This window comes from Ideonella oryzae (assembly GCF_024055665.1).
In the GTDB taxonomy this organism is placed as follows: domain Bacteria; phylum Pseudomonadota; class Gammaproteobacteria; order Burkholderiales; family Burkholderiaceae_C; genus Ideonella; species Ideonella oryzae.
On sequence record NZ_JAMXMC010000008.1, the window covers coordinates 111450 to 166763 of the forward strand.

Sequence of the window (55314 nt, forward strand, 5' to 3'; positions counted from 1 at the left end):
GCGACGCATGCTCTCGGCCAGGTTGGGCGGGGTCACGGTGCTGTAGCTCACCCGGCCGCCGTAGAGCATGCGGTGGTCGTTGGTGGTGCGCAGGTAATCCAGCACGAAGTTGGTGTCGCACACCGCCGAGCGCGTGGGGATCAGGCTGTCAGCCAGGGCCGGGTCCATGGCCTCGGAGCAGACGATGTAGGTCCCCACCGGCATGATGCGGCGCTCCAGGTGCTCGGCCACACCCTGCAGGTAGACGTTGCCGGCCAGCAGCACCTTCTTGGCGCGCAGCGTGCCGCGGGCGGTGCGCAGGGTGATGACCGGGCCGGTCTCCAGCGCGGTGACGGGCGTCTCTTCGTGGATGCGCACACCGGCGGCCGCCGCGGCGCGGGCGATGCCCAGGGCGTACTTGAGCGGATGCAGGTGCCCGGATTGCGGGTCGTACAGGCCGCTGTGGTAGCGCGGGCTGGCCACCCAGCGGGGCATGTCGGCGGCCGGGATGCGGGTGAACTCGGCTTGGTAGACCTGGGCCATGCGATCAGCCCACTGCATCAGCTCGGCACCCTTGCGGGCGTTGGTGGCCACGCCGATGTAGCCCTGGCGCCATTCGGCATCGATCTGGAACTGCTGCATGCGGGTCTGCAACAGTTCCAGCGCTTCCAGGGACATGGACCAGACGCGGCGGGCGTCGTCGAGCCCGAGCTGGTCTTCGATCACCGACTGGTCGCAGGCCAGACCGTGGATGGCCTGGCCGCCGTTGCGGCCGCTGGCACCCCAGCCCACCTGCTTGGCTTCCAGCAGCGTCACCTGGTGCCCCATGCGGGCCAGGTCCAGGGCGGCCGTCAGGCCGGCAAGACCGCCCCCCACCACGGCAACATCACAGTCGGAGGTGCCGTCCAGCGGGGCGAAGCGCATATCGCGCAGGGCCGTGGCGGCGTAATAGGAATCGCGGGCGAGATCTTGGTCGACGCTCAGAAAGCTCATACGGTGGGCGCTAGGCAGTTCCTCGGATGGTCGGGTTCGGGTCGAGTGGTAAGAGATGACGCGGTGTTGTGTTGTGGGTGCGTCTTGGGAAATGAGTCTACCCAGGCGGGCGCGCAATGTGCTTGCGCCTTGATGCGGGAAGAACCCTGTATCGCGCAACTTTGTGCGACGTATATTTGAGCACGAGAAATATTATGCGAAGTACTGCCAAAACACCGCAACTGGATGCGATTGACCGGGCCATCCTGGATGAGCTGCAGGACGATGGCCGGGTCTCCAACGTCGAACTGGCCCAGCGGGTGCATCTGTCGCCCTCGGCCTGCCTGCGCCGCGTCAAGCAACTGGAGGACGAAGGCGTCATTTCCCAGTACGTTGCGCTGCTCAATGCCAAGGCTGTGGGGCAACACGGCACCAGCTTCACCATCGTGAACCTGGAGTCCATGAGCAACAGCCTGCTCGAGGCCTTCGAGCAGGCCGTGCGGGACGAGCCCTCGGTGCTGGACTGCTACTACGTGGCGGGAGCCAACGACTACCTGATCCGCTTCACCTACCGGGATGCCGAGGACCTCGAGCGCTTCCACACCGAGGTGCTGATGCGCCTGCCCGGTGTTGAGCGCTCGAATTCGATCCTGGTGCTGCGGACCGTCAAGAAAACGACCAAGCTGCCGCTCTGAGGCGGGGACGAGCGTGCCTGATCCGCGGGGTCAGGCGGCTTCGCGGGTCCAGTGGGCGCGTCGCTGGGCGGTTTGGGTGCGTGCCTCAGCTTCCCGGCGGCGGGCCTCGGGGTAGGTCATCGACTCTTCCAGGGCAATGTGCTCGTGGTGCAGCTGCGTGAAGACCTCGATCATGGCGCGCAGCAGGTCCACATCCACCCAGGTGTGGCCCTGGGACAGGGCATCCAGCAACGGGCTCAGTTCACGCCAGTTCTGCTCGATCCAGCCATGGTCCTGGCGCAACTGGGCGACCTGTTCCGCCAGGAGGGTGTCGCCGCTGGCCAGCAGCACCGGAAAGATGTGTCGCTCTTCCTCATCGTGGTGGGTGCGCCCCACTTCCTCGAAGAAGCGGTGGATGCCGCCTGCCAGGGTCTGGGCGGCCTCGTCCACGCCATGGGTTTCAAGACGTCGGAGCAGGGTCTCCAGATCCTGCAGGGTCAGCATCATGCGGCGGTGGGTGCCTTCCAGGCGATCAATGGGCGGCAGCGCCTCTCGGCGCATCCTGTGGAGCGGCAACGGAGTGGGAAGGGTGCGAGCCATGGAGACCTCCTTCATCGCAGATGGTGCTTGTGAGGTCCATTGTTCTCGGAGGGGATCGACCCGCCTTGCGGCGGATCAACCCCTCCGATGCCTCGTCAGCGTGCCGGGGCCAGCCGTCCGCACAGGTAGGTCCAGACCAGCTGTGCCGCCACCAGGCTGGTCAGCTCCGCATGGTCGTAGGGTGGGGCGACTTCCACGCAATCCATGCCGACGAAGGGCAGGTCCGCCAACTCCTCAAGAATGGTGAAGACCTGGTTGCTGGTCAGCCCGGCGGGCTCAGGCGTGCCGGTGCCGGGGGCAAACGCCGGGTCCAGGCAGTCGATGTCCAGGCTGAGGTACAGCGGCGGGTTGCCGCAGTCCGCCAGGCGCTGGCGGATGCTGTCCAGCATCGGCGCCAGCTGGGCCGGGCTTTCCAGGCCGCGCAGGGCGCGGGCGGTGAAGATCTGTCCGCCCTGATCTTGCACGTACTCGCGCGCTTCGCGCACGCCCGAGGAGCGGATGCCGATCTGGGTGAAGCAGTCGGCTCGCGCCAGGCCCTCCTGGATGGCTTCGTAGACCCAGGTGCCATGGCCGCTGGGCTCGCCGAAGTGGTCCTCCCAGGTGTCGCAGTGGGCGTCGAAATGGATCACCGCCAGCGGCTCGCCGAAGTGCTCCCGGTAGGCCCGCAGCAGGGGCAGCGTGATGGAGTGGTCGCCCCCCAGCCAGATCATGTGGTGCTTCTCCAGCAAAGGGGGCAGCAGCGGCGCCAGGGCGGCGCGCATGGCCTCGATGCCGGTGTTGGGCAGGTCCAGGTCGCCCAGGTCGCCCAGCCGGTCGATGGGGGAGACATCGAACAGCGGATGGGTGGCGTCGCACAGCATCTGGCTGGCTTGTCGGATGGCTCTGGGCCCGAAGCGGGCTCCGGGCCGGTTGGTCACCGAGCCGTCCCAGGGGATGCCTGCGATGGCGAAGGGTTGTTGCCGGGCGGGGGCGGCGCCGATGAAGCCGCTCTGAGTGAGATAGGGGAATCCGGACATGTGTGTCTCCGGGGGGATGCACAGCGCCTTGGCCATCCTGAGGCGGGCTGTGCGGGGCGGATGTTAGCCAAGGGTGGGTTGCCGCTGCACGGGCCCCGCAGGCGAGGTGCTTTTCCGTCATGCGCACAGGCCACTTCACATCGTGAAATGAGCCATTCTTGCGGTGCAGCAAAATTTTTCATCACGGAAAAAGTGATTCCGCATTGAGAAATTTAATACATAAGTCATTGATTTTTATTGATAAAGATTTTGGTCTTATATAAGACATAAGTCTTCCTGGCGATGCGGCACGGGCGTACGCTTCTCTCCAACGTGTTCCCTTTCATGGATCTCTTTTAAGGAGCTTGAGATGACCCGACTGACCCGCGAACAGCAGATCGCCGCCCTGGAAAAGGACTGGGCTGAAAACCCCCGTTGGAAGAGCGTGAAGCGCGGCTACAGCGCCGCCGACGTGGTGCGTCTGCGCGGCAGCCTGCAGCCCGAGTACACCCTGGCCCAGGCCGGTGCCCAGAAGCTGTGGGAAAAGGTCAACGGCGGCGCCAAGAAGGGCTACGTCAACGCTTTCGGCGCGATCACCGCCGGTCAGGCCATGCAACAGGCCAAGGCCGGCCTGGAGGCCGTGTACCTGTCGGGCTGGCAGGTCGCTGCCGACGGCAACACCTCCGAAACCATGTACCCCGACCAGTCGCTGTACGCCTACGACTCGGTGCCGACCATGGTTCGTCGCATCAACAACACCTTCAAGCGCGCCGACGAGATCCAGTGGTCGCGTGGTGTGAACCCCGGTGACGAAGGCTTCGTCGACTACTTCCTGCCCATCGTGGCCGATGCGGAAGCCGGTTTCGGCGGCGTGCTGAACGCCTTCGAACTGATGAAGAACATGATCGCCTCCGGTGCTGCAGGCGTGCACTTCGAAGACCAGCTGGCTGCCGTGAAGAAGTGCGGCCACATGGGTGGCAAGGTCCTGGTGCCGACCCAGGAAGCCATCGAGAAGCTGATCGCCGCGCGTTTCGCTGCCGACACCATGGGCGTGTCCACGCTGATCCTGGCCCGGACCGACGCTGAAGCCGCCAACCTGCTGACCAGCGACCACGACGCCAACGACAAGCCCTTCTGCACCGGTGAGCGAACCCCGGAAGGCTTCTACCGTGTCAAGAACGGCCTGGAGCAGGCCATCAGCCGCGGCGTGGCCTACGCCCCCTACGCCGACCTGGTGTGGTGCGAAACCGGCACGCCGGACCTGGGCTTCGCCCGTGAATTCGCCCAGGCCGTGCACGCCGCCTGCCCGGGCAAGCTGCTGAGCTACAACTGCTCGCCGTCCTTCAACTGGAAGAAGAACCTGGACGATCGCACCATCGCCCGCTTCCAGGACGAGCTCTCGGCGCTGGGCTACAAGTACCAGTTCATCACCCTGGCCGGCATCCACATCAACTGGTTCAACACCTTCCAGTTCGCCCACGCTTACGCCCGCGGCGAAGGCATGAAGCACTACACCGAGATGGTCCAAGAGCCGGAATTCAAGGCGCGCGAGCAGGGCTACACCTTCGTGTCGCACCAGCAGGAAGTCGGCGCCGGCTACTTCGACGACGTGACCACCGTGATCCAGGGCGGTTCTTCCAGCGTGAAGGCCCTGACCGGTTCGACCGAAGAAGAGCAGTTCCACTGACCGGAATGGGACAGGTGCCGCATTGATCGCGGCGCATGACCAGGGCCCGGCCGCCACAAGCGGCCGGGCTTTTCATTTTCAGAATCGGCTCAGCGCAGGCTGCCGATGTAGCGCGTCTGGGTCGACGGGCGCGTGACCGTGCCCGAACGGGACAGGCGGCTGTCCTCGAAGCCGGAGGCCCTGTCCGACCGGTCCGGGCGATCGGCGCCCCGGGAGGCCGCGGGCTGCGGTGGGGCCGGGAAGAGAGCCGCCTGCAGGCGCTGACCCCATTCGATGAGCTCGGGGTGGGCGGCTTCCGCCAGCGCAATGCGGATGACCTCCCGCGCATACTCCGCGCTGCGCAGCATCCACTCGACATCGGTCACTCGGCCGATCTTGCGCCGCATGACCACATGCAGGTGGGCGGCCACAGCCAGCTTCTCGCTCTCCAGCATCTTCACACCTCCTGTTGCAACGACCCCATGCCCTGGCGAGGTTCCGCCCGGGCGCTCATCACTCCACCCGTTCGCCGTGCTGGCTCAGGTCCAGCCCGTCCTGTTCCTGCTTCTCGGCCACGCGCAGGCCGATGACCCAGTGGACCAGCCACAGGATCAACGAGGTCGCGACACCGCTGTAGACCAGGGTGGCCAGCACGGCCAGACCCTGGGTGGCCACCGATCCTTCGACGCCGCCGATCTTGGGGTCGGCCAGCCAGCCTGTCAGCAGGGCTCCCAGGATGCCGCCGACGCCATGCACACCGAAGACATCCAGTGAGTCGTCCGCGCCCAGCAGGCGCTTGAGCCCGGTGGCACCCCAGTAGCAGCCCACGCCGGCCACCGCGCCGATCAGCACGGCCGAAGCGGGGCCGACGAAGCCCGATGCGGGTGTGATCGCCACCAGGCCCGCCACCGCTCCGCTGCTCAGGCCCAGCAGAGTCGGGGTCTTGCGGACCAGCCATTCGGCCAGCATCCAGCTCAGCGCGGCAGCGGCGGCGGCCAGTTGCGTGGCCAGTATGGCCATGCCGGCCCGGCCGTCGGCGGCGGCGGCTGAGCCACCGTTGAAACCCATCCAGCCCACCCACAGCAGACAGGCGCCGGCCATCGTGTAGCCCAGGTTGGACGGCATCAGCGCCACCTGGCCGTAACCCCGGCGGGGGCCCAGGATGAAGGCCGCAGCCAAGCCGGCAATGCCGGCATTGATGTGCACCACGGTGCCGCCGGCAAAGTCCAGCGCGCCACGTTGCGCCAGCCAGCCGTCAGATGCCCAGACCCAGTGCGCCACCGGGGCATAGACCAGCACGGCCCAAAGCGCCATGAACCACAGCAGAGCGGAAAAGCGCATGCGCTCGGCGAAGGCCCCCACGATCAGCGCTGGCGTGATGACGGCAAAGCTCAGCTGGAACATGCAGAACACGGCTTCGGGCACGGTGGGCGCCAGCGGGTGTACCGACACCAGGTTCTGCACCTTGTCGAAGCCGATGGTGGTCAGCCAGATCGATTGCGGACCGCCGATCCATGGCGAGCCCGGCATGAAAGCCAGGCTGTAGCCGGCCACGAACCAGATCACCGTGATCAGGGCGGAGATGGCCAGCACCTGCGCCATGGTGCCCAGGATGTTCTTCTTGCGGACCATGCCGGCATAGAAGAGCGCCAGCCCGGGCAGGGTCATCAGCAGCACCAGGGCGGTGGCGGTGATCATCCAGGCGGTGTCGCCGGCGCTGATCTGCTGGGCCGCCAGCATGGTCGGCAGACCCGGGGGCGGGGTGGCGGTACCAGGGGCCGTGTCGGCCGCCCAGACAGGGGCGACGCACGACAGCACGCCCACTCCCAGACCGGCGACCTGCGGCCATCGTCCCCATACTGCCTGTCCCATGCAACGTCCTTCGATTGTTTTGAGGATTTGTGACTGGACGTAGCAAATCCCGGGCCTGCACTGGGATATCGGTTGCTGGGTCGTTGGCAGCTCTTTTGCACCAAGACGGGTCGGACCACCGGGGCTTGAACCCCAAGGTATGCTGCGGCGCCGATTTGCGGAAGACCTTTCTTGAACACCCCGACCCTCACGCCCCAGATGGCCGGCCTGCTGGACCGAATCCGGCGGGCCAAGCGCCCCCCGTTCCATGGGCTCTCACCGGAGATGGCCCGGGCGGCCTATGGTGTCGCGGCCGAGGTGCTGGATCTGCCCCGCGCGCCCTTGCCGCGCGTGGTGCCGGTGCAGGTGCCCGTGGCACCCGGTGTGCAGTGCGCTGCGCGCCTGTTTGCGCCGTCGCATGAGCGCTTGCCCGTGCTGCTGTACCTGCATGGGGGCGGCTTCGTCATCGGCGGGTTGGACACCCACGACAGCCTGTGCCGCCAACTTGCCCTGCGGGCCGGCGTGGCGGTGCTCTCGCTGGACTACCGATTGGCGCCGGAACACCGTTTCCCAACGGCGGTGGACGACAGCTTTGCCGCCCTGCGCTGGCTGGCGCAAGAGGGGGCGGCGGCCCTGGGGCTGGATGGCAGCCGGCTGGCGGTGGGCGGCGACAGCGCGGGGGGCACCCTGTCGGCGGTGTGCGCCCTGATGGCGCGCGATGCCCAGTTGCCGCTGGCGCTGCAGCTGCTCATCACCCCGGGCACCACCGCCCATTGCGACACCCGCTCGCACGAGCTGTTCGCCAACGGCTTTCTGCTGGAGGCCGACAGCATCCGCTGGTTCTTCGACCACTACATCGACGCGGCGCACCGCACCGACTGGCGCTTTGCGCCGCTGCTCGCCCCGGATGCGGATGGCCTGGCGCCGGCGTGCTTCGTTCTGGCCGAATGCGACCCGCTGGTGGACGAGGGGCTGGCCTATGCCGACCGCCTGCGCGCGGCCGGCGTGGCGGTGGATCTGGAGCTCTACCGCGGGGTGACCCACGACTTCATCAAGCTCGGGCGAGCGATCCCGGAAGCGGAGCAGGCCCAGGCTGCCGCGGCTCTGGCCCTTCGGCAGGCCTTGTTCGGGCCCTGACCTGAACCGCCTCAGTGACGACGGGCCAGCGGCAAGCCACTGGGCGGCCAGGCGTCCAGGCGGAAGGAGCGTTCGTCGGCCGGTTGATGCTGGCGCTCGATCATGTGGGTGATGAGGCGGCGCCCCTGGACTTCACAAACGAGCAAGGTGGAACAGCGGGTGCCGTAGCGACCATCGGCGCTGCGGATGAACACCGGTGAGAGCATGCGCTCGACGGCCGGGGCCACGCCAGTCTGAGGCAGTTCGGCCTCTGGGGCCGGCGTCGCATCGGCCAAAGCCTCGAACAGCGTGGCACACAGCTGCGGGAACGGCAGGTTCTGCCCCAGGGCGTCGAACAGGCGCTGCTTGATCCGTCCCACCTTGGGCCAGGGCGTGTCCAGCGCCGCGTTGCTGAGCCCGTAAACCCCGCGGGTCAGGCGCTGGGGGTGCGGATGCTGGTTGCTGGTCCAGAAGAACTCGCTGGCGGGGAAGTCGGCGGCCAGCAGGTTGAAGGGGGCGTGTCCGCTCAGCGCCGTGCGGGGCCAGAAGCGATCGGCGGGCAGATCACCCCGCAGCCAGCCCAGCGGAATCTGTCCGCGCGAGGGCGCGTCGGGCTCTGCGGCAAATGGCTGCCGCACATTGGTGACCAGCGCGAAGCGGCCCGGCCGGCTCAACCCCATCCAGGTGCCGCCTGCCCGCAGGTCGCGGCCAGACAGCACTTGGGGGCCATCGGGCCAGGGAGCCCACCAGTCCAGTGCCTGGCTGGGACGGTCCAGGTATTCATCGCGGTTGGCCGCCACCACCAGCGGGTAGCGGCGGCTCATGCCCAGCGCAACGCCTACGAGGCACATGGTGCGAATCGCTCCACATGGCGAGGGCCCTGCAGCCAGGCCTGGACGGCCTGCGCAGCCTCGGACAGCGCCACCTCAAAGCCCGCGTCCGTTCCACATGGCGTGCTGCAGAGGTGTGGCGCGAAGCGGTAGGTCTCCATCAAAGTCACCTGTCCAACGGATGCCCCAGGGACTTCCAGGCGCTGCAGCACACGGGCACTCAGGCCAGGCCAGTCCTGCTGCAGGCGCTGTTGAAAGCCGACGACGGCCTTCAGTGCCAGAGGCAGGTCAGCCGATGCGACCTGATAGTAGATGAACCATTCGGTCGTCGGGCCTGCTGGCAGCGGTGCGGCGGGCAGGCTTTCGTGACTCATGCCTCATCTTGGGGAACGGCATAGGGCAGGGCGCGCACCTGCAGGGCAGGGCCCTGGGCGCTGCCCAGGTGGAGTTCACCGGCCAGCGCGGCGCGCTTGACTTCGGCAAAGGCTTCCCAGCCCTGGCCATCGGCCGCCGCCGCCAGCGCGATTTGCCCTGCGGGCTGTTCAGGTTCGCTGGCCAGGAAGATCTCCTGTCCGGCCTGCATCGGAGCCTGGGTCGCCAGCAGAGCACCACGGCGCTTGAGCGTGCCGCGGTACTGGCTGCGGGCCACCACCTCCTGGCCGGGGTAGCAACCTTTCTTGAAGTTCACGCCGCCCACCAGTTCGAAGTTCACCATCTGGGGTACGAAGGCCTCGCTGGTGGCTGCGACGATGCGGGCCACGCCGCTGCGCACTTCCAGCAACTGCCAGCCCTGCGCAGGTAGCGCGGGCAGCTGGTTGGGCGCCTGCTCGGCCGGGCCGGCCCACAGGCAGCGCACGGTGCCGTCCACATCGGGCAGGCGGACCACCTGAGCGTCCTTCACCCGGCTCACGCCCCAGGCTTGCGCGGGCAGGTCGGTGCCCAGCCATTGCTGCGCCGCCGGCCCGGCCAAGCCCCACAGCGCCACATCGTCGGCCTGGCTGAGCTTGCATTGCGCGCGCATCACGAACATGGACAGGCGCTTGAGGGTGGGCGGCAGCACATCGGCGCTGCAGGCCAGCAGCCAGTCCTCGGCGCCGGTCACCTGCCAGGCCACGAAGCTGGCCAGCAGCCGGCCTTTGGCCGAGCAGTAGCCGGCCAGGCGGGCCTGGGTGCCTCCCGCCGAAGCCAGCTCATTGGTCAGTTGCCCCTGCAGAAAGGTCACCGCGTCGGCACCGCGGGCCCGGATCAGGCCCCAATCGGCCAGGGGCACGGCCCCGGACAGCGCGGGGGACAGAGGGGTGTCTTCAGGGGTGGGAGCAGGGGCGGCAGTCATGTCGGCGATTATCATCGCGCCCCATGCTTGAGCAGGATTCAGGGTCTCGCGGCGCGAGAGGTGTGCGTACATGGTGAAGCGGTTCAAGGCCCTGCTGTCTGGCCTGCTGCTGGTGTTGATCGCGGGTGCGGCCCTGGGGGTCTGGTGGGTCCAGCGCCCGCTGCCCTTGCGCGGTGAGCGCGTCGAGGTGTCGATCGAGCCGGGCACGCCCACGCGCGAGATCGCCCGCCAGTGGGTGCAGGCCGGGGTCGATGTGCCGCCCTGGCTGCTGTACGAATGGTTCCGCTGGTCCGGCAAGGCCCGGCGCATCCAGGCCGGCAGCTACGAAATTGAACCTGGCGCCACGGCCTACAGCCTGCTGGACCGCATGGTGCGGGGGGACCAGATCCTGCAGACCCTGCGTCTCATTGAAGGCTGGAACTTCCGCCAGGTGCGTGATGCCCTGGCCAAGGCGCCGCATTTGCGGCACACGGTGGACGCGATGAGCGACGCCCAGCTGGCGGTCGAACTGGGCCTGAATGCACCGACGGTGGAGGGCTGGCTGTTCCCCGACACCTACGCCTACAGCCCGGGCGTGAGCGATGTCACCGTGCTGCGGCGCGCGTCCGAGGCCATGCAGGTGGCCCTGGCCCAGGCCTGGGCCCAGCGCGACCCGGCCAGCCCGCTCAAGTCCCCAGCCGAGTTGCTGACCCTGGCCTCCGTGGTCGAAAAGGAGACCGGGCGGCCGGAGGACCGGCCCATGGTGGCGGCGGTGTTCAACAACCGCCTGCGAATCGGCATGCCACTGCAGTCGGACCCGACGGTGATCTATGGCATTGGCGACCGCTTCGATGGCAATCTGCGCCGCGACGACCTGACCACCGACACGCCCTGGAACACCTATGTGCGCCGCGGCCTGCCGCCCACACCCATCGCCTTGCCGGGGCGCCAGGCCCTGCTGGCCACGGCCCGGCCGGCCGCCTCCCAGGCGCTCTACTTCGTGGCCAGGGGCGACGGCAGCAGCGCCTTCAGCGACAACCTCACGGACCATAATCGCGCGGTGAACCAGTATCAGAGAGGCGGGAGCCGGTGAGCGCGCCCGCACGATTCATCACCTTCGAAGGCATCGACGGTGCCGGCAAGTCCTCGCACATCGAGGCGGTGGCCCAGGCCCTGGAAGAGGCCGGGCATCGGCTGCTGCGCACGCGCGAGCCCGGCGGCACGGAACTGGCCGAGCGCCTGCGCGAGCTTTTCCTGCATGAGCGCATGGATGCGCTGACCGAGGCGCTGCTGGTGTTTGGCGCCCGCCGGGACCACCTGGTGCGCTGCATCGAGCCCGCCCTGGCCGAGGGCCGCACCGTGCTGTGCGACCGCTTCACCGATGCCACCTTCGCCTACCAGGGCGCTGGCCGGGGCTTCGACCTGGCCGTGCTGGGCCAGCTGGAAAGCTGGGTGCAGCAGGGCCGTCAGCCCGACCTCACCCTTTGGTTCGACGTGGCGCCCGAGATCGCCGCGGCCCGCCGTGCCGGGGCCCGAGCACCGGACAGGCTGGAGAGCGAGGAGAGCGCCTTCTTCGAACGCGTGCGTGCCGGCTACGCAGCGCGCGCGGTGGCCGCACCCGAGCGCTTCGTGTGCATCGACGCCGGCCAGAGCCTGGAGGCGGTGCGCGCGGACGCGCTGGCCATCGTGCGCGCCCGCACGGCCTCGCCCGGGAGCGCGGCGTGATGCGCAACGAGAAGGACCTGCCCTGGCTGGCCGAGCCCCTGGCTGCCTGGCGCGACGGGCAGCGCGGCCATGCCTTGATCCTGCACGGCGGCTTCGGCTCCGGCCTGTTCGAGCTGGCCTTGCGCCTGGCCCAGGCCTGGCTGTGCGAGCAGCCGCCTGGCCCCTGCGACCAATGCCCCAGCTGCCATCTGGTGCTGGCGCGCACCCACACCGACCTGCGGGTGGTGATGCCCGAGACCTGGGCGCAGGCCCTGCAATGGGGCGCCAGCGAGGGCGAGGCCGAGCCGGCCGATGGTGAAGGCAAGTCCAAGAAGAAACCCAGCCGGGAGATCAAGGTCGACGCCGTGCGCCAGGCCATCGACTGGGCCCACAGCAGCTCCGGCCGTGGCCAGGGCAAGGTGCTGGTGTTCTTTCCTGCCGATGCGATGAACACGGTGTCGGCCAATGCCTTGCTCAAGACCCTGGAGGAACCCGGGCAGGGCGTGCGCATCCTGCTGGCCGTGGAAGACCCGGAGCACCTGCTGCCCACCATCCGCAGCCGCTGCCAGCGCCTGCGCCTGGTGCCCCCGGCCCCGACCGAGGCCCTGGACTGGCTGAACCGCCAGGGCGTGAAGGATGCCGACACCCTGCTGCAGGCGGCGGGCGGCGAGCCGCTGGCCGCCCAGGCCCTGGCCGCCGAGGGCGTCACCGGTGCCCAGTGGAGCAGCCTGCCAGCCCAGTTGGCCCAGGGCGATGCGCGCTGGCTGTCCACCTGGCCTGTGCCGCAGGCGGTGAAGGCGCTGCAGCAGCTGTGCCACGACCTGATGGCCCATGCGGTGGGCGCGCCGCCGCGCTACTTCCCGGCCGCCAGCCTGCCGCGCGTGAGCGACGCCAGCGCGCTCGCCCAATGGAGCCGTGAGCTGGCCCGCGTGAACCGCCATGCCGACCATCCCTGGCAGGCGCCGCTGTTGATCGAGGCCCTGATGGCCCAAGGCCGCAGCGCCGTGCAGGCAGGTGGCGGCCGCCGTGGCTACACTTGATCCATGAGCGATACCGACAGCAGAAGCCCTGGGCTGCCCACGGGGGCACCCGCCGTCTCCGGTCGACCCAGCGTGATCCAGCTGGTGTTCCGGGAGAAGGGGGCGCTCTATGCGGCGTACATGCCCTTCTTCACCGAGGGCGGGCTGTTCGTGCCCACCACCCGTGAATACCAATTGGGCGATGACATCTACCTGCTGCTGTCCCTGCCGGGCGACCCGCAGCGTTACCCGGTGGCGGGCAAGGTGGGTTGGCTGACGCCGGCCAACACCTCCGGCGGGCGCACGCAGGGCGTGGGCGTGCGGTTCCCGGGGGACGAGAAGACGCGGGCGCTGAGGGTGCGGATCGAGGAGATCCTGGGCACCTCGCTGTCGTCCTCCAAGCCCACGCAGACGCTCTGACTGCGTTCCATTTTCCCCGCCGGCTCCCGGGCCAAGCCCCTGGGCCGGGCCGCTGCGGCGACGGCCGCCTGTCCAGACCATGTTCGTCGATTCCCATTGCCATCTCAGCTTTCCTGAACTGAAGGCCAACCTGTCCCGGATCCGTGCCGACATGGCGCAGGCCGGGGTGGGGGCGGCGCTGTGCATCAGCACCCGCAAGGACGAGATTGCCGAGGTGGTGGCCCTGGCCGAGACCGATGCCGCCTGGTGGGCCAGCGCCGGCGTGCACCCCGACACCGAGGACGAGCCCGAGATCAGCGAAGCCGAGCTGCTGCAATGGGCGGCCCACCCCAAGGTGGTGGCCATCGGCGAGACCGGGCTGGACTACTACCGCCTGAACGGCCGCACGGTGGCCGACATGGCCTGGCAGCGCGAGCGCTTCCGGGTGCACATCCGGGCCTCGCAGGCCAGCGGCCTGCCGCTGATCATCCACACCCGCCATGCGAGCGAGGACACCCTGGCCTTGCTGCACGAGGCCGCCGCCACGGGGCCGGCGCCGCGTGGCGTGTTCCATTGCTTCACCGAAACCCGCGAGGTGGCCCGTGCCGCCCTGGACCTTGGCTTCCTGATCTCCTTTTCCGGGATCGTCACCTTCCGCAATGCCGAGGAGCTGCGCGAGGTGGCTCGCATGGTGCCGCTGGACCGCTGCCTGATCGAGACCGACAGCCCCTACCTGGCGCCGGTGCCTTTCCGCGGCAAGACCAACACACCCGCCCTGGTGCCCCATGTGGCGGCCGAGCTGGCCAAGCAAAAGGGACTGTCGGTGGAGGCGATTGCCGAGGCCACGAGCCACAACTTCGAACAGCTTTTCGGTGTGCAGCTGCCCACCGTGGGAGCCGCAGCATGAAGCGACGCCGTTGTTTGCAGGGTACGGCGGGTCTGCTGCTGGCCGCCACCGGGCTGGCCGCCAGGGCGGCCAGCTACGAAGACTGGTTCCGCTACATCGAACTGGACCTGGGCCGCGAGATCCAGAAGATGCTCCAGGCCGGCTTTGATGTGAACACTGTGGACCCGAAGGGGCAGAGCGGGCTGTATGTGGCGCTGCGCGAGGGCTCTGCCACCGTGGTGCCGGTGCTGCTGGCTTGGCCAGGCACGGCCCTGGATGCCCAGAACGCAATGGGGGAGACACCGCTGATGATGGCGGCGCTCAAAGGGCGCATGGACGTGATGGCCAGCTTGATCGCTCGCGGAGCCCGTATCAACAAGGACGGGTGGACGCCGCTGCACTACGCCGCGACCGGCCCCAACCCCGATGCGGTAGAGCTGCTGCTGGCCCACGGGGCCGTGCTGGACGCCGTGGCCCCCAATGGCAACACCCCGCTGATGATGGCGGCCGGCTACGGCGCCATCGACAGCGCCCGGCTGCTGCTGCGCCGTGGCGCCGATGCCCGGCCGCGCAACAAGGGTGGGCGCGACGCTGCCGACCTGGCCAAGGCCGCCGACCGCCTGGGCCTGGCCCAGGAACTGGGCGACGCGGCAGCAGCGCGCTGAGCAACACACCGACACATGTGTCGGACAAATTCCGACACATGGCTTGTCTGCCGGCCGACTTCTTTGCCGAGTCCCGCTTGCCTACAGTTCACTCCATGGCTTCCAACCGGGAGCCACCCACGGAGAGAACACCATGCGCCATCAAGAAGTCATCGCTAATCCCTTCCTGATGCTGACCCAGCCGGACTCGATCCTGGCTGCGGTGGGGCGCTCTGAACGCCTGGGCCATCTGAAGCGCCGCGTGTGCCGCCCGCTGGACCGCCCGCTGATCCCCAAGGTCAACCAAGCCGAGTTGAGCGCCTATGACGACGCGATCGATAGCGAAGTCGAAGCCGATCTGCCGGACGAAGCACAAGCCTGATTTCAGGCGATCCGGGGCCCTCAGGCAGGGCGCCGGGTCAAACTGAGGGACAGCACCCGGTAGCGGGCTGGCAGTCCCTGCGGGGTGCGAAAGCGCTCCATGGCGGCCATCCATGCCTGCAAGGCCCGGCGTCCCCCCAGGCCCGTGCGCGCAGGCTGCATGTGATGGGCGCCCACGCCCTTGATGGCATTGGCCAGGCTGCGGATGTCCAGGTGGTGGTCCACCTCGTCCGCGCAGCTCTGCCAGTCCACTGTCCACAGCGTCGCATCCACCTGGGCCAGCAGCGCCTGGGCCGATGGAAAGCGATGCACATGGTCCAGGTCATCCACCGTGGCCCAGGCCTCGGCCAGTTCCTGCAGCGTTCCTTCGGCCAACGTGTTCAGCACCACCGTGCCACCGGGCTTCAGCACGCGGTGAACCTCGGCCAGAGCCGCTGAAAAGCTGTCGCACCACTGCAGCGCCAAGCTGGAATAGACCACGTCCACACTGGCATCGGGCAGGGGCATGTGCTCGGCGGGCGCGCAGATCCATTCGAAACGATCGCCCCATTGCGCCCGGGCCTGCGCCAGCATGCCCGAAGCCAGATCCAGCCCGATCACCCGGGCCTGCGGATAAGCCTGCTGCAGCGCCGGCAGGCAATAGCCCGTGCCGCAGCCCAGGTCCAGCACCGTGCGCACCGATTCGGGCGCCGCTGCAGGCAGCCGATCTAGCAATTGAAAAGCCAGACGGCGCTGGAGGAGGGCGCGTTGCTCGTAGGCCGTGGCAGCCTTGCTGAAGGCTTGAGCCACACGGCTTTGCAGGGGGGGCCGCCGCAACTGCTGCCACAGCGCATCAATCACTTGAGCCAGCGCCGCTGCATGGGTCAGGGGCAGGGCGTGCGGAGCATCGGCCAGCACCGAGACATCGCCAGGACGGCCCGTGAGCGACACGACGGCTTCGGCACAAGCTGCTGGCAGCACCGCATCCTGTCCCGCCAGCACATGGCGCACTGGAATGGTCAGAGTCCCCAGCACCGAGCGCACATCCAATCGCGCAAGCCAATCCAGTTCAGCACGCAGCGTGGGGCTGTCCGGCGCAGGCTGCTGTGCGTGGGCCTGCAGCCATTTCAGATGCTGCCGCAGTTCGCTGCCCAGGCAGCCCTTCAGTTCCAGGCCGGCGAAGCGGCGCAGCGTGCCGGCCACATCGTCCGCACCGGCGTACACCGCGTCGAAGAGTTGCTGTGGAACCCCGGTTGGCCAGTCGGTACTGGCGAGGAACTTGGGTGAAGCCGCCACCGTGACCACACCGGACACCTTCCTGGGGGTGGCACGGGCCGCCGCAGCCAGGGCCAGCATGCCACCCAGGGACCAGCCCACCCAGATCGCACCGGCTGGCGCCGATCTCAGCAGTTCGTCGAGGGCGGCATCCAGGTCGGCATTGCTGGCAGGCGACGCACCGCAGCCCGGCAGGTCAACGGCATGAAGTGCAAATCGGTCGCCAAGGGCCTCGGCCAGAGGCTGCCAGATCTGGGCGTTGGACGCGAAACCGTGGATACAAAACAAAGTGGGCAACCCTGGGTTGCCCATGACGTGCACCTTCAATGCCATGAGGCTAGTGTGCCTGAAGTCAAGACGATCCTCGGATGGGCGCTCAGGCTCACTTGATCAAGATGCACGACAATGTATATTATGTCAAATAAAGTGAGCAGGCTTTTAGGCGACGGCGCCGGCTGATCGACACGTACAAGAAGGCCCTAGAGAGGCCTTCTTGTTGGCTTCCCGCCGGGAAGGAGCGAAGAAAGTGCGGCCGCTGCCCGTCTGAGGGGCTTCGGCAGTTCGAATGGTGCGCACCTCGTCTTCGAGAGCAACAACACGCCGCGTCAAACGGGCATGTCCGACCATGAGCACGACTAACAACATGAACAACAATACCTGGACCTTCAACAACGGAGTGACATCTGCTGCCGCTCTGATGGCATCAGGTTCGACCGGTGACATCGAGTGCGTCAAAGCGTCAGCCAAGGTGTCGCTGATCCATTCATGACGTGAAAGGCCCGGCTATAGGGGCGCAAGGCCAATCCCTGCCCTCCCCTTGGGGTTCCGGTACCAGTGCGGCTCACATGAAATTCTGAAGGAATTCGCTCAAGTCAATGACGGTGGCCTCGGGAGGTATTTGATCGAACAGGCCAACAGGAATGTCCGACATCATGGACAGGGGGAGCGCAAAAATCACAACCTTGGCCTCATACACGGCCTGGCGCGCATCGGACATCTGGGCCCCTACCCAATGAAGATCGTCCATGGGTTCGGTGCCATTCAGCCCGGCAACATGCACTTCGTGACCGTCCATGGCGAGGCGACGGGCGAGCACGCGCACAACATCGATGGCCCCAATGATTCCGACTTTCATGCGATGCTGTCTCAATCCGTTGGACGAGGCCCTTGGCCGCTCAATCAGGCCAGTCCGAACGTTTTCCGGATGCCCTTCTCTACCGGACTCGCCGGCATGAAGCGGCGCAACTTGGCCAGGAGAGAAGCCTCGCCCCTGGGGGTATGGCGCATCTTCCAGCGTCCCAAGGCGGCGTTCACGATCGTGGCGGCCACGCCATCGGGCTCCGGGGCCTTTTGAACATTCTTCTGGATGGCTTGAGAAACGACCGCAAGCTCACGGGCATAGGCCGGGATTTTCTCGGCAGTCATTGGCGCGTTGACGTCCAGGTTGGTCTTGGTAAACGAGGGTTCGACAAGCGTCACGCGAACGCCGAATTGGCGTACCTCGTGATCCAGCGTCTCAGAGAAGCCCTCGACGGCGTGCTTCGACGCCGAATAGAGCGCCATGTAGGGCGCCGGCAAGAATCCCAATACCGAGCTGACGTTGACAATGCGTCCAGCGCGCTGCTCACGCATGTGGGGCAGCACAGCCCGGATGGTGCGGAGCAGCCCGAAGAGATTGGTGTCTAACAATGCCTTTGCTTCTTCGACCGATGTCTCCTCGGCGGCTCCTAGCAGGGTCACCCCGGCAGAGTTCACCAAGACATCGATGCGTTTGACTTGCGCGATGATTTGTTGAATGCCGAGCCGGACCGAATCCTCGTCTCGGATGTCCATCTGAATGAGTACCACGCCGGGAATGGGCTTGGCTTGTGCGGCATTCCGTACGGTTCCATAAACCAGGAAGCCTTTGTCTGCAAGCTGCATGGCCGCAGCACGACCGATTCCTGACGAGACACCGGTCACCAAGACGACTTGGGAGTTTGACATTTTTTGGTTCCTTGAATTTCTGAGAAGCGCCAAGCTGTGTGACGCTGAATTGAGAAGGTGATTTCGATGGGAGACGGTCCGGTCAATCCACATGGTCAGAAATCATCGCTCCGATGCGGCGCTGCAGGTCCGACACGGATTTCATATCGCTCTCGTGATATTCCTGAGAAGGCTGGCGAGTCACAGACACGTCCTCATCGCTGTGCATCACCTTGCGCGCGAGTGCATGCGGGTCCGTCTGGATGGGGCTGGAAATCTCTGTGGTCCCCTCATATGCTTCCGTGGCCTGCGTGGATGTGGAGAGGATCATGTTTCGCGCAAGCTGGTACGGATCCACGGAGGCCATCGCGAAGGTCGGTCCCCCGGAAAGCAGAATTGCCGCCGCGGCAACACCCTGTGTGTTCAGCCATCTCTTGATATTGACAATAATGTTCATTTCAACTCCTTTGGCGGCACATGGCCAGATCCTGTGGGCAGGATGAATTTCGATTGGGTCGCTGTTCTTGAGGGATTCAGGTATTTTCTGGCCTGATCTTGAACCAGATCGAATACATGGCCGGTAGAAAAACGAGCGTCAGAATCGTCCCGGCCAGGGTTCCCCCGATCAGCGTGTAAGCCAGCGTGCCCCAGAACACTGAATGGGTCAGCGGAATGAAGGCCAGGATGGCCGCCAACGCCGTCAGGATCACGGGGCGGGCGCGCTGCACGGTTGCTTCGACCACCGCACGGAATGGGCCCAACCCAGCCTGTTCGTTCTCGCGAATCTGTCCGATCAAGATCAGCGTGTTGCGCATCAGGATGCCCGACAGCGCGATCAGGCCGACCAGTGCATTGATGCCGAAGGGCTGCTGGAACAGGATCAGTGTGGGCACGACGCCAATCAGCCCCAGCGGACTGGTCAGGAAGACCATCACCATCCCGGCGATCGATCGGACCTGCAGGATGATGATCAGCAGAGTGGCCGCCACCATGATGGGGAAGATCGGCAGCATGGCGACCGTGGCCTTGCCGGACTCCTCGATGGAGCCGGCCTCCACGATCTGGTAGCCGCTCGGCAGCTTGGACATGATCGGTTGCAGCTGCTTGGTCATGGCCGTCGACACGTCGGGCGGCTGCAGGCCGTCGGCAATGTCACCACGCACGGTGATCGTGGGCGTGCGGTCGCGCCGCCGCAGGATCGGGTCTTCCATGCGCACCTCGACCTTGCCGACCTGCGACAGCGGGATGCGCTGCCCAGACGATCCGACCAGCGTGAAGCCGGCGATCTTCGCGGGGTCCAGACGGATGTCGCCGGCCGCGCGGCCGACCACCTGCACCGAGCGGATGTCCTCGCGCACTTCCGTCAGCGGCGCCCCGTTCAGCAGGAACTGCAGTTGCAGAGCCACCGAGCTGGAGCTCAGCCCCACGGCCTGGAGCCGGTCTTGGTCGAGGGTGAAGTGCAGGGAGGGAACACGCGGGCCCCAGTCCGTGTTGACGGTGCGCATCATCGGGCTGGCCTGCATGACAGCTTCGACCTGGGCCGAGATCTCGCGCAGCTTGTCGGGGTCGGGGCCCATCACCCGGTAGGCCACCGGGAAAGGCGACGGAGGGCCGAACACGATCTGGGTGACGCGCACCCGCGCTTCGGGCGCCAGGCCGTCGGCCACCGCCTGTCGCAGCCTGAGCTTGAGCGCCTCCCGTTCCTTGTCGTTGCCCGCCAGGACCACGATCTTGGCGAACGAGGGATCGGGCAACTCGGGCGCCATGGCCAGGAAGAAACGCGGTGCGCCCTGGCCGATGTAGGAGGTCACGATCCTGGCCTCCTGCTGCTTGGCCAGCCAGGCCTCGACCTTCGCCGTGGCCGCGCCGGTCTGCCCGATCGAGGTGCCATAGGGCATCTGAACCTCGACCAGCACTTCCGGCCGGTCGGAGGTCGGGAAGAACTGCTTCTTGACCACGGCCATGCCGAGCACCGCCATCACGAACAGGCTGATCACCGTTGCGGCAACGATCCACTTGCGGGCAATGACGCGGCCCAGCACCCGGCGGAAGCGGTTGTAGTGGGGGGTGTCGTAGATGGCCGCGTGTCCGCCCTCCACTGTCTTGAAGTCCGGCAGCAGCTTGACGCCAAGGTAGGGCGTGAACGCCACCGCCACCACCCAGGACGCGATCAGCGCGATGCCGACGATCCAGAACATGTTGCTGGTGTATTCACCCGCCGTGGAACGGGCAAATCCATTCGGCATGAAGCCGATGGCCGTGACCAGCGTGCCGGACAGCATGGGGGCCGCCGTATGGCTCCAGGCGTAGGCCGACGCGGCGATGCGGCTGTAGCCCTCCTCCATCTTCACCACCATCATTTCGATGGCGATGATCGCGTCGTCCACCAGCAGGCCGAGTGCCAGGATCAGCGAGCCCAGCGTGATGCGGTCGAAGTTCTTGCCGGAGGCGGCCATGATCACGAACACGGCTGCCAGGGTCAGCGGCACGGCCGCCGCCACCACGATGCCGACGCGCCAGCCCATGCTGAGGAAGCAGACCACCATCACGACCAGCAGGGCGACGAAGAACTTGACCATGAACTCATCGACGGCCGAGCGGATGTTGACGGCCTGATCGGTCACCTTCGTCAAGGACATGCCCAGCGGGAGGTCCGCGTTGATCTGGGTGACCTCGGATTCGAGTGCCTTGCCAAGATCGAGCCCGTTCCAGTCGTCGCGCATCACGACGCCCAGCAGCAGCGCCGGCTCGCCGCCGTTGCGGACCAGGAAGGTCGCGGGATCTTCATACCCGCGCTCGACACTGGCCACATCCGACAGCTTCAGCGTGCGCCCCTGCGCGACGATCGGCGTCTGGCGGATCTTCTCCAGCGAGTCGAAGGCGCCATCGACACGCAGAAAGACCTGCGGTCCCTTGGTTTCGATCGAGCCGGCGGGCGTCAGGACGTTCTGGTTGTTGAGCGCGGTGAAGATGTCCTGCGGCGCCACCCCCAGGGTCGCCAGGCGGTCATGGGAGAAGGAGACGAAGATGCGCTCCGGCTGCTCTCCGATGATGTTGACCTTCTTGACCCCCGCCACATGCAGCAGCCTCTGGCGCAGCGTTTCCGCGTCGCGTGCCAGCAGCCGCTGGGGCTCGCCTTTGGCCTTCAGGGCCAAGAGCGCAAATGTCACGTCCGCGTACTCGTCGTTGACCATCGGGCCAATGACGCCCGCAGGCAGTTTCTTGGCCTCGTCGCTGATCTTCTTGCGGGCCTGATAGAACTCTTCCTGGACTGCGGACGGTGGCGCGCTGTCGAGCAGCGAGACCATGTTGAAGGCCAGACCGGGACGGGTGAAGGTTTCCGTGCGGTCGTACCAGCGCAACTCCTGCATGCGCTTTTCCAGCGGCTCGGCCACCTGGTCCTGCATCTCCTGCGCCGTGGCGCCCGGCCAGGCGGTGACGATCGTCATCTGCTTGATCGTGAAGGGCGGGTCTTCCGCACGGCCGAGCTTGAAGAACGCCAGAACGCCGGCGGCCGAGATCAGGAGAATCAGGAACAGGGTGATGGCGCGTTCCCGCACGGCGAGCGCCGAGAGATTGAAGCGGCTGTCGCTCACGGGCGCACTCCTTCGGCCGCGATGGCAACGGTGGGCTCCGTGAGCCGCACCTGCTGGCCTTCACGCAAGAGATGCGCGCCGAGCGCAACAACCTGTTCCCCTCGCTGGAGCCTGCCCGTCACCCGCGCAGCATCGTCCTCAATGCGCTCGACCGTCACCGGGCGCCACGAGACTCTTGACGGCTTGCCGTTGACAATCCAGACGCCCGTGCCCTTGCCAGCATCGAACACGGCGCCCATCGGCACGCTCAAACTGCGCTGCGCGCTGGAGGCCGCGTCGCTGATCCGCACGACGACCGTGGAGCCCAAGGCCGCATTCGACAGTTCGCCGTCCAGCACATACCGGGCTTCGAAGGTGCGCGTGAGCCGGTCTGCGGCATCGGACAGCTGGCGCAACCTGGCCGGCACCACCACACCGTCCTTGCCATAGAGCGAGGCTTCCGCCGTGGAGCCGATCGCGGGACGCAGCGTCTCCGGCAACTGGATCACCGCTTCGCGTTGGCCCGCATGGGCCAGACGCACGACCGGCTGCCCCGCGCTCACCACCTGCCCTGGTTCGGCCAGCGTTTCCACGACCACGCCGTCGCCATCGGCAACCAGCTCCGTATAGCGGGTTGCATTGCGAGCCACTTCCGACTGGGCCTCAGCCGCACTCAGCTGCGCCTTGGCGGCATCCGCGGCGGCTTTGGCCTGGTCATAGGCGGAGGCTGAAATGGCCCCGGTGCCGCGAAGATCCCTGAAGCGGGCCTCATCCTCCGAGGCTTGCTGTGCCCTTGCGCGGGCGGCTGCAGCCACCTCCTGCTGCGCGTGTGCCGCGAGCGCGAGATCCACAGGATCGATGCGCATGAGCACCTGCCCGCGTTTGACGGTCTGCCCGGCGTCCACCAGACGCTCCAGCACCTTGCCTGGGACGCGAAAGCCCAGGTCGCTCTGCACGCGGGCCGCGACCGTGCCGGTGAACGAGCGGGATGTGGCGGCGGCGTCCCGGGCGGACACCACGCGGACCAGCGGCACCTCGGTGCGTGGATCGGTGGCCGGCTTGTCACCGCATGCGGCCAGAGCCAGCGGCAGAGCACAGACGACGAGAGGTGCGGCAAAACGGAACCGAGACATGAAGATCCCCTGGCGGAGTGGTCAGGGCTTCATTCTCATTCTTGTGACCAATTTAGTCAATGGTCACTTTGCATTTGACTCACTCAGGGTGACAGGCTGCGAAGCACCAGGCTGGAAAGCTGCCCCGGCGCCACCTCGGCATAGTCAAAGCTCTGCTGCAGGATCAAGGGGTTCAGGAAAGGACGCATGACCAGATAGATGGCCATCACCGTCTCATCCAGAGGGGTCTTGCGCTCGAAGTCCCCGCTTTGACGCCCCTCTTGGAGGATCTCCCGAATGAGTTCCTGGATGCGCTGCTCGTAGACCAGCGTGGGCCGCCAGCGCTCGATGCACGCCGAGGCGGCGATTTCATAGAGCTTGCGATCCTGGAAGAACAGCCGAAGGCTGGAATCCACGGCGGCCTTGAACAACCGTCGCAGCTTCTCCGGCGGCCGGTCCGCCTCGTTGACTGCGGCCCGGATATCGGCCTCGATCTCACCCAGGCAACCTCCGCAGATCATCTCGCCGATGGCCTGCTTGGACTCGAAGAACTTGTAGATGTAGGCCTTGGAGAAGCCGATGACCTTGGCCAGGTCGGAGACGGTGGTTTTCTCGTAGCCGTAATGGCTGAAATGCTCCTTGGCCGCCGCGACGATTTGATCGCGCACGTCGTGGTCCGCCGGACCTCGCGTCGAAGCGGCGGGGGTGTCTGACTTGTTCATGGGTGAGAGCTTACGTCAGGTGATGGGGTTGGACAACAAGTGACCAATTGGTATTATGGTCACTTCATGTTGTGCATGAAGGATGCCCCATGTTGCCGAAACACACCCTTGCCGCGCTTGCTGCGATCAGTCTCTTCGCGGGCTGCGCAGTCGGCCCCGACTATGTCCGTCCCGACGTGAGCTTGCCAGCGCAGTTCCAGGGGCAAGCCGCGGCCGAGCGACCTTCCCGGGAGGCCAGCGCAGGCATGGCGACCTGGTGGAACGGCTTTGACGATCCCCAGATGAGTCGCCTCGTGGACCGGGCTTTGGCGCAGAACCTGGACCTCGCACAGGCATCTGCGCGCGTGACCCAGGCGCGTGCGGGGCTCGGGGCGGCCGGCGCGGCGTTGCTTCCCTCTGGCAATGTGAGCGGTCAGGCCAGCCGGGCGTATCAGTCGGTTGAGACACCGTTGGGCCAGATCCTGAACTCGCGCCCGGGCTTTGACCGCTATGGAAATGCCTACGAGGCCGACCTGGGGGCGAGCTGGGAGCTGGACCTCTTCGGTGGCCTGCGCCGAGAGCGAGAGGCGGCGCTTGCGGAGTACGAATCCTCCGCAGCGGGTGCCACTGCCGCGCGCTTGGCCGTCGCTGCCCAGGTGGCCGATACCTATCTCGTCATCCGTGGGCTCCAGGCCCGTCTGGATGTCGCACGCCGACAGGTTCAGACGGAGCAGGAGTTGCTGAGAATCGTCGGCCTCCTTCACAGCAAGGGACTCGCCGCAGAACGTCAGGTCAGGCAAGCGGAAGGCGCGCTCGCGCAGGCCCGTGCTTCGGTGCCGGCCATGGAGGCCGGGCTGGACGTGGCCATGAACGCGATGGATGTCTTGCTGGGCACCCCGCCGGGAACCCATCGCACGGAACTCACCGGCGCCCAGGCCATTCCCGCCCCTCCGCCCATCTCCGCGATCGGCTCCCCGAGCGATTTGCTGCGACGCCGGCCCGACCTGATCGTGGCAGAGCGCCGTCTGGCGGCTTCAAACGCGCGCATCGGCGCCGCTGTCGCCGAGTACTTTCCCAAGCTCTCAGTCAGTGGCCTGATCGGCAGCGCGACCTCCGTTTCCGGCAGCAATCTGTTCACGGGTGGGGCCACCCAGGCCGCAGGTGTGCTGGGGCTGCGCTGGCGACTGTTCGATTTCGGGCGCATCAACGCCCAGATTGACCAGGCCAAGGGGCAAGAGGCGGAAATGCTGGCTGCCTACCGACTTGCCGCGCTGCGTGCGACGGAAGACGTGGAAGACGCGCTGTCCGCGCTGGTCAAGCGCGAAGAGCAACTGGCGGTGCTGACGCAAGGCGTGGACGCCCTGGCCAGTGCGCGAGCGTCGTCCCTGGCCGCTTACCAGAGGGGCGTGGTCAGCCTCATCGAGGTTCTGCAGGCGGACGAGCGCCTGCTATCGGCCTCCGACGCACAGGTGCAGGCGCGCACCGATTCCGCGCGTGCCGCCGTGGCCACCTTCAGGGCGCTGGGCGGAGGGTGGCAACCCGATGAGCCCGGCCTGACAGCCATGAACTGACGCATGACGTCCGCTGGCCATTCCGGGCAGGTCTTGGGACGGTTCACCGGGCCATGCGACATCACCACGGGCCCCCGAGCCCACTACACAGGAGACAAACTGAACATGCCGTTCCAGAAGACACATCGCCAAGCCCTCTTCGCCCTCACGACCAGCCTGGCCTGCGTCGGCACCGCCAGCGCTGCGGCGTTTCAGCTCAAGGAGCAGAGTGCCGCAGGGCAAGGTCGCGCCTTCGCCGGGTCCATCAGCCAGGGGGGGGACGCCACGGTCGTCGCGAACAACCCGGCCGCCATGACGCTGCTCAACGGGCCGCTGCTGCAGACGGACCTGGCCGTCATCGACTACTCGGTCAAGTTCAACGGCACCGGCAAGGACGCACTGGGGCGCCCACTCGCGGGAGGCAACGGAGGAGATGCCGGGGACACGGCCCCTGTTCCTTCGCTGTACTTCCACACGCCGCTGACGGATCAGGTCCACCTGGGCCTCTTCATCACGGCCCCCTTCGGCTTCAAGACCGAGTACGCCGACGGCTGGATGGGCCGCTACAACGGGATCAAGACCGAACTGAAGGCGGTCGACATGGGGGCAGCGGGCTCCTACAAAGTGAACGACATGCTGTCGCTCGGCGCGTCCCTCTTCGTCGAGCGACTCGATGTGAAGCTGCGCGACGCCGTCGACTTCGGTGCCATGTTGGCAGGCTCGCACGTCCCTGGCTTTCTGCCAGGCAGCGCCGATGGGCGCACTGACATCAATGGCCACAACACGACGCTTGGCTATACCCTCGGGGCGCTGCTCCGCCCCAGCGAGGGTCTGTCGGTCGGCGTGGCCTATCGCTCCGAGGTCAAGCACAAGCCCGACGACGTTGGTGTGAACTTTTCGGTGCCCGACAGCGCCAATGCCGTGCTGTCCGCGGTCCGCCCCAACACCTTCGTCAACACGACGGCCCGCACGGAGCTGATCTTGCCGGCCTCCTGGACGGTCAGTGCCAGCCAGCAGCTGAATGACCGATGGACGGTGATGGCGGACTACTCCCACACCGCGTGGAGCAGGTTCAACAACGTGGTGCTGGACTTCGACTCCCAACTGCCCAACGAGACGCTGCGCTTCGGCTATCGGAACACTTCCTTCTACTCGGTGGGGGCGGAGTACCAAGCCGACGACAGTTGGACCGTCCGTGGTGGCCTCGGTTATGACCAAACACCTGTGACCAACGCTCTGCGGGATGTCCGGGTTCCCGATGTGGACCGGCGCTGGCTGTCGCTCGGGGCGACGTGGCGTGCGAGCAAACGCATGAGCTACAGCCTGGGGTACACGCATCTGTTCCTCAAGGACGCGGCCGTGAACCTCACCGCCGCCACGGGAAGCACATTGCAAGGCTCCTACAAGCTGGGAAGCAACATCCTGGCGGTGTCTGCTCAATACGCCTGGATGCCCTGACGGGGCTCCCCTGGCAAGAGACGCCGCCCGCCAGCCACACGTCACGCCACCAATCCTGACGCCACCGCCCGAATCCGCTCGCCGCCGGAATGGCCTCCGTATTCCGTGTGGCGCAGTAACGGTTTGTGGCGCTGCCGGCAGACCCACACGCCGGATCGGTTGTTGGGGGGCGTAGTCGATGGCGATCGGGGCGCCGACCGACCAGGCGGCGGCGTCCAGCACGGGCAGATCATCGGGGTTGCTCACGGCCTGGGTTCTCCATCGGCATCATCGATGCCGGGCATGCTGCCGAGGCAGAAATGCGGGTGTATCGTGATGGGCATTGCAGTGATCGACGCAACAACCGTGACACAGACTTTCCCCGGCGCCCCCGTGTCGGCGCCCCGCCCCGCTTACGACATTGGCACGCCCGGCACTCCCTGGGGGCCGCTGGAGCGTGCCACTTGGCTGCAGCGGCAGCAGCGGCACCGCTGCCACCAGGATGAGGTGGTGGGCCGCCTGCTGGCCGCCCTGCCCGCTCAGGCCGAACTGCTGACCTACGGCGAACTGGACTACACCCGGCTGGGCCTGGGGCGTTATCCGCTCCACGCGGTGCGCAGCCGGCAGTGGCTGGCTGAGCGCCCCACGGTGCTGGTGACGGGCGGCGTGCATGGCTACGAAACCAGCGGCGTGCAGGGCGCGCTGCAGTGGATCCGTGACGACTTTGCGCGCGCCGCCGAACGCTTCAACCTGCTGGTGCTGCCCTGCATCAGCCCCTGGGGCTACGAGACGATCAACCGCTGGAACCCGGACGCGCTGGATCCGAACCGGCAGTTCAAGCCCGGGAGCCCGGCGGCCGAGTCGGCCCTGGCCATGGCCTGCGTGGCGGCGCAGGCCGGCGAGGTGGCCCTGCACATCGACCTGCATGAAACCACGGACACCGACAACAGCGAGTTTGGCCCGGCCAAGGCGGCGCGCGATGGCGGGGTGTTCCATTGGGACCCGATCCCCGATGGCTTCTATCTGGTGGGCGACACCGAGCGCCCGGCCCCGACCTTCCAGCGGGCGCTGATCGACGCGGTGCGGCAGGTCACCCACATTGCCGAGGCCGACGAGCGCGGTTGCATCCTGGGTGAACCTGTGCAACAACATGGCGTGATCAACTACGCCAAACGCTCGCTGGGGCTGTGTGGCGCGATGACGGCGGCGCGCTTCGTCACCACCACCGAGGTCTATCCCGACAGTCCGACGGCCAGCCCGGCCCAGTGCAATGCCGCCCAGGTGGCCGCCGTCAATGCAGCCATCGAATTCCTGACCCACGCTTCCAAGGAGTGTTGAACATGTACACGAAGATCCTCGTCCCCGTGGATGGCAGCCCGACCGCCGAGTGCGGTCTTCAGGAGGCCCTGAAGCTGGCCAAGGGCAGTTCCACCGCCCTGCTGCTGCTCTATGTGGTCGACCAATACCCCATGCTGGTGGACTTTGCCGCGGCGGCCAGCTACCAGGAGGTGCAGGATGACCTGCGCCGCTACGGCAAGGAGGTGCTGGCCAAGGCCCAGGCTGCGGCTCAGGCGGTGGGTGTGACAGCCGAGGTGGTGGAGCGCGAAGTCATCGGCGGACGGGTGGCCGATGTGGTGGTGGGCGAGGCCGAGAAGGCCGGTTGCGACCTGATCGTCATGGGCACGCACGGCCGCCGCGGCCTGAGCCGCCTGACCCTGGGCAGCGACGCCGAACTGGTGGTGCGCCATGCCCCGGTGCCGGTGCTGCTGGTGCGCCACGGCGAAGCGCCGCGCTGATCCGCGCTTGTTTCCTCTTCCGGCTCAGTGCGGCTCCAGCCAACGCTGAAGCACCTGAGCCACGCCAGCGGCGTTGCATTCGCCCACGGTGATGGCGGCGCGAGCTTCGTCAGTGTCCAGACCCTGGGCATGGCCCTGCTGCTGCTTCAGCACCGCCGCGGTCGCTTCGGAGGGATCCTGCCCGGTGGCCGTGCGCTGGGCGAGTCGTCGTGCCAACTCCTCCGGCCCGGCCTGGCAGTGCAGGATGAGCCAGGGGCTGCCCAAGGCCTGGGCCAGCGCAGCAAAGCGCTCGCGCTGGTCACGCCGCAGAAAGGCCGCGTCCACGATCACCGGGTAGCCGGCCTGCAGCAACGTGCGGGCCGTGTCTTCCAGCCGCGCAAAGGTGCGTTGGGTGGCCTCGGCGGTGTAGATGTCCAGGCCGTGGGCGTGTGAGTCGTCCAGCGGCCCGAGGCCGAACAGGCGTTTGCGCTCCACATCCGAGCGCAGCCGCACTGCGCCGGCTGCCTGCAGCAGCGCCCGCGCCCAGGTCGATTTGCCCGAGCCCGACAGGCCGTGGGTGATCAGCAGCGGCGCGCCTCGGCCCCCCGCGGGCGGCGTGATGTGGCGCAGCGCCCAGCCCAGGTAGTCCGGTTCATCGGCGCTCGCGCCGCCCTGCCCTTGTCTGAGCCCGGCCACCATGGCCCGCACCAGCGCCCGGTAGACCTCGAAGTAGCGCAGGCCGGTCAGGCCGTCCCAGTCGCCGCTGTGGCTTAGGTAGCCATCCAGCAGGGCAAAGGCCAGGTCGCTGCGCCCGCGCACCTGCAGGTCCATGGTCAGGAAGGCCAGGTCGTTCAGGGTGTCGATCCAGCGCAGGGCCGGGTCGAACTCGATGCAGTCGAAGGCGGTGGGGCCCTCGGGCAGCTGCACCACATTGCCCAGGTGCAGGTCGCCATGGCCCTCGCGCACGAAGCCCTCGGCCAAGCGGCGCCGCCACCAGGGCATGAGCCTCGCTTCCTCTGCCTGGAGCCACGCTTGCAGTGGCTGGGCCTGTGCAGCGCTGTGCGGCCAGGTGAGGAGCGGCGCCAGCACCTTGGCCGTGGCGGCGGCGATGTCCGCTGGCTGGCCGTGGTCGCCGTCCGCCGCGGCGCGCGGTGCCGTGCCGTGAAAGGCCGACAGGCGCTCGCCCAACTGCGTCAGGTCGTCCGCCGTAAGCCGCCCTTGGGCCAGCCGGGTGGACCACAGCGCGTCGTCGGCAAAGCGCCGCATGTGCAGCGCATGGTCGATGACCGGACCCGTACCGCCCAGGGCCGGCGCCTCGGCGGGGCCGGTCACGGGCAGCACGTCCAGATAGAGCTGAGGCGCCAGGCGCCGGTTCAGGCGCAGCTCCTCCTCGCAGAAGTGCTGGCGCAGGGCCAGCGTGCTGAAGTCCAGGAAGGTGAGCTTCAGCGGCTTCTTGAGCTTGTAGGCGTCGGGGCCGCAGAACAGCAGCCACGAGATGTGGGTTTCGGCGCGGGCCACCGGCAGGCCGCTGCGCCGGGCCAGAGACCGGGCCAAGCCATCGGCCAGGGAGCCCTGCGCGCCCATGGCCGTCAGGCGGTCTGCAGGGTCGGGCTGTAGCCCGCCTCGCGCAGGGTTTCCAGCAGCGCATCGTCGCTCAGCGCCTGGCTGTTCACGCTCACCACGTGGCTGGGCAGGTCGATCTGCAGCGTGGCGGCAGGGTCGGCTTCGGTCACAGCGGCGGTGATGGCCTTCACGCAGTGGCCGCAGGTCATGTCGGGAACGAGGAACTGGCTCATGGCATCTCCAGAGGGGGCCGGTCGGTGCGATCGGCATGCCGGCACTGTGGCGCTTCCCATCGTGGGAAGGTCAATGGCAGTGTGCCACGCCCGGGCTTGCAGTCGGGTCATGCCGGCCTGGCTTGACCTTCCTATGATGGGAGGCTTGAGGATGCCCTCATCCCTGTTCTCGAGCTGCCCTGCTGCCATGGCCACCACAACGCACGCATTCAACATCCAGATCGAAGGCATGAGCTGCGCCTCCTGCGTGATGCGGGTGGAAAAGGCCCTGAAGAAGGTGCCCGGCGTGGCCGAGGCCCAGGTCAACCTGGCCACCGAGCGTGCGCAGGTGACCGGCGGCGCCGAGCTGCGGCTGGCCCCGCTGCTGGCGGCGGTGGAGAAAGCCGGCTACGGCGCCCAGCCCGTGGTGGAAAGCCAGCCTGCCCCGCCGGCCAAGCTGCCCAGCGGCTGGACGGTGGCGGCCAGCGCCGTTCTGACGCTGCCGCTGATGCTGCCCATGCTGCTGCAACTGGCCGGCCTGCACTGGATGTTGAGCGGGCTGTGGCAGCTGGCCCTGGCCACGCCGGTGCAGTTCTGGTTCGGCCGCCACTTCTACCGCGAAGGCTGGAAGGCCGCCCGCGCGGCCAGCGGCAACATGGACCTGCTGGTGGCCCTGGGCACCTCGGCCGCCTACGGCCTGTCGCTGTACCTGCTGTGGCGCAGCTGGGGCGTGGACGCCATGCCGCACCTGTACTTTGAAGGTTCGGCGGCGGTCATCACCCTGGTGCTGCTGGGCAAGTGGCTGGAAGCGCGGGCCAAGCGCCAGACCACCGACGCCATCCGCGCCCTGAACGCCCTGCGGCCGGACACCGCGCGGGTGCTGCGCGATGGTCAGGTGCTGGAATTGCCGGTGGCCCAGGTGGCCGTGGGCGATGTGGTGCAGGTGCGCCCGGGCGAGCGGGTGGCGGTGGACGGCGTGGTCACCGAAGGCCGCAGCCATGTGGACGAGTCGCTGATCACCGGCGAGAGCCGCCCCGTGCTCAAGACGGTGGACAGCCGGGTGACCGGCGGCGCCATCAACGGCGAGGGGGCGTTGACCGTGCGCACCACCGCCATCGGTGCCGAGACCACGCTGGCCCGCATCATCCGGCTGGTGGAATCGGCCCAGGCCGGCAAGGCCCCCATCCAGCGCCTGGTGGACCAGGTGGCGGCGGTCTTCGTGCCGGCCGTGCTGTTGGTGGCCGCCCTCACCTTCGGTGGCTGGCTGCTGGCGGGCAGCGACTGGGAGCCGGCGCTGATCAACGCGGTGTCGGTGCTGGTCATCGCCTGCCCCTGTGCGCTGGGCCTGGCCACACCCACGGCCATCATGGCCGGCACCGGTGTGGCGGCGCGCCACGGCATCCTGATCAAAGACGCCCAGGCGCTGGAGCTGGCCCATGCCGTCACCACCGTGGCCTTTGACAAGACCGGCACCCTGACCGAAGGCCGCCCCAGCCTGGTGGCCGTGCTGCCGGCCCCGGGGCAGACCGAGGCTTCGGTGCTGGTGCGGGCGGCCGGCCTGCAGCAGGCCAGCGAACACCCGCTGGCCAAGGCGGTGATGGCCCATGTGGCCGGCCTGTTCCCGGCCGCCCTGCCCGCCGCCACCGAGGTGAGCGCCCTGCCCGGCCGCGGCCTGCAGGGCCTGCTGGGGGGCGAACGCCTGCTGTTGGGCAGCGCCCGGCTGTTGCAGGAACATGGGCTGGACGCCGGCCCGCTGGCCGGCGATGCCCGGCGCCTGGAGGACGAGGGCCGCACCCTGTCCTGGCTGCTGCAGTCCACGGAGCAGGCCACCGTGCTGCTGGGCCTGCTGGCCTTCGGCGACGCGGTCAAGCCGGTGGCCCGGGCGGCGGTGGCCCGGCTGCAGGCCCTGGGCGTGCGCACGGTCATGCTGACGGGCGACAACGCGGGCGCGGCCCGGCAGGTGGCGCAGGCCCTGGGCATCGACGAGGTGCATGCCCAGGTGCTGCCCGAGGACAAGGCCCGCATCGTCCAGGCGCTGAAGACCCAGGGCCAGGTGGTGGCCATGGTGGGTGACGGCATCAACGACGCGCCGGCCCTGGCGGCGGCCGACGTGGGCATTGCCATGGCCACCGGCACCGATGTGGCGATGGAGACAGCAGGCATCACCCTGATGCGCGGCAACCCGGTGCTGGTGGCCGATGCGATCGACATCTCCCGCCGCACCCACACCACGCTGCGGCGGGGCCTGTTCTGGGCCTTTGTCTACAACGTGGTGGGTATTCCGCTGGCGGCGCTGGGTCTGCTCAACCCGGTGGTGGCCGGCGCGGCCATGGCCTTCAGCAGCGTCAGCGTGGTGAGCAACGCGCTGCTGCTGAGGCGTTGGCGGCCGGCGGCAGCCAGCCACCCCGAAGCCCCGACGGAGACGACGGCATGAACATCGGCGAAGCGGCCCGCGCCTCGGGCGTGTCGGCCAAGATGATCCGGCACTACGAATCGGTGGGCCTGCTGGCGGCAGCGCCCCGCACCGACGCGGGCTACCGGCAGTACAGCGAGCGCGATGTGCACACCCTGGGCTTCATCCGGCATGCGCGGGACCTGGGCTTCGGCATTCCGCAAATCGGCGAGTTGCTCAGCCTGTGGCAGGATCGGGGCCGGTCCAGCCGGCAGGTCAAGGCCCTGGCGCAGGCGCACATCGAGGCGCTGGAGCGCAAGGTGCAGGAACTGCAGGCCATGAAAACCACCCTGTCCCACCTGGTGGCCTGTTGCCATGGCGACGACCGACCGAACTGCCCCATCCTCGACGGGCTGGCCCAGGACGATCCGCCTGGCGCCTGCTGTCCACCCCGGCGCTAGCCGGCGCGTTGCTGTCGGGGTGTTCTCCATCCTGAAAGCTGCCATGCACGTCACCCCGCCCTCGCTGTCCCTTCTCCGCCTGTCCGCCTGGCGGGCCCGCCTGCTGGCCCTGGCCGGCGCCCTGCTGCTGGCCGCCTGCGCCGGCTTTGGGTTGACGGCCCCGCGCGTGACGGTGGCCGATCTGGAGGGCTTACCCAGCAAGGGACTGGAGATGCGCTTTCTGCTGCGCCTGCGCGTGCAGAACCCCAACGCCACCGACCTGGACTACGACGGCCTGACCCTGGACCTGAAACTGGCCGGCAAAGGCGTGGCCAGTGGCGTGACCAATGCCAAGGGCACCCTGCCCCGCTATGGCGAGACGATGGTGGAGATCCCGGTGACGGTGTCCACCTTCAACCTGCTCAAGCAGGCCTGGGGCATGGCCGAGGGCAAGGGGCTGGACAAGGGGCTGGACAAGGGCGATGGCCAGGGCGTGCCCTATGAACTGCACGGCCAGATCGGCACGGCCCTGGGCCGCATCCCCTTCGACCAGAAGGGCACCCTGAACCTGCCACGCTGAGTGGCCCGATCCAATCCATTCCAACATGACCTTGACCCCCACCGCCACCGAGGTGGTGGCCGCGCTGTGCGCGGCCCACCGCAAGCACCAGCCCGCCGACAACCGCTGCCTGGCCCAGGCCCTGAGCACCCCCGACGAGGGCTATGCGGTGCAGCACGCCGTCGGCCGCCAGTTGGGCTGGTGGGGCGCGGTGCCGGCATTGGCCTGGAAGTCCGGCGGCGGCACGCCGGACACCATCACCCATGCGCCCTTGCCGCCGGCTGGCGTGCGCCACAGCCCGGTTGATCTGGGCAGCCTGCCATTGCACAGCCGCGGCATCGAGGCCGAAATCGCTCTGCGCCTGGGCAGCGCGGTGGACGTGGCGCGGGCCGCTTCACTGGATGAGGCCGCCGCCGCGGCCCTGGTCGATGCAATGGCGGTGTCGGTCGAGGTGGTCGATTCCCGCTGGCGGGACGGCCCAGATGCCGCGCCGCTGCTGCGCCTGGCCGATGGGCAGTCGCATGGGGCACTGGTGCTGGGCGACTGGCGGCCGTTCGAGCCGGCGCGGGATTGGGCGGCGCAAGCGGTCCGCGTGCAGATCGGCTCGGCGGCCCCGTTCGAGTGCCGCGGCACCCACCCCCTGGGCCGGCCCACGGCGGTGCTGACGGCCTGGCTGCGCCACGCCACGCGCGAGGGTGCCGTGCTGCCCGCCGGCACCGTGGTGACCACCGGCAGCTGGGTGGGCCTGTTGCCCGCCCAGGCCGGCGATGCCGTCACGGTGGCCTTCGACGGCCTGGGCGAGGTGTCGCTGCGCTTCTGAGCGTCCCCCGGGGCGCTCAGGCCAGCAGCTGCCGCAGCACGTAGGGCAGGATGCCGCCGTGGCGGTAGTACTCCACCTCGATCGGGGTGTCGATGCGCAGCGTCAGCGTCACCTCCTGCGTGCTGCCATCGGCCCGGTGGATGACCAGGGTGGCATGGCGCTGCGGCAGCAGTTCACCCTCGATGCGAATGTCGATCACCTCGGTGCCGGTCAGCCCCAGCGTGGACCAGCTGTCGCTGCCCTGGAACTGCAGCGGCAGCACGCCCATGCCGACCAGGTTGCTGCGGTGGATGCGCTCGAAGCTGCGCGCCACCACCGCGCGGATGCCCTGCAGCCGGGTGCCCTTGGCCGCCCAGTCGCGGCTGGAGCCGGTGCCGTATTCCTCACCCGCGAAGATCACGGTGGGCACGCCGGCGGCCTGGTAGGCCATGGCGGCGTCGTAGATGGCCATGCGCTGGCCCTGGGTCTCGCCGGGCAACTGCATCAGCGTGTAGCCGCCTTCCACCCGGCTGCCGTCCTCGGCCGCGGGGAGCATCAGGTTCTTGATGCGCACATTGGCGAAGGTGCCGCGCATCATCACCTCGTGGTTGCCCCGGCGTGAGCCGTAGCTGTTGAAGTCCACCGGCTTGACGCCCAGTTCCTGCAGGTAACGGCCGGCCGGGGAATCGGGCTTGATCGAGCCGGCCGGCGAGATGTGGTCGGTGGTGATGGAGTCGCCGAACAGCGCCATGATGCGAGCGCCCTGCACTGTGGCTTCACGCGGGGTGGGCGTCTGCTCGAAGCCGTCGAAGAACGGCGGGCGGGCGATGTAGCCACTGGTCGGCCAGGGGTAGACCTCGCCGGTGCTGCCCTGGATCTGCTCCCAGAGCTTGCCCGGCTTGGCGCCCACCTGCTCGTAGTTCTCGCGGAAGGTCTTGGGCCGCATGGCGTGGCGCAGCAGCTTGTCGATCTCCTCGCTGCCGGGCCAGATGTCGCCCAGGTAGACGTCCTTGCCCTTCTTGCCCTGGCCCAGGGGCTGGGTCATCAGGTCCTTGCGGACGTTGCCAGCAATGGCGTAGGCCACCACCAGCGGCGGCGAGGCCAGGAAGTTGGCCTTGATCAGCGGGTGGATGCGGGCCTCGAAGTTGCGGTTGCCCGACAGCACGGCGCAGGCCACCAGGTCGTTGCTGGTGATGGCCTCGTTGATCGGTGCGGTCAGGTCGCCGGCGTTGCCGATGCAGGTGGTGCAGCCATAGGCCGCCACGTTGAAGCCCAGCTTCTCCAGGTAGGGCAGCAGACCGGTGCGGGTGAGGTAATCGGTGACGATGCGCGAGCCCGGGGCCAGCGAGGTCTTGATGTGCGGCGCCACCGTCAGGCCCGCCTCCACGGCCTTCTTGGCCAGCAGGCCGGCCGCCAGCATCACGCTGGGGTTGGAGGTGTTGGTGCAGGAGGTGATGGCGGCGATCAGCACGTCGCCGTTGTGCAGTTCGGTGCCATCGCTCGTGGCAAAGGCGGGGTCGAGCTTCTCGGCCGGCTGGTTGAAGCCGTTGGCACTGGCCGGGGCCGAGAACAGCTCGGTGAAGCGGCTGGACAGATGCGTGATCTCGATGCGGTCTTGCGGGCGCTTGGGGCCGGCCAGCGAAGGCGTCACCGACTCTAGGTCCAGCGTCACCACCTCGGAGTAGTCGATCTCGCCCTCGCCCGGCACGCCGAACAGGCCCTGGGCGCGGAAGTAGGCTTCCAGGGCCTCGATCTCGCCCTTCTTGCGGCCGGTGCCCTGGAAGTAGTCCAGCGTGCGCTCGTCCACCGGGAAGAAGCCCATGGTGGCGCCGTATTCCGGGGCCATGTTGGCCAGGGTGGCGCGGTCGGGCACCGTCAGGCTGGCCGTGCCCTCGCCGAAGAACTCGACGAACTTGCCCACGACCTTCTGCTTGCGCAGCAGCTCGGTGATGGTGAGCACCAGGTCGGTGGCCGTCACGCCTTCGCGCAGGCGGCCGGTCAGGTGCACGCCCACCACGTCCGGCGTCAGGAAGTAGACCGGCTGGCCCAGCATGCCGGCTTCGGCCTCAATGCCGCCCACGCCCCAGCCCACCACGCCAATGCCGTTGATCATCGTGGTGTGGCTGTCGGTGCCCACCAGGGTGTCCGGGTAGTAGAGCTTGTCGCCCTTGGGGCCGGTCTTGTGCACGCCGCGGGCCAGGTATTCCAGGTTCACCTGGTGGACGATGCCGAAGCCCGGGGGCACGACGCCGAAGGTGTCGAAGGCCTGCATGCCCCACTTCATGAATTCGTAGCGCTCGCGGTTGCGCTCGAACTCCAGCTTCATGTTCAGATCCAGCGCCTTCTTGCTGCCGAAGTAGTCGATCATCACCGAGTGGTCGACCACCAGGTCCACCGGCACCAGGGGCTCGATGGCCGTGGGCGGCTTGCCCAGCTCGGCCGCCACGTTGCGCATGGCGGCCAGGTCGGCCAGCAGCGGCACGCCGGTGAAGTCCTGCAGCACCACCCGGGCCACCACGAAGGGGATCTCCTCGTTGCGCGGGGCGTTGGGCTGCCATTGGGCCAGTTGCTGCACATGCTCACGCGTCACCCGCTGCCCATCACAGTGCCGCAGCACCGCCTCCAGCACGATGCGCAAGGACACCGGCAGCCGTTTCACGTTCGGGAACTGGCGTGCCAGCTTGGGCAGCGAATAGAAGCGCCCGGACTTGCCGGACGCCGTCTCGAAGGTGTCCAGGGTCTTGGCAAAAGGGTGCGAAGAGGGGAATGCGGACAGACTGCTCATCGACGTGGCTCCTTGTTCTGGGTCAGTCCCTGTCCCCGGGCCTCGCCGGGCGGGACAAGCGCTGAGCTTACGCCTGCCGGGGCCGGGACGTGATGACACCCGGCGACGCCCCTGACAGAGGGCGGTCTCGCGACCGGCCGCCGCCTCGCGTGGCAGCGAAGAAGGCCCGGGGGAGCCGGCTTTTCGCGCCATTGCCACCAAGGGCTTGCCTGAAAAATGTCCTCATGTTCCGTGGGCTCACTCCGACATTGCAGTCATGACCGCCACACCTTGGTTTGATCGATGGTTCCGGCGCCGGGCCGCGGCAGCGGTGACACAGCCGCGCGTGGAGATCCAGTTGCCTGCGCTGCCCCAGGCCCCGGACGATGAAGCTGAGCCGATCTGGCAGGCCCTGCTGCAGCGCGTGGGCCAGTCCAGGGAAGTCAGCAACCTGTTGGAGCGTGCCCGCCGGGATTTCTGTGCGGCGATGCGCGATCTCCACGGTGATGCCATTCAGGACCTGCGTCTGCGTGCCGGCTACACCGTGTCGCTGCGGGAGCTGTGGCACCTGCGCACCGAGCTGTACCAACTGATTGCATTCCACCTGGACCAGGCCGAGGCCGACCGACGGCTGGTTCCCGTGAACCGACATTTCCCGGCCCGTGCCATGGGTCACGCCACGACGAGCGAGCATCATGCCCATTCCAGTCTTTTCCTCTGACGTGAGCAGCCTTGCCTTCGCCGACACCCTGCCGAGCGAGGCCTTCGAGTTCGACAGCGACGTGACCGACAGCGAATTCGAGCCGTCCGACTATGGACTGCCGGCCGACCGAGCCGCCCGTCTGGCCGCCCGGCGCGGTTTTGTCGAGATGAAACAGGTGTTTCTCAAGGCGGTGGATCCGATCAAGGGCCGCAAGGGCGACTGGCTGCGCCAGCAGGTGCGCCAGGCCCACGAGCCATTGGACCTGTGGTTGCTGCGCGGACCCGTGCTCTCCGTCCTGCGGCACGACGATGCCGGGTCGCGCGGGCTGCGCGCTGACCTCTACCGCAGCCTGGACACCCTGATTGACCAGGTGCGGGGCCGCTCCTCCTCCACGTCCGTCCGCCCGGGCGCCCGCCACCAGGCCTGGGCTTTCAGTTCCTCGGTGGACACCGCCCTGCAGGCCTGGCGCTGAGCGGTTTCCGCTGACAGCTGCTTGCCGGCAATGCCCGGCATCAAGGCACAATCCCGAGGGTGAACATCATCATCCTCGACGACTACCAGGACGCGGTGCGCAAGCTCCGCTGCGCGGACAAGCTGCAGCACCTCAACGCCAAGGTGTTCACCAACACGGTGAAGGGCCTGGGGCAGCTGTCTGTCCGCCTGCGTGATGCTGAAGTCCTGGTGGCCATCCGGGAGCGCACGCAGTTTCCCCGCGCTCTGCTCGAGAAGCTCCCCAAGCTGCGGCTCATTGCCCAGACGGGCCGTGTGGGTTCCCATATCGATGTCGAAGCCTGCACCCGCCTGGGCATCGCCGTGGCCGAGGGGCATGGTTCGCCCTATGCGCCGGCCGAGCTGACCTGGGCACTGATCATGGCGGCCATGCGCCGCCTGCCCCAGTACATCGGCAATCTCAAGCACGGCGCCTGGCAACAGTCAGGACTGAAATCGGCCTCCATGCCGCCCAACTTCGGCCTGGGCGTGCAGTTGCGAGGCCGGGTGCTGGGCATCTGGGGCTACGGCAAGATCGGCAGCATCGTGGCGGGTTACGGGCGGGCCTTTGGGATGGACGTGCGCATCTGGGCCAGCGACGAAGGCCGCGAGCGTGCCCGGGCCGATGGCTGGGCCGTCTTCGACAGCCGTGAGGCCCTGTTTGCCGACAGCGATGTGCTGAGCGTGCACCTGCGCCTGTCCGACCAGACCCGCCACGTGGTGACGCTGGACGACCTGGGCCGCATGAAGCCCACGGCCCTGTTCGTGAACACCTCGCGCGCCGAGCTCGTGCAGGACACCGCGCTGGTGGCCGCCCTCAACCGCGGCCGACCCGGCATGGCGGCGGTCGATGTGTTCGAGAGCGAGCCCATCCTGCAGGGGCATCCCCTGCTGCGGCTGGAGAACGCCGTGTGCACCCCGCACATCGGCTATGTCGAGCAGGACAACTACGAGCAGTACTTCTCCGAGGCTTTCGAGAACGTCGCCAACTTCTGCAACGGCACGCCCACCAACATTGTCAATCCGGATGCCTTGAAGGTGTTGCGTTGACCCTTGGCGAGCAGGCCGGCCCGCGCCCGCGCTCCAGCCTGCACCTGTTCCTGGCCTTTTCCCGCCTGTCCCTGATGGGCTTCGGTGGGGTGCTGCCCATTGCCCAGCGCGAGCTGGTCGAGCGGCTGGGCTGGCTGAGCGTCGAGGAATTTGCCGAGCTGCTGTCGATCGGCCAGGTGCTGCCCGGACCGAACGTGGTCAATCTGTCCCTGATGGTGGGGGACCGCTATTTCGGCCTGCGGGGCGCCCTGGCGGCCCTTGCGGGCATGCTTCTTCTGCCCCTGGTGCTGGTGCTGGTGGCCGCCGCGCTGTACCAGCAGTTTGCCGCCCATCCTGCGGTGGCTGGCGCGGTGCGTGGCATGGGGGCGGTGTCGGCCGGGCTGGTCATGGCCATTGCCCTGAAGCTGCTGCCCGCCCTGCGCCGCAACCCGCTGGGGCGTACCCGCTGGATACCGGTGACCGTGGCGGTGGCGCTGGCCACCGGCTGGTGGCGCTGGCCGCTGGTTCTGGTGATCGGGCTGGTGGGTGGTGTGTCCTGCGCCATGGCCTGGCACCGCCTGAGCCCGCGCGCCGATGCGGCCTCCCAGGAGACCGCACCGTGACCGGGATGCTGGATGCTGCCGGGCTGTGGGCGCTGTTCCTGCACTGCCTGATGTTGTCGCTGCTGGCCATCGGCGGCGCCATGGCCACGGCGCCCGAGCTGCAGCGCTATGTGGTGGTCGACCGTGGCTGGCTCAGCAGCGCCGACTTCACTTCGTCCGTGGCCCTGGCGCAGGCCTCGCCTGGCCCCAACCTGATGTTCATCCCGGTGGTGGGTTATGCCGCGGGCGGTCTGCCCGGTGCCATGGTGGCCTTGCTGGGCATGCTGTTGCCCAGCACCGCCCTGACCCTGGCCGTGACACGCTGGGGGGCCCGGCACCGCGACAGCCGCGGCGTGAAGTCCTTCATCGCCGGCATGGTGCCGGTGACGCTGGGACTTTTGATCGTGTCCGGCGCCCTGCTCGTTCAGCCCCTGCAGGACCAGCCCGTGGCCCTACTGCTGATGGGCTGCAGCCTGCTGTTGAGCTGGCGCACCCGGGTGTCGCCGATCTGGCTGATCGCCGTCGGCGCGGTGGCGGGCATCCTGGGCTGGGTCTGAAGCCCCTCCCCGGATCCAGCCCGGCGGGAGCTCAGCGGGTGGTCTCGTCCTTGGTGCCGAAGATCTTGTCGCCGGCGTCACCGAGGCCCGGGATGATGTAGCCATCCTCGTTGAGGTGGCTGTCGACCGCAGCCGTCCAGCAACGCACGTCCGGGTGGGCCTTCTCCAGGGCGGCAATGCCCTCGGGGGCCGCCACCATCACCAGCGCGCGGATGTCCTTGCAGCCGCGGCGCTTGAGCAGGTCGATGGTCGCGATCATCGAGCCGGCGGTGGCCAGCATCGGGTCGACGATCAGCGCGGTGCGCTGCTCCAGCTGGCCGACGAACTTCTCGAAGTAATGCACCGGCTGTAGGGTTTCGTGGTCGCGGGCCAGGCCCACCACGCTGATCTTGGCGTTGGGGATCATGTCGAGCACGCCATCGAGCATGCCCAGACCGGCGCGCAGGATGGGCACCACCGTGATCTTGCGCCCGGCGATCTGGTCCACCTCGGTCGGGCCGCTCCAGCACTGGATGGTCACCTTCTCCAGCGGGAAGTCTGCGGTGGCCTCGTAAGCCAGCAGACGGGCCACTTCGCCGGTGAGCTCGCGGAACTTCTTGGTCGAGATGTCCGCTTCACGCAGCAGACCGACTTTGTGACGGACCAGCGGGTGGGCAACGGCGATGACAGGCATGGCAGACGGTATCCAGTGGTGAACAACAGCCCTCAGTGTAGGCCGTCCTCGCCCTCACCTGCCGCGGCAGAGGCTGCACTGCGCTGGCGCCGGGCCTCATAGAGGCAGACTGCCGCCGCCACCGAGACGTTCAGGCTTTCCACGGCGCCCGCCATCGGGATGCTCACCAGCGCGTCGCAGGTCTTGCGGGTCAGTTGCCGTATGCCCTTGTCCTCGGCCCCCAGCACCAAGGCAACCGGGCCGGTCAGGTCCAGCTCATAGAGGGTGTGTTCCGCGTCGTCGCTGGCGCCGATGATGCGCACGCCACGTTCCTTCATCTCCACCAGGGCACGGGCCAGGTTGGTCACCATCAGGTAGGGCACGGTTTCGGCCGCACCGGAGGCCACCTTGGCCACGGTGGCGTTGATGCCCACGGCATGGTCGGTGGGCGCCACGACGGCATGGGCGCCCGCCCCGTCGCACACCCGCAGGCAGGCGCCCAGGTTGTGCGGATCGGTCACGCCATCGAGCACCAGCACCAGGGCCTTGTCGACGCCGGCGGCTTCGACCTCCTCCAGCACCTCGTCCAGCGAGTGCCGTGGCTTGAGTGCCGTGACACGGGCCACCACGCCCTGGTGGCGGGGGCCGCCGGACATCTTGCTCAGGCGCTCATCGTCGCTGTCGACCACGGTGATGCCGGCCTCCCGGGCTCGCTCCAGGAAGCCGCGCATGCGGGCATCCCGGCGCTTGGCGTCGATGTGGAGTTCGGTGATGGATTCAGGGGCGGTCTTGAGCCGCACGGTGACGGCGTGGAAACCGTAGAGAACGCGTAGGGAGGACATGAGCAATCAGCCCGCACAGGGGCTCCGAAGCTGGCGCCAGGCGGCAGGTGTGCCGCAGGCAAGGCCGCTAGCCTACCAGCTTGCCCGCCCGCCGCTCACACATGCACGAAGGCGAGCCAGGCCAGCAGGCCGCCGATCAGCACCGGCTGGTGCAGCATGTAGAAGGTGAGCGACCAGCGCCCCAGCCGGGCCAGGGGCTGCAAGACGGCGGGAATCGGGCCGGTCAGCCAGTCGCGTCGGTGCGTCAGCAGCAGCAGGCCCAGGCCGACACCGGTCAGCAAAACCCCCAGCCAGGGCAGCACGGGAACATAGTCTTCGGTGTAGGGCAACTGGGTGATCAGGCCGGTCCAGTTCCACCAGCGGGTGTTGAAGAAGGGATGTTGCAGCCAGCCCGGTGCAAACCAGGCCAGCCCGCCAAGGATGAACAGCAGCGGGATGGCGGTGGCGCCGGCCAGGCGTTGCAGCGGGGGCACTGTCAGCCGGACAAGCAGCAGCATCAGCGCAATGCCGTGCAGCACGCCAAAGCTGATCCAGCTCTGCGGAAACATCATTGCCGAGCCAGCGGACACCAGGGCCGCGCAGCCGGCCACCTGCAGCCAGCGCCGCCAGAAACGCTTCCAGCCCTGGCCTGCCTGCAGGGCCACGGCCTGTCCCAGGCCCGCACACAAGAGGAACAAGGACACGATGCCCGTTCGCTGCAGGGTCCAGAAGGGATCGCTCAGGAAGTGCTGGGCAGGGGTCAGCAGGCCGTAGTGATTGAGGTCGAAGCTGAAGTGGAAGGTGGCCATCCACAGGATGGCGACACCGCGCAGCGCATCCAGCCGATCGAACCGGCTCGCGGGTCTTGAGGAGGGGGAGAGGCTTGGCACGGGCATGACGATAGCCCGACTCTTTTGTCTGACTGTTGCGGGATTGCACGGGCGCGGCCGGAACTCCGGCCTGTTGCGAGAATCCATCAGCACAAGATGCTGGGGGCCATCCATGGGTGAGAGTTCGTTTTCGGTCAGCGACAAGCTGGCCGACGCCATCCTCAATTTGGTTGCGCAGGTGCCGCCCACCCGGGAGGAGGCCAGCGACGCGCCGCAGGCTGCCGCAAGCCGGGTCACGCGGGTGGCGGCAGCCAAGGCCGCGCTGACGGCCGGTGGGCTGGCGCTGCCCACGGGCCCCGCTGGCTGGCTGACCATCCTGCCTGAGCTGCTGGCGGTCTGGCGCATCCAGGCGCAGATGGTGTCCGACATTGCCGCCCTGTATGGGGCTCGGCATGCCCCGACGCGCGAGCAGATGCTCTACTGCCTGTTCAGGCACGCCGCGGCACAGGCCGTGCGGGATCTGCTTGCCCGGGCGACCGACCGCTGGCTGGTGCAGGAAGCCTCCGGCGTCCTGCTGCAGCGGGTGGCCCAAGCGGTTGGGTTGAAGCTGACCCAGAAGGTGGCGCGGCGCGGTGCGTCGCGCTGGGTGCCTTTGGTGGGTGCTGCGGGCGTGGGGGTCTATGCCTGGCTGGACACCCGGCAGGTGGCGCAGACAGCCATCTCGCTGTTTCAGGCGCCAGCCAAGGAGGCGCCTGTCGCCCGAGAAACAGCCTAGGTGCGGGCCCCGAGACGCTGCTGCACCTGGAGGTGGATGTTGCGCAACTCGGTCAGGGTGGCGCCAATGTCCGCCTGTTGGCGCTCCAGTTCGGTCAGGGTCTGCAGAAGCTCGTCCTCGGCTGCGCGGAGGCTGGAAACTTCGTTGAGGTCTGGCGCATCGTACAGATCCAGGTAGTGTCGGATCTGCGCCAGGGAGGCTCCCAGGGACTTGGACCGCAGAATGAGCATCAACCGGGCCCGGTCGCGCTGGCTGTACACCCGGGAGCCATTGATGCGCCGAGGTTGCAGCAGCCCCTTGTCTTCGTAGAAGCGGATGGCCCGCAGAGTGATGCCGAACTCTCGACACAACTCGGTGATCCCGAACAAGGACTCTGCCGGCTCTCTGGCCGCCACACCTTCTGTCGGTGTCTCTGTCGCTGGCTGCGCGCTGTCAGGATGGATCATGCCGAGTGCACCTGAAGGTTCCCCGCAGACCCCCGCTGTCCGCAGGCATGACTGTGATACTAGGCAACTGCAGGGAAATCTCCTATCAGCATATTTGCGGAGAGGGCGCTCCCCTATGCCGGAGTCGGCTGCCTGCAACGCCATGCCCCAGCCCTACGCCGAGTCTGCCCGCCTGAGATGCCGAGGTGTGCGACGTCTAACGGGTCTTCGGGCTCACGGTGGGTGCCACCGCCGGCCCGAGGCCCGTGTCCACTCGCCAGATGCCTTCCGAGGTCAGCGTGGCGCCATCGTAGGCATAGCGGTTGTAATAAATGAACGGCCCTTGCGCCGTGACGAAGTACTCCGGGTCGGTGCGGGCGCGGGACTTGGCACCGCTGGCCACCAGCTTCTGGATCTGGGAGGAGTCGTCGGTGATGCCCATCATCGCCAGCAGATTGGGCTTGGTGTAATCGTTCCAGTTCGACGAGGTGTTCATCTGGAAGAACACATAGGACTTGCCGTTGTGGATGAAGAACTCGGGTGACCAGGCGTAGGGTGTGGCCGAAGGCAGCTGGCGCTTGATGATCTTGTTCCAGGTGAAGGTGCCATCGCCATTGGCCGTGCGGCGGTAGATCACGATGGCCACGCCGTTTTGAACGGCCGCCATCACGTAGTCGCCGTCATATTCGGGTGCCCGCCACACCAGGGCGCCCTTCAAGTTCACCTTTTCGTGTGTGATCTGGTCGCTGACCCCGGTGACGGGGTCGTAAAAATAGATCTGGTAGTAGCCATTGCTGGCCTTGCCCGACACCACGACCTTGTCCAGCCCATCGACGGAACGGCGGAACGAACTGGCATCGCCCTGCCCGCTGACGGTGATCGGCAGTTCGCTGCTCGGGATGTTCTCCAGACGGCTGTAGGCGTAGGAGGTGGACGTGTTTTGGTAATGGAGCGTCGGTTGGGCGTCGGTCGGGTCGGTCGAACCCATTGGATTCACCTTGCCCAGGCTCGTGCCCAGCATCGCCACAGACCAGGTGCCGTTGCCAGCGTCCGTGGCCGTGGCCAGGCCCGCAGACTGGTTGGACGGGAACATGCCCGGCTGGTAGCGGGTGAAGACAATCTGCGACCCCAGGGCCGAGCGCACCCACTCCGGACCATTGAGGTAGGCCTGAGGCGGTGCGGCACGGCTGTCCACCAGTTGGCCCATGCCACTGGCTGGCAGGAAGCTTCCGGTGGCCGGGTCGACGGCAGCCACCCACAGCTGCTTGTTGCTGTCGACAAAGGCCAGCCGCGAATTGCCTGCACCCTGGTTGCAGCGGGGGCAGTCCACCCCATCCCGCCCCCAGTCGAATTCGAAGTCGATGATGTTCGCGCTGGTGACCTGGACTTCAGAACCTGCGTGGGCCCCTGCGGCCGCCCAGACCAGGGCGACAACACTCAGGGCTTGGGCCCAGCGGCGTCCGGATGAGAGGGGCGGCGTTTTGACATCGATCATGGGTACCTCGGGCTTCGGACAAACCCGACGCCAAGCGCGCAGGTTTATGTAACAACTCGTATAGGAGTATGCAGGCCGGGCGTCTGGAGAAGAAAGGGCCATCCCCCAAGGATGAGGGGAGTCCGATGGTGACAACCGTCACGGAATTGGCATCCTCATCCCCTCGTCGGGGGACGGGAAATCTGACCCGCTACCATGCCGGCCCATGATTCATCCTGAGCGTCACCGTCAGCTTGAGCTGCTTTCCCCTGCCCGCGACGCCGAGATCGGCATCGAGGCGGTCAACCATGGGGCGGACGCGGTCTACATCGGTGGGCCCGGTTTTGGTGCGCGCGCATCCGCGGGCAACCCCATCCAGGACATCGAGCGCCTGGTGCGGCATGCCCACCGCTTTCACAGCAAGATCTTCGTCACGCTCAACACCATCCTGCGCGACGATGAACTGGAACTGGCCCGCCGCATGGCCTGGCAGATCTACGAGGCCGGGGTGGACGCCCTGATCATCCAGGACATGGGCCTACTGGCGTTGGACCTGCCCCCCCTCCAGCTCCATGCCAGCACCCAGTGCGACATCCGCACCCCCGAGAAGGCGGCCTTCCTGGCGAACTCGGGCTTGTCGCAGATCGTGCTGGCCCGGGAACTGACCCTGCCCCAGATCCAGGCGGTGGCCCAGGCCCAGCCAGCGGGCACGGTGATCGAGTTCTTCGTGCATGGTGCGCTGTGCGTGGCCTATTCCGGCCAGTGCTACGTCAGCCATGCCCAGACCGGGCGCAGCGCGAACCGGGGCGACTGCTCCCAGGCCTGCCGCCTGCCCTGGACGGTCACCGACGACCAAGGGCGCATCGTGGCGCACGAGAAGCACGTGCTCTCGATGAAGGACAACAACCAGTCGGCCAACCTGGCCGCCCTGGTGGATGCCGGGGTGCGCAGCTTCAAGATCGAGGGACGCTACAAGGACATGGGCTATGTGAAGAACATCACCGCCCACTACCGGCAACTGCTCGACGAGGTGCTGGAGGGGCGCCCGGGGCTGAGCCGTGCGTCCAGCGGCCGCACCACCTTCCTGTTCACGCCGGACCCGGACCGCAATTTCAACCGCGGCAGCACCGACTACTTCGTGCAGGGGCGCCAGCAGGACATCGGCGCCTTCGACACCCCCAAGCATGCCGGCCTGCCGCTGGGGCACGTTGCCCGTGTCGGCGTGGACCACCTGGAGGTGGAACTCGACGAAGGCGTCGGCCCGCTCAACAACGGCGATGCGATCACCTGGTTCGACCTGCAGCAGGAACTGCGCGGTGTGCCGGTCAACACGGCCGAGCCGCTGGATGCCAGCGGGCGGTGCTTCCGGGTGGTGCCCAAGGATCCGCTGTCTGAGCTGAAGGACCTGCGCCGCGGCACCGTGCTGATGCGCAACCGGGACATGGCCTGGGACCGGCTGCTGCGCAAGAAGAGCAGCGACCGGCGCGTGGCGGTGGACCTGCATCTGGCGGAAACGCGAGAAGGATTCGCGCTCTCGGTCACCGACGAGGACGGCCACCATGCCCGGGTGGAACTGGCCCATGCCCACGAGGCGGCCCAGCAGCTCGAGCGGGCCGAGGCAGCCTTGCGTGAAGGCTTGGCTAAGCTGGGCACCACGATCTTCGTGGCGGGTGAGATCACGCTGGCCTTGCGCCAGCCTTGGTTCCTGCCGGCCGGGGCGCTCAACGCGCTGCGCCGGGACGCCATCGCAGCGCTGGAGGCCGAACGCGAAGCCTGCCGGGAGCGCCTGCCGCGCCGCGCGCCGGTGGAGCCGCCGGTGCCCTACCCCGAGGACACGCTGAGCTACCTGGCCAACGTTTACAACCAGAAGGCGCGCGACTTCTATGCCCGGCACGGCGTGAAGATCATCGAGGCGGCCTACGAGAGCCACGAGGCCCTGGGCGACGCCAGCCTGATGATCACCAAGCACTGCGTGCGCTTCTCGCTGAGCCTGTGCCCCAAGCAGGCCAAGGGCGTGACCGGTGTGCAGGGCACGCTGCGGGCCGAGCCGCTGACCATCCAGAATGGCGACGAAGTGCTGACCCTGCGCTTTGACTGCAAGCCCTGCGAGATGCACGTGGTGGGCCGGATGAAGAAGAACGTGCTCAACCAGGCCCGTGCTGCCGAGAAGCAGGCCGCCCGTGAGGGCGTGCCCATCCAGTTCTACAAGACCCGACCAGCCCCGCACCCGGCCCGCTGAGCCCGTCCGGCATCAGGTCGCCGCGGGCGTCAGGCCGGCCGTGAGCCGGCGCAGCGCGGCCTCGTCCAGGGTCTCGTGCTGCAACAGTTCGGCGGCGCACTGGTCCAGCAGGGCGCGGTGCGCGGTCAGCAGCGCTGTGGCCCGGTCGAAGGCCCCCATCACCAGAGCCCGGATGGCCTGGTCGATGCGCTCCTGGGTCTGTTCCGACACATGGGCGGCGGCGGCCTCCGGCACGGCGCCCTCCCCGCCCTCGAGCATGCGGTTGCGCGGCGATTCGTAGGCGACGAAGCCCAGTTCGGCATCCATGCCGTAGCGCATCACCATCTCGCGGGCCAGATCCGTGGCCTTGGCCAGATCGTCCGAGGCGCCGGTGGAGAGTTCGCCGAAGACCAGCATCTCGGCCGCCCGGCCGCCCAGCAGCACCGCCATCTTGCGTTCGAGCTCGGCCTTGGTCATCAGGTAGCGGTCCTCGGTGGGCCGCTGGATGGTGTAGCCCAGCGAGCCGATGCCACGCGGGATGATGCTGACCTTGTGCACTGGGTCCGTACCCGGCTGGGCCAGGGCCACCAGGGTGTGGCCCATCTCGTGCACGGCCACGGTCTGCCGCTCCTTCGGGTTGAGCAGGCGGTTGCGCTTTTCCAGACCCGCGACGATGCGTTCCACCGCGGCGGTGAAGTCATCCAGCGTCACCTGACTGGCCTGGCGGCGGGTGGCCACCAGGGCGGCTTCGTTGACCAGATTGGCCAGGTCCGCGCCCGAGAAGCCCGGCGTCAGCGCCGCCACTTCGTCGAGCTTCAGGTCCGGCGCCAGCGTCACCTTGCGCACATGCACCTTCAGGATGTCCAGCCGTCCCTTCTTGTCCGGCCGGTCCACCAGCACCTGGCGGTCGAAGCGGCCGGCCCGCAGCAGCGCCGGGTCCAGGATCTCCGGCCGGTTGGTGGCAGCCAGGATGATCAACCCGGTCTGGGCGTCGAAGCCGTCCATCTCGACCAGCAGCTGGTTGAGCGTCTGCTCCTTCTCGTCGTGCCCCCCCAAGCCGGGAAAGGCGCCGCGGGCGCGGCCCAGGGCGTCGAGCTCGTCGATGAAGATGATGGCCGGGGCCTGGGCGCGGGCCTGCTCGAACAGGTCGCGCACCCGCGCGGCGCCCACGCCGACGAACATCTCGACGAACTCGCTGCCGGAGATCGAGAAGAACGGCACCGCGGCCTCGCCGGCCACCGCCCGGGCCAGCAGGGTCTTGCCGGTGCCCGGCGGGCCGACCAGCAGCACGCCCTTGGGCACATGGGCGCCCAGGCGGCCGAAGTCTCCCGGGTGCTTGAGGAACTCGACCACCTCGGCCAGCTCGGCCCGGGCTTCGTCCACGCCGGCCACGTCGGCAAAGGTCACGCCGGTGTCCGTCTGCACGTAGACCTTGGCCCGGCTCTTGCCGATGGACATGAAGCCGCCCAGGCCGCCGCCGGCCTTGTCGGCAAAGCGCCGGAACACGAAGAACCACAGGCCGAAGAACACCGCGGCCGGCACGATCCAGGACAGCAGGTCGCGCAGCAGCGTGCTCTCGATCACCCGGCTGTAGGGCACGTGGTAGCGGTCCAGCCGCTCGGCGATGTCGGGTTCCACCCGGTTGGTCACCAGCAGCAGCTTGCTGCCCTGGGGCGTCTTGAGCTTGCCGGTGAGCTGCCGATCGGTCACCTGGACTTCGGCGATCTTGCCGTCGGCCAGCGCCTGCTCGAAGGCGCTGTAGGGCACCGCCTCGACCTCGCGGGTGCTCTGCCACAGGTCCTGCAGCGTGAGCAGCATCAGCGCCGCAATGAACCAGTAGCTCAGGTTCCAGGTGTGTTTCTGGTTGATGGGCATGGGGATGTCCGGTGCGCTCGGCCGGGGCCACGGAGGCCCAGCGGATGGGCAGCATTCAGTAATGCGGGGGAATCTCGTCGCGCAGGCTGCGAAAGGACGTGGCGTCGTCGCCGGCCGATTGGCGGCGCAGTTGCAGCAACTCACGCAGCAGCAGGTCGATCTGCTCCTGTTGCCTGGCCACGGTGATGTTGAGGTGCTCGAGCAGATCCTCGGTGAAGCTGAACTTCACCTCCAGATCGGTCAGCCGTCGCTGGGTGTCGTCCGGCAAGGACATGGTGGAAGGACTCACAGGGAAATTGAGGTGAATCCCGACAGCTTATTGCATCTTGGCGTCACTGGGCTGCACCGTACAGTGGTGCCGCCGCATTCGTCTGCGCTGTGCAGGCCACTGAATCGCGTTCACCAGGAGTTTCGAGATGCGCGTCAACCTGCCTGTCTCCCAGAAGCAGTACACGATGGCTGACGACACCATGTTGGTGTCCACCACCGATGTCCAGGGCCGCATCACCCATTGCAACCGGGCCTTTGTCGAGGTCAGTGGCTATGGCTATGACGAACTCATCCATCAGCCGCACAACCTGATCCGCCACCCGGACATGCCGGCCGAGGCGTTCAAGGACATGTGGTCCACGATCGGACGGGGTCGTCCCTGGTCGGGCGTGGTGAAGAACCGCCGCAAGAATGGCGACCACTACTGGGTCATGGCCCACGTGGTGCCCATCATGAAAAGCGGCAAGCCCCATGGCTACATGTCGGTGCGGGAGAAAGCCGGGCCCGATCAGATCCAGGCGGCCGAGGCCCTGTATGCCCAGATCGCACGGGAGCGGGAGACCGGCCGCCACACCCTGAAGTTGCATGCGGGACGGGTGCGTCTGCTGGGGCTGCGGGATGTGCCAGCCAAGCTCCACCGCTTCTCTCTCTCTCAGCGCCTGGGCGCAGGCATGGCGATGGTGACGGGGGGCATGTTGGCCGTGGCGGCACTGGTGCCGGCGGCGCCGCTGCTGGCCGCAGGGGTGACTGCCGCGCTGGGCACACTGGGGATGGTGAGCTGGTTCCGCCAGAGCATCCAGCACCGCATCGACCTGGCAGAGCAGTTTGCCAACGACCTCGCCAGCTGCAACCTGGCCACCAAGATCGAACAGGTCCACCCCCATCCCCTGAGCGGGCTGACCCGCGCACTGAGTCACATCCAGATGAACCTGCGTGCGGTGATGGGCGACGCCCGCGACGAGGTGGCGGGCACCACCCAGTCCATCGGCGAGATCGCCCAGGGCAGCAAGGATCTCTCGGACCGCACGGAGGCGCAGGCCAGTGCCGTCCAACGCACCGCGGCCTCGATGGAACAGATGGCCGGCACGGTTCAGCAGACCGCCCAGACAGCGGCTCAGGTGCAGCACCACAGCCTCGAAACTGCCTCGGCAGCCACCTCGGGTGGCGAGGCCATGGGGCGGGTCGGCGCGACGATCGGGCAGATCGAACAGGCCTCGCACAAGGTGGCCAGCTTCGTGCAGATCATCGAGAGCCTGGCATTCCAGACCAACATCCTCGCGCTCAATGCGGCGGTCGAGGCGGCCCGTGCCGGTGAGCAAGGCCGCGGGTTTGCCGTCGTGGCCGGGGAGGTTCGGGCCCTGGCTCGTCGCAGTGGTGAGGCGGCCACCGAGATCCGCGCGCTCATTGGGCAGTCCGTCGAACAGGTGGAGCACGGCGCCGTGCAGGTGGCCGATGCGAGCCAGACCGTCACCCGCACCGTTTCCGAAGTGCAGCGCATGGGCGAGATGATCCGAAAGATCAGCGCGGCGACGGCGGAACAGTCCTCTGGCGTGCACGATGTGAATGTGGCTGTCGCCGAACTGGACCGGATGACCCAGGCCAACGCGGCCCTGGTGGAGGAGACCGCTGCCGCAGTGGAGGTGCTGCATCGACGCACCGAGGCCTTGCGGCGCTCGGTGCAGGTCTTCAACTTCTGAGCCCGGGGCGCCCGCCCCGCCCTGGCACGGTCAGGTGCACACGGTCAGGTGCACAGGGTCTGTGGCGCCGGACGGACAGTGATCGACAGAGGGAAGGTGCACACTGCACCATGGCATTTTTCTGCCTGCTTCCGTCTGCCTCGCCACGATGAGTCGATACCCTCACCTGCTGCAGCCCCTGGATCTGGGGTTCACCACGCTGAAGAACCGGGTCCTGATGGGCTCCATGCACACGGGGTTGGAAGATGGCCGTGACCTGAGCCGGCTGGCAGCTTATTTCGCCGAGCGTGCTCGCGGTGAGGTGGGTCTGATGGTCACCGGTGGCTTTGCGCCCAATCTGGTCGGTTGGCTCAAGCCTTTTTCGGGCATGCTCGCCTCACAGGCCGGCGTGCGGCGGCATCGGGTGGTGACCGATGCGGTCCATGCCGAAGACGGCAAGATCGCCCTGCAGATCGTGCATGCCGGACGCTATGGCTACCACCCCTTGGCCGTGGCGCCCACAGCCCTGCGCTCGCCCATTTCACCTTTCCGGCCCCGTGGGTTGAGCACGTCCGGTGTGGAGCGTCAGATCCGCGCCTTCGTCCGCTGCGCCGTGCTCGCCCGCGAGGCGGGCTACGACGGGGTCGAGATCATGGGCAGCGAGGGCTACCTCATCAACCAGTTCCTCGCGGCGGCCACCAACCAGCGCGACGACGAATGGGGCGGCGCCTACGAGCACCGCATGCGCTTTCCGGTCGAGATCGTCCGGCGCATCCGGGCGGCGGTGGGGCACGACTTCATCCTCATCTTCCGGCTGTCCCTGATCGACCTGGTGCCGGGGGGCTCGAACTGGGCCGAAGTGGTCCAACTGGCCAAGGCGCTGGAGGCCGCTGGCGCCACGTTGATCAACACCGGCATCGGCTGGCACGAGGCCCGGGTGCCCACCATCGCCACCAGCGTGCCCCGCGCGGCCTTTGCCTGGCTGAGCAAGAAGATCAAGACGGAGCTGACGATCCCGGTGGTCACCAGCAACCGCATCAACACCCCGGAGACCGCCGAGGTGCTGCTTTCGGAAGGCTATGGCGACATGGTGTCGATGGCCCGGCCCCTGCTGGCCGACCCCGATTTCGTACGCAAGGCCCACGAGGGACGGGCCGACGAGATCAACACCTGCATTGCCTGCAACCAGGCCTGCCTGGACCACATCTTTGCCAACAAGGAGGCCAGCTGTCTGGTCAACCCCCGGGCCGCCCACGAGACCACGCTGCGCATTCTGCCGGTCCATCAGTCGCGGCGGCTGGCGGTGGTCGGCGCCGGGCCGGCAGGGCTGGCCGCTGCGACGACCCTGGCCGAGCGTGGGCACGAAGTGCATCTGTTCGAGGCGGCGCAGGACATCGGCGGGCAGCTCAATCTGGCCAAGCAGGTGCCTGGCAAGGAGGAGTTCCACGAGATGCTGCGCTACTGGCACCGGCGTCTGGAGGTGACGGGGGTCTACCTGCACCTGGGACGCCGCGCGCAACCGGAGCAACTGGTGCACGACGGCTTCCGTGAGGTGGTGCTGGCCACCGGGGTGCAGCCGCGCAACCCACGCATTCCCGGGCAGGATCACCCCAAGGTGCTGAGCTATGTGGACGTGCTCTCCGGCGCCCCGGTGGGCGACAGGGTGGCCATCATCGGCGCTGGGGGCATCGGCTTCGACGTGGCCGAGTACCTGAGCCAGAGCGGAAAGTCGAGCGCGCTGGATCTGCCGGCATGGCTGGCCGAATGGGGCGTCACCGACCCGGCCTTGGCCCGCGGCGGCCTGCGGCCCGAGCCTCTGCCCGTGCACCCTTCACCACGCGACATCACCTTGTTGCAGCGCAAGCCCGGCAAGCTGGGAGCCAACCTGGGCAAGACTACCGGCTGGATCCACCGGGCCTCGCTCAAGCAGCGGGGGGTGCGCTTCGTCGGGGGGGTGAACTATGAGCGCATCGGCGACCCGGGTCTGCAAATTTCCGACGGTGAGCGCCGGGAAAACCTGCGCTGGCTGGAGGTGGACACCGTGGTCCTGTGCGCTGGCCAGGAATCCATTCGCATGCTGCAGCAGCCCCTGGAGGCCGCCGGCATGCGGGTGCATGTGATCGGTGGCGCGCAGGAAGCCGGCGAACTGGATGCGAAGCGGGCCATCGACCAGGGCGTTCGGCTGGGTGCCAGCCTCTGAGGAGGTCCGCTGCGCCGCCGCGCTTATTTCTTGCCGTTCTCGTGGCCGATGACACCACCGATGACGGCTCCGCCAATGGCGCCGGCCGTGGTGCCACCGGTGATCACCGATCCGGCCACCGCACCCAGCCCCGCCCCCACGGCGGTGTCCTTGGATCGCTGGCTCATGCCGGCACAGGCCGTGAGCGACAAGGTCGACAGGACCAGGGCCGACACCGCGACCCCACGGAAAATGGAAGCCTTGTTCATGGCGTACTCCTCGTCAAAACCATGAACACAGCTTCGCTGCCACCAGGCGCCCTTCCCATCAGGCAACGGCGCGACGTGTTGTCGGACGATGCCGACACAGCGTCGATCAGTCGTTCGACGGGCTCCAGCCAGCGGGGCGGACCGAGGACAAGGTGTCGTTGAAGTCCCAGCGTTGCAGGTCCGCATACTGGCCTGGGCCCAGGGTGATGCAGCGTCCCCGGAAGTAGGCATCGCTGCAGAGCTCCCAACGGCCCCAGCGGATCACGACCGAGCTGATGCGGTCGTTGAGATCCGTGCGACCGAGGTCATCCACGCCTCGAGAGGCATCCAGGCTGCGGCCACCGAAGTCGGCGTGTTCGTAGAGCTGGATGGCCGACCACTGGCCACCGGTGGCCCCGGTCCCACCGCCGTTGACGCGGCGCACCGAAGACAGCTTGTCGTTCAAGCTCCAGGTGCGCAGGTTCGGGTAACGTCCTGGACCCAATGTGATGCACTGGCCCCGGTAGTCGGCATCGCTGCAGAACTCCCAGAGCCCGCGCCGGATGACGATCGAGGACACGCGGTCATTGAACCCGCGCGGCTGCAGGTCGTCGACGCCCTGACTGGCATCGAGTGAACGGCCATTGAAGTCGTCGTTCTCGTAGAGCACCACCGTGCCCTGGCCGTCCTGACCCCAGCCACCGCCCCAGCCGCCCCCTTCCGGGCGCAGCGAGGAGAGGCGGTCATTGAGGCCCATTGCACGCAGCGTGGGGTAGCGGCCCGGTGCCAGACTGACGCACTGTCCTCGGAATTCGGCATCGCTGCACAGGGTCCAGCGCTCGCCGTGGACGATCACCGACGAGGCCCTGTCGTTGAACTGCAGCCGCTTCAGATCGGCAATCTCGCCCGACGAGGCGAAGGATCGTCCCTGGAAGTTGTCGTCCTGATAAAGGGTCACGTCGGCGTGTGCCGCCGAGGTGGCCAGCAACACGGCCACCGCTCCCATCCAAGGCTTGAACATCGCTTTGCTCCCCTTTCTCCGCCGGTCCCGTGGCTCGGTCAAGCCACCCACTTGCGCGCATTGCGGAACATGCGCATCCAGGGGCTGTAGGCGCTGATGTCGCCCCCGTTCCAGCTCATCAGCACATTGCGGAACACCCGCTCCGGGTGCGGCATCAGCACCGTGAAGCGGCCGTCCGGCGTGGTCACCGAGGTCAGGCCGCCCGGGCTGCCGTTCGGGTTGAACGGGTAGACCTCGGTCGGCTGGCCCCGGCCATCCACATAACGCATGGCCTGATGCACGCGGTTGACGTCGCCGCGCTGCGAGAAGTCGGCGAAGCCCTCGCCGTGGGCGGTGGCGATGGG

The 55314-nt window shown here is 67.6% G+C and carries 56 protein-coding genes (2 of these 56 running past the window's edge); 28 read left to right on the top strand and 28 right to left on the bottom strand.

Annotated features, from left to right (window positions below; translation table 11 throughout):
• Window positions 1–972: the 5' portion of an NAD(P)/FAD-dependent oxidoreductase gene (locus M0L44_RS14755; RefSeq protein ID WP_252770580.1), read on the bottom strand. The gene continues 324 nt to the left of window position 1, outside the view; 972 of the gene's 1296 nt are visible here — the first part of the coding sequence; the start codon lies at window positions 970–972; the stop codon falls past the left edge of the window.
• A gap of 194 nt (window positions 973–1166) precedes the next feature.
• Here M0L44_RS14755 and M0L44_RS14760 point away from each other — a divergent pair, with 194 nt between their 5' ends.
• Entirely contained in the window at window positions 1167–1646 is a 480-nt protein-coding gene (locus M0L44_RS14760; RefSeq protein ID WP_252770581.1) for an Lrp/AsnC family transcriptional regulator, read from the top strand.
• A 30-nt stretch (window positions 1647–1676) separates the two neighbouring features.
• On the opposite strand, the gene M0L44_RS14765 is transcribed toward M0L44_RS14760, so the two are convergent.
• Together M0L44_RS14765 and speB are read right to left on the bottom strand one after the other, a co-directional pair.
• Window positions 1677–2225, bottom strand: a complete 549-nt coding sequence (locus M0L44_RS14765) for a hemerythrin domain-containing protein (protein WP_252770582.1) — start codon at window positions 2223–2225, stop codon at window positions 1677–1679.
• Between the two features lie 95 nt (window positions 2226–2320).
• Window positions 2321–3241 (bottom strand): agmatinase, encoded by a 921-nt coding sequence (gene speB, locus M0L44_RS14770; RefSeq protein ID WP_252770583.1) that lies wholly within the window; start codon window positions 3239–3241, stop codon window positions 2321–2323.
• A gap of 349 nt (window positions 3242–3590) precedes the next feature.
• Here speB and aceA point away from each other — a divergent pair, with 349 nt between their 5' ends.
• A complete protein-coding gene (aceA, locus tag M0L44_RS14775; protein WP_252770584.1) occupies window positions 3591–4907 on the top strand; it encodes an isocitrate lyase in 1317 nt (438 codons plus the stop codon).
• An 89-nt stretch (window positions 4908–4996) separates the two neighbouring features.
• Here the strand turns inward: aceA and M0L44_RS14780 are convergent, their stop codons facing one another.
• Both M0L44_RS14780 and M0L44_RS14785 read right to left on the bottom strand, forming a co-directional pair.
• Window positions 4997–5341, bottom strand: a complete 345-nt coding sequence (locus tag M0L44_RS14780) for a hypothetical protein (protein WP_252770585.1) — start codon at window positions 5339–5341, stop codon at window positions 4997–4999.
• A gap of 58 nt (window positions 5342–5399) precedes the next feature.
• Complete coding sequence (locus tag M0L44_RS14785) at window positions 5400–6704, bottom strand: ammonium transporter (protein WP_435526425.1); 1305 nt, start codon at window positions 6702–6704, stop codon at window positions 5400–5402.
• A gap of 252 nt (window positions 6705–6956) precedes the next feature.
• Here M0L44_RS14785 and M0L44_RS14790 point away from each other — a divergent pair, with 252 nt between their 5' ends.
• On the top strand, window positions 6957–7874 hold the full coding sequence (locus M0L44_RS14790; protein WP_252770719.1) for an alpha/beta hydrolase: 918 nt from the start codon (window positions 6957–6959) through the stop codon (window positions 7872–7874).
• Window positions 7875–7885: 11 nt separating this feature from the next.
• Here the strand turns inward: M0L44_RS14790 and M0L44_RS14795 are convergent, their stop codons facing one another.
• The 3 genes from M0L44_RS14795 to ygfZ are packed head-to-tail and all read right to left on the bottom strand — an operon-like array spanning window position 7886 to window position 10016.
• Window positions 7886–8704 (bottom strand): NRDE family protein, encoded by an 819-nt coding sequence (locus M0L44_RS14795; RefSeq protein WP_252770586.1) that lies wholly within the window; start codon window positions 8702–8704, stop codon window positions 7886–7888.
• Window positions 8692–9057, bottom strand: coding sequence for a DUF4936 family protein (locus M0L44_RS14800; protein WP_252770587.1), 366 nt, complete (start codon window positions 9055–9057; stop codon window positions 8692–8694). Before M0L44_RS14800 ends, M0L44_RS14795 begins: the two co-directional genes overlap by 13 nt.
• Window positions 9054–10016 carry a CAF17-like 4Fe-4S cluster assembly/insertion protein YgfZ gene (gene ygfZ / locus M0L44_RS14805; protein WP_252770588.1) on the bottom strand — a complete coding sequence of 321 codons (963 nt, stop codon included), beginning with the start codon at window positions 10014–10016 and terminating at the stop codon, window positions 9054–9056. Before ygfZ ends, M0L44_RS14800 begins: the two co-directional genes overlap by 4 nt.
• Window positions 10017–10086: 70 nt before the next feature.
• On the opposite strand from ygfZ, the gene mltG reads away from it, so the two are divergent.
• The 7 genes from mltG (at window position 10087) to M0L44_RS14840 (ending at window position 15029) form a co-directional block, all read left to right on the top strand.
• Entirely contained in the window at window positions 10087–11088 is a 1002-nt protein-coding gene (gene mltG, locus M0L44_RS14810; protein WP_252770589.1) for an endolytic transglycosylase MltG, read from the top strand.
• Window positions 11085–11720: a dTMP kinase gene (tmk, locus tag M0L44_RS14815; RefSeq protein WP_252770590.1), complete on the top strand. Its 636-nt coding sequence runs from the start codon at window positions 11085–11087 to the stop codon at window positions 11718–11720. Before mltG ends, tmk begins: the two co-directional genes overlap by 4 nt.
• Window positions 11720–12739, top strand: coding sequence for a DNA polymerase III delta subunit-related protein (locus M0L44_RS14820; RefSeq protein WP_252770591.1), 1020 nt, complete (start codon window positions 11720–11722; stop codon window positions 12737–12739). Before tmk ends, M0L44_RS14820 begins: the two co-directional genes overlap by 1 nt.
• 3 nt (window positions 12740–12742) lie before the next feature.
• Complete coding sequence (locus tag M0L44_RS14825; RefSeq protein ID WP_252770592.1) at window positions 12743–13138, top strand: PilZ domain-containing protein; 396 nt, start codon at window positions 12743–12745, stop codon at window positions 13136–13138.
• Window positions 13139–13217: 79 nt separating this feature from the next.
• Window positions 13218–14024, top strand: a complete 807-nt coding sequence (locus M0L44_RS14830) for a TatD family hydrolase (RefSeq protein WP_252770593.1) — start codon at window positions 13218–13220, stop codon at window positions 14022–14024.
• On the top strand, window positions 14021–14668 hold the full coding sequence (locus M0L44_RS14835; RefSeq protein ID WP_252770594.1) for an ankyrin repeat domain-containing protein: 648 nt from the start codon (window positions 14021–14023) through the stop codon (window positions 14666–14668). The genes M0L44_RS14830 and M0L44_RS14835 overlap by 4 nt, the downstream gene beginning before the upstream one ends.
• A 133-nt stretch (window positions 14669–14801) precedes the next feature.
• Window positions 14802–15029: a hypothetical protein gene (locus tag M0L44_RS14840; RefSeq protein WP_252770595.1), complete on the top strand. Its 228-nt coding sequence runs from the start codon at window positions 14802–14804 to the stop codon at window positions 15027–15029.
• Between the two features lie 20 nt (window positions 15030–15049).
• Here M0L44_RS14840 and bioC read toward each other — a convergent pair whose 3' ends face one another.
• Window positions 15050–16615, bottom strand: coding sequence for a malonyl-ACP O-methyltransferase BioC (bioC, locus tag M0L44_RS14845; protein ID WP_252770596.1), 1566 nt, complete (start codon window positions 16613–16615; stop codon window positions 15050–15052).
• A 310-nt stretch (window positions 16616–16925) separates the two neighbouring features.
• Here bioC and M0L44_RS22000 point away from each other — a divergent pair, with 310 nt between their 5' ends.
• Window positions 16926–17051, top strand: a complete 126-nt coding sequence (locus tag M0L44_RS22000; protein ID WP_256490294.1) for a hypothetical protein — start codon at window positions 16926–16928, stop codon at window positions 17049–17051.
• A gap of 72 nt (window positions 17052–17123) precedes the next feature.
• Here the strand turns inward: M0L44_RS22000 and M0L44_RS14850 are convergent, their stop codons facing one another.
• From M0L44_RS14850 to M0L44_RS14875, 6 genes are all read right to left on the bottom strand, one after another.
• A complete protein-coding gene (locus M0L44_RS14850) occupies window positions 17124–17417 on the bottom strand; it encodes an NAD(P)-binding domain-containing protein (RefSeq protein WP_252770597.1) in 294 nt (97 codons plus the stop codon).
• Between the two features lie 44 nt (window positions 17418–17461).
• The gene (locus M0L44_RS14855) at window positions 17462–18268 is read right to left on the bottom strand and encodes an oxidoreductase (protein WP_252770598.1); all 807 of its coding nucleotides are present in this window, start codon (window positions 18266–18268) and stop codon (window positions 17462–17464) included.
• An 82-nt stretch (window positions 18269–18350) separates the two neighbouring features.
• Window positions 18351–18704 (bottom strand): hypothetical protein, encoded by a 354-nt coding sequence (locus M0L44_RS14860; RefSeq protein WP_252770599.1) that lies wholly within the window; start codon window positions 18702–18704, stop codon window positions 18351–18353.
• A gap of 76 nt (window positions 18705–18780) precedes the next feature.
• Complete coding sequence (locus M0L44_RS14865; protein WP_252770600.1) at window positions 18781–21843, bottom strand: efflux RND transporter permease subunit; 3063 nt, start codon at window positions 21841–21843, stop codon at window positions 18781–18783.
• Entirely contained in the window at window positions 21840–22955 is a 1116-nt protein-coding gene (locus M0L44_RS14870; RefSeq protein ID WP_252770601.1) for an efflux RND transporter periplasmic adaptor subunit, read from the bottom strand. Before M0L44_RS14870 ends, M0L44_RS14865 begins: the two co-directional genes overlap by 4 nt.
• An 83-nt stretch (window positions 22956–23038) precedes the next feature.
• Window positions 23039–23656, bottom strand: a complete 618-nt coding sequence (locus tag M0L44_RS14875; RefSeq protein ID WP_252770602.1) for a TetR/AcrR family transcriptional regulator — start codon at window positions 23654–23656, stop codon at window positions 23039–23041.
• An 89-nt stretch (window positions 23657–23745) separates the two neighbouring features.
• Between M0L44_RS14875 and M0L44_RS14880 the strand changes: the two genes are divergently transcribed.
• From M0L44_RS14880 to M0L44_RS14895, 4 genes are all read left to right on the top strand, one after another.
• Window positions 23746–25206 carry an efflux transporter outer membrane subunit gene (locus M0L44_RS14880; RefSeq protein ID WP_252770603.1) on the top strand — a complete coding sequence of 487 codons (1461 nt, stop codon included), beginning with the start codon at window positions 23746–23748 and terminating at the stop codon, window positions 25204–25206.
• Between the two features lie 105 nt (window positions 25207–25311).
• The gene (locus M0L44_RS14885) at window positions 25312–26643 is read left to right on the top strand and encodes an OmpP1/FadL family transporter (protein ID WP_252770604.1); all 1332 of its coding nucleotides are present in this window, start codon (window positions 25312–25314) and stop codon (window positions 26641–26643) included.
• Between the two features lie 372 nt (window positions 26644–27015).
• Window positions 27016–27960, top strand: coding sequence for a M14 family metallopeptidase (locus tag M0L44_RS14890; protein WP_252770605.1), 945 nt, complete (start codon window positions 27016–27018; stop codon window positions 27958–27960).
• A gap of 2 nt (window positions 27961–27962) precedes the next feature.
• Window positions 27963–28418: a universal stress protein gene (locus M0L44_RS14895; RefSeq protein ID WP_252770606.1), complete on the top strand. Its 456-nt coding sequence runs from the start codon at window positions 27963–27965 to the stop codon at window positions 28416–28418.
• 24 nt (window positions 28419–28442) lie between these two features.
• On the opposite strand, the gene M0L44_RS14900 is transcribed toward M0L44_RS14895, so the two are convergent.
• Together M0L44_RS14900 and M0L44_RS14905 are read right to left on the bottom strand one after the other, a co-directional pair.
• Window positions 28443–29981, bottom strand: a complete 1539-nt coding sequence (locus M0L44_RS14900; RefSeq protein WP_252770607.1) for a bifunctional aminoglycoside phosphotransferase/ATP-binding protein — start codon at window positions 29979–29981, stop codon at window positions 28443–28445.
• A 5-nt stretch (window positions 29982–29986) separates the two neighbouring features.
• Window positions 29987–30193 (bottom strand): heavy-metal-associated domain-containing protein, encoded by a 207-nt coding sequence (locus M0L44_RS14905; protein WP_252770608.1) that lies wholly within the window; start codon window positions 30191–30193, stop codon window positions 29987–29989.
• A gap of 151 nt (window positions 30194–30344) precedes the next feature.
• Between M0L44_RS14905 and M0L44_RS14910 the strand changes: the two genes are divergently transcribed.
• The 4 genes from M0L44_RS14910 to M0L44_RS14925 are packed head-to-tail and all read left to right on the top strand — an operon-like array spanning window position 30345 to window position 34383.
• On the top strand, window positions 30345–32606 hold the full coding sequence (locus M0L44_RS14910; RefSeq protein WP_435526426.1) for a heavy metal translocating P-type ATPase: 2262 nt from the start codon (window positions 30345–30347) through the stop codon (window positions 32604–32606).
• A complete protein-coding gene (gene cueR, locus M0L44_RS14915; protein WP_252770610.1) occupies window positions 32603–33025 on the top strand; it encodes a Cu(I)-responsive transcriptional regulator in 423 nt (140 codons plus the stop codon). The genes M0L44_RS14910 and cueR overlap by 4 nt, the downstream gene beginning before the upstream one ends.
• 43 nt (window positions 33026–33068) lie before the next feature.
• Entirely contained in the window at window positions 33069–33584 is a 516-nt protein-coding gene (locus M0L44_RS14920) for an LEA/WHy family protein (protein ID WP_252770611.1), read from the top strand.
• Window positions 33585–33609: 25 nt separating this feature from the next.
• The gene (locus M0L44_RS14925; RefSeq protein ID WP_435526427.1) at window positions 33610–34383 is read left to right on the top strand and encodes a fumarylacetoacetate hydrolase family protein; all 774 of its coding nucleotides are present in this window, start codon (window positions 33610–33612) and stop codon (window positions 34381–34383) included.
• 16 nt (window positions 34384–34399) lie between these two features.
• Here M0L44_RS14925 and acnA read toward each other — a convergent pair whose 3' ends face one another.
• Window positions 34400–37147, bottom strand: a complete 2748-nt coding sequence (gene acnA, locus M0L44_RS14930) for an aconitate hydratase AcnA (RefSeq protein ID WP_252770612.1) — start codon at window positions 37145–37147, stop codon at window positions 34400–34402.
• Between the two features lie 325 nt (window positions 37148–37472).
• Between acnA and M0L44_RS14935 the strand changes: the two genes are divergently transcribed.
• Genes M0L44_RS14935 through M0L44_RS14955 form a run of 5 tightly spaced genes read left to right on the top strand, consistent with a single transcriptional unit; the run spans window position 37473 to window position 40506 of the window.
• On the top strand, window positions 37473–37847 hold the full coding sequence (locus M0L44_RS14935) for a hypothetical protein (RefSeq protein ID WP_252770613.1): 375 nt from the start codon (window positions 37473–37475) through the stop codon (window positions 37845–37847).
• 1 nt (window position 37848) lies between these two features.
• Window positions 37849–38301, top strand: coding sequence for a hypothetical protein (locus M0L44_RS14940; RefSeq protein WP_252770614.1), 453 nt, complete (start codon window positions 37849–37851; stop codon window positions 38299–38301).
• 59 nt (window positions 38302–38360) lie between these two features.
• A complete protein-coding gene (locus M0L44_RS14945) occupies window positions 38361–39368 on the top strand; it encodes a D-2-hydroxyacid dehydrogenase family protein (RefSeq protein WP_252770615.1) in 1008 nt (335 codons plus the stop codon).
• Window positions 39365–39970 (top strand): chromate transporter, encoded by a 606-nt coding sequence (locus M0L44_RS14950; RefSeq protein WP_252770616.1) that lies wholly within the window; start codon window positions 39365–39367, stop codon window positions 39968–39970. The genes M0L44_RS14945 and M0L44_RS14950 overlap by 4 nt, the downstream gene beginning before the upstream one ends.
• A gap of 5 nt (window positions 39971–39975) precedes the next feature.
• Window positions 39976–40506 (top strand): chromate transporter, encoded by a 531-nt coding sequence (locus M0L44_RS14955; RefSeq protein WP_252770721.1) that lies wholly within the window; start codon window positions 39976–39978, stop codon window positions 40504–40506.
• Window positions 40507–40537: 31 nt separating this feature from the next.
• On the opposite strand, the gene upp is transcribed toward M0L44_RS14955, so the two are convergent.
• The 3 genes from upp to M0L44_RS14970 all read right to left on the bottom strand — a co-directional run bounded on the left by upp (window position 40538) and on the right by M0L44_RS14970 (window position 42875).
• Window positions 40538–41179 (bottom strand): uracil phosphoribosyltransferase, encoded by a 642-nt coding sequence (upp, locus tag M0L44_RS14960; protein ID WP_252770617.1) that lies wholly within the window; start codon window positions 41177–41179, stop codon window positions 40538–40540.
• A 32-nt stretch (window positions 41180–41211) separates the two neighbouring features.
• Window positions 41212–42000, bottom strand: coding sequence for a 23S rRNA (guanosine(2251)-2'-O)-methyltransferase RlmB (rlmB, locus tag M0L44_RS14965; RefSeq protein ID WP_252770618.1), 789 nt, complete (start codon window positions 41998–42000; stop codon window positions 41212–41214).
• A gap of 95 nt (window positions 42001–42095) precedes the next feature.
• Window positions 42096–42875 carry a heparan-alpha-glucosaminide N-acetyltransferase gene (locus M0L44_RS14970; RefSeq protein WP_252770619.1) on the bottom strand — a complete coding sequence of 260 codons (780 nt, stop codon included), beginning with the start codon at window positions 42873–42875 and terminating at the stop codon, window positions 42096–42098.
• A 106-nt stretch (window positions 42876–42981) separates the two neighbouring features.
• Here M0L44_RS14970 and M0L44_RS14975 point away from each other — a divergent pair, with 106 nt between their 5' ends.
• Window positions 42982–43584, top strand: coding sequence for an EcsC family protein (locus M0L44_RS14975; RefSeq protein WP_252770620.1), 603 nt, complete (start codon window positions 42982–42984; stop codon window positions 43582–43584).
• On the opposite strand, the gene M0L44_RS14980 is transcribed toward M0L44_RS14975, so the two are convergent.
• Entirely contained in the window at window positions 43581–44030 is a 450-nt protein-coding gene (locus M0L44_RS14980; protein WP_252770621.1) for a MerR family transcriptional regulator, read from the bottom strand. The genes M0L44_RS14975 and M0L44_RS14980 overlap by 4 nt on opposite strands.
• A 196-nt stretch (window positions 44031–44226) precedes the next feature.
• Window positions 44227–45504: a hypothetical protein gene (locus tag M0L44_RS14985; RefSeq protein WP_252770622.1), complete on the bottom strand. Its 1278-nt coding sequence runs from the start codon at window positions 45502–45504 to the stop codon at window positions 44227–44229.
• A gap of 205 nt (window positions 45505–45709) precedes the next feature.
• On the opposite strand from M0L44_RS14985, the gene M0L44_RS14990 reads away from it, so the two are divergent.
• Window positions 45710–47722, top strand: coding sequence for a peptidase U32 family protein (locus M0L44_RS14990; RefSeq protein ID WP_252770623.1), 2013 nt, complete (start codon window positions 45710–45712; stop codon window positions 47720–47722).
• 12 nt (window positions 47723–47734) lie between these two features.
• Here M0L44_RS14990 and ftsH read toward each other — a convergent pair whose 3' ends face one another.
• Both ftsH and M0L44_RS15000 read right to left on the bottom strand, forming a co-directional pair.
• Window positions 47735–49576, bottom strand: a complete 1842-nt coding sequence (gene ftsH, locus M0L44_RS14995) for an ATP-dependent zinc metalloprotease FtsH (protein WP_256490295.1) — start codon at window positions 49574–49576, stop codon at window positions 47735–47737.
• A 55-nt stretch (window positions 49577–49631) separates the two neighbouring features.
• Window positions 49632–49850, bottom strand: coding sequence for a SlyX family protein (locus tag M0L44_RS15000; RefSeq protein WP_252770624.1), 219 nt, complete (start codon window positions 49848–49850; stop codon window positions 49632–49634).
• Between the two features lie 142 nt (window positions 49851–49992).
• On the opposite strand from M0L44_RS15000, the gene M0L44_RS15005 reads away from it, so the two are divergent.
• Together M0L44_RS15005 and M0L44_RS15010 are read left to right on the top strand one after the other, a co-directional pair.
• The gene (locus M0L44_RS15005; RefSeq protein ID WP_252770625.1) at window positions 49993–51543 is read left to right on the top strand and encodes a methyl-accepting chemotaxis protein; all 1551 of its coding nucleotides are present in this window, start codon (window positions 49993–49995) and stop codon (window positions 51541–51543) included.
• Window positions 51544–51691: 148 nt separating this feature from the next.
• A complete protein-coding gene (locus tag M0L44_RS15010) occupies window positions 51692–53722 on the top strand; it encodes an NADPH-dependent 2,4-dienoyl-CoA reductase (protein ID WP_252770626.1) in 2031 nt (676 codons plus the stop codon).
• Between the two features lie 23 nt (window positions 53723–53745).
• Here the strand turns inward: M0L44_RS15010 and M0L44_RS15015 are convergent, their stop codons facing one another.
• The 3 genes from M0L44_RS15015 to purL all read right to left on the bottom strand — a co-directional run.
• A complete protein-coding gene (locus M0L44_RS15015) occupies window positions 53746–53970 on the bottom strand; it encodes a YMGG-like glycine zipper-containing protein (RefSeq protein ID WP_252770627.1) in 225 nt (74 codons plus the stop codon).
• 106 nt (window positions 53971–54076) lie between these two features.
• On the bottom strand, window positions 54077–54970 hold the full coding sequence (locus M0L44_RS15020) for a beta/gamma-crystallin (RefSeq protein ID WP_252770628.1): 894 nt from the start codon (window positions 54968–54970) through the stop codon (window positions 54077–54079).
• A gap of 38 nt (window positions 54971–55008) precedes the next feature.
• Window positions 55009–55314, bottom strand: the final stretch of a protein-coding gene (purL, locus tag M0L44_RS15025) for a phosphoribosylformylglycinamidine synthase (protein ID WP_252770629.1). It continues 3699 nt past the right edge of the window; the window shows 306 of its 4005 coding nt (coding positions 3700–4005); the start codon falls outside the window, past its right edge — the gene reads right to left on this strand; the stop codon is at window positions 55009–55011.

Coding starts and splice junctions, on each gene's coding strand:
- M0L44_RS14760 (WP_252770581.1), top strand. CDS start 1,167: ATGCGAAGTACTGCCAAAACACCGCAACTGGATGCGATTGACCGGGCC.
- M0L44_RS14765 (WP_252770582.1), bottom strand. CDS start 2,225: ATGGCTCGCACCCTTCCCACTCCGTTGCCGCTCCACAGGATGCGCCGA.
- speB (WP_252770583.1), bottom strand. CDS start 3,241: ATGTCCGGATTCCCCTATCTCACTCAGAGCGGCTTCATCGGCGCCGCC.
- aceA (WP_252770584.1), top strand. CDS start 3,591: ATGACCCGACTGACCCGCGAACAGCAGATCGCCGCCCTGGAAAAGGAC.
- M0L44_RS14780 (WP_252770585.1), bottom strand. CDS start 5,341: ATGCTGGAGAGCGAGAAGCTGGCTGTGGCCGCCCACCTGCATGTGGTC.
- M0L44_RS14790 (WP_252770719.1), top strand. CDS start 6,957: ATGGCCGGCCTGCTGGACCGAATCCGGCGGGCCAAGCGCCCCCCGTTC.
- M0L44_RS14795 (WP_252770586.1), bottom strand. CDS start 8,704: ATGTGCCTCGTAGGCGTTGCGCTGGGCATGAGCCGCCGCTACCCGCTG.
- M0L44_RS14800 (WP_252770587.1), bottom strand. CDS start 9,057: ATGAGTCACGAAAGCCTGCCCGCCGCACCGCTGCCAGCAGGCCCGACG.
- ygfZ (WP_252770588.1), bottom strand. CDS start 10,016: ATGACTGCCGCCCCTGCTCCCACCCCTGAAGACACCCCTCTGTCCCCC.
- mltG (WP_252770589.1), top strand. CDS start 10,087: ATGGTGAAGCGGTTCAAGGCCCTGCTGTCTGGCCTGCTGCTGGTGTTG.
- M0L44_RS14820 (WP_252770591.1), top strand. CDS start 11,720: ATGCGCAACGAGAAGGACCTGCCCTGGCTGGCCGAGCCCCTGGCTGCC.
- M0L44_RS14825 (WP_252770592.1), top strand. CDS start 12,743: ATGAGCGATACCGACAGCAGAAGCCCTGGGCTGCCCACGGGGGCACCC.
- M0L44_RS14830 (WP_252770593.1), top strand. CDS start 13,218: ATGTTCGTCGATTCCCATTGCCATCTCAGCTTTCCTGAACTGAAGGCC.
- M0L44_RS14835 (WP_252770594.1), top strand. CDS start 14,021: ATGAAGCGACGCCGTTGTTTGCAGGGTACGGCGGGTCTGCTGCTGGCC.
- M0L44_RS14840 (WP_252770595.1), top strand. CDS start 14,802: ATGCGCCATCAAGAAGTCATCGCTAATCCCTTCCTGATGCTGACCCAG.
- bioC (WP_252770596.1), bottom strand. CDS start 16,615: ATGGCATTGAAGGTGCACGTCATGGGCAACCCAGGGTTGCCCACTTTG.
- M0L44_RS22000 (WP_256490294.1), top strand. CDS start 16,926: ATGAACAACAATACCTGGACCTTCAACAACGGAGTGACATCTGCTGCC.
- M0L44_RS14850 (WP_252770597.1), bottom strand. CDS start 17,417: ATGAAAGTCGGAATCATTGGGGCCATCGATGTTGTGCGCGTGCTCGCC.
- M0L44_RS14855 (WP_252770598.1), bottom strand. CDS start 18,268: ATGTCAAACTCCCAAGTCGTCTTGGTGACCGGTGTCTCGTCAGGAATC.
- M0L44_RS14860 (WP_252770599.1), bottom strand. CDS start 18,704: ATGAACATTATTGTCAATATCAAGAGATGGCTGAACACACAGGGTGTT.
- M0L44_RS14870 (WP_252770601.1), bottom strand. CDS start 22,955: ATGTCTCGGTTCCGTTTTGCCGCACCTCTCGTCGTCTGTGCTCTGCCG.
- M0L44_RS14875 (WP_252770602.1), bottom strand. CDS start 23,656: ATGAACAAGTCAGACACCCCCGCCGCTTCGACGCGAGGTCCGGCGGAC.
- M0L44_RS14880 (WP_252770603.1), top strand. CDS start 23,746: ATGTTGCCGAAACACACCCTTGCCGCGCTTGCTGCGATCAGTCTCTTC.
- M0L44_RS14885 (WP_252770604.1), top strand. CDS start 25,312: ATGCCGTTCCAGAAGACACATCGCCAAGCCCTCTTCGCCCTCACGACC.
- M0L44_RS14895 (WP_252770606.1), top strand. CDS start 27,963: ATGTACACGAAGATCCTCGTCCCCGTGGATGGCAGCCCGACCGCCGAG.
- M0L44_RS14900 (WP_252770607.1), bottom strand. CDS start 29,981: ATGGGCGCGCAGGGCTCCCTGGCCGATGGCTTGGCCCGGTCTCTGGCC.
- M0L44_RS14905 (WP_252770608.1), bottom strand. CDS start 30,193: ATGAGCCAGTTCCTCGTTCCCGACATGACCTGCGGCCACTGCGTGAAG.
- M0L44_RS14910 (WP_435526426.1), top strand. CDS start 30,345: ATGCCCTCATCCCTGTTCTCGAGCTGCCCTGCTGCCATGGCCACCACA.
- cueR (WP_252770610.1), top strand. CDS start 32,603: ATGAACATCGGCGAAGCGGCCCGCGCCTCGGGCGTGTCGGCCAAGATG.
- M0L44_RS14920 (WP_252770611.1), top strand. CDS start 33,069: ATGCACGTCACCCCGCCCTCGCTGTCCCTTCTCCGCCTGTCCGCCTGG.
- M0L44_RS14925 (WP_435526427.1), top strand. CDS start 33,610: ATGACCTTGACCCCCACCGCCACCGAGGTGGTGGCCGCGCTGTGCGCG.
- acnA (WP_252770612.1), bottom strand. CDS start 37,147: ATGAGCAGTCTGTCCGCATTCCCCTCTTCGCACCCTTTTGCCAAGACC.
- M0L44_RS14955 (WP_252770721.1), top strand. CDS start 39,976: ATGCTGGATGCTGCCGGGCTGTGGGCGCTGTTCCTGCACTGCCTGATG.
- upp (WP_252770617.1), bottom strand. CDS start 41,179: ATGCCTGTCATCGCCGTTGCCCACCCGCTGGTCCGTCACAAAGTCGGT.
- rlmB (WP_252770618.1), bottom strand. CDS start 42,000: ATGTCCTCCCTACGCGTTCTCTACGGTTTCCACGCCGTCACCGTGCGG.
- M0L44_RS14970 (WP_252770619.1), bottom strand. CDS start 42,875: ATGCCCGTGCCAAGCCTCTCCCCCTCCTCAAGACCCGCGAGCCGGTTC.
- M0L44_RS14975 (WP_252770620.1), top strand. CDS start 42,982: ATGGGTGAGAGTTCGTTTTCGGTCAGCGACAAGCTGGCCGACGCCATC.
- M0L44_RS14980 (WP_252770621.1), bottom strand. CDS start 44,030: ATGATCCATCCTGACAGCGCGCAGCCAGCGACAGAGACACCGACAGAA.
- M0L44_RS14985 (WP_252770622.1), bottom strand. CDS start 45,504: ATGATCGATGTCAAAACGCCGCCCCTCTCATCCGGACGCCGCTGGGCC.
- M0L44_RS14990 (WP_252770623.1), top strand. CDS start 45,710: ATGATTCATCCTGAGCGTCACCGTCAGCTTGAGCTGCTTTCCCCTGCC.
- ftsH (WP_256490295.1), bottom strand. CDS start 49,576: ATGCCCATCAACCAGAAACACACCTGGAACCTGAGCTACTGGTTCATT.
- M0L44_RS15000 (WP_252770624.1), bottom strand. CDS start 49,850: ATGTCCTTGCCGGACGACACCCAGCGACGGCTGACCGATCTGGAGGTG.
- M0L44_RS15005 (WP_252770625.1), top strand. CDS start 49,993: ATGCGCGTCAACCTGCCTGTCTCCCAGAAGCAGTACACGATGGCTGAC.
- M0L44_RS15010 (WP_252770626.1), top strand. CDS start 51,692: ATGAGTCGATACCCTCACCTGCTGCAGCCCCTGGATCTGGGGTTCACC.
- M0L44_RS15015 (WP_252770627.1), bottom strand. CDS start 53,970: ATGAACAAGGCTTCCATTTTCCGTGGGGTCGCGGTGTCGGCCCTGGTC.
- M0L44_RS15020 (WP_252770628.1), bottom strand. CDS start 54,970: ATGTTCAAGCCTTGGATGGGAGCGGTGGCCGTGTTGCTGGCCACCTCG.